Source organism: Cyanobium sp. Morenito 9A2 (assembly GCF_024345575.1).
Classification (GTDB): domain Bacteria; phylum Cyanobacteriota; class Cyanobacteriia; order PCC-6307; family Cyanobiaceae; genus ATX-6F1.
In genome coordinates this window covers 1-53945 of record NZ_JAGQBJ010000004.1, presented here as the reverse complement: position 1 = coordinate 53945, position 53945 = coordinate 1, and the positions used below count along the sequence as shown (strand labels likewise).

Below are 53945 nucleotides of genomic sequence, written 5' to 3'. Positions count from 1 at the left end.
ACGCCGGTGACGGGGCTTGAGCAGCTGGCCGAAGAACTCACGTTGAGCCACGATCCCGCCACCGGTGAGATCACCCGCCTGACCCGCTTCCATCCCGGCGCTGATACGGCCGCCTTCGGCGCCAAGGTGCATCCCTACCCGGAGGAGGTGTTCATCGTCAGCGGGCGGCTGTTCGATGCCGCCTTCGGGATCTGGCTGGAGGCCGGCCACTACGCCAGCCGCCCGCCGGGTGAGGTCCATGGGCCCTTTCGCACCGAGGAGGGCTGCCTGGTGCTGGAGTTGTCCTTCCCCCAGCGCACGGCCTCCAACCCCTGATCCCGCCATGGCCCCTCCATCCCCCTCAGCTGTCCTCAGGGCCCTGGCCCCAGTGGGCGCCCTCCTGGCCCTGGGGCTGCCAACCGACCTGCTGGCCAGCCCAACGCAGCAACCCGGACCCGCCGCCACGCCCTTGAGCGCCCAGATCTGGAACGACTGCGCCCCCTGGGACGGGGCCGCCTTCACCGTCACCATGCCCTGGCCCGCCCGGCCCAGCCGACCGGCCGCCATCCTCTCGATTGCGATCTGGAAAGCGCCCACCCTGAGCCACCCAACCCAGTTCAGTTTTCCTGCCGACGACCGGATCGGATCGATCACCCTGCAGCCAAGACCAGGCCTGGACGGCCTGCTCAAGGGCCGGGTCAGCTTCCGTTCGGTGGTTCCAGGCCAGCCGGTGCTCGGAAGCTTCGACCTGGTGAGCCCCAGGGGTGAGCGGGTGCACGGGAGCTTCCGGGCCAGCTGGGTGAGGCGCCAAGCGCTCTGCGGCTGAACCGAGCGAGGGTCAAGCCGAGCCAGAGGCCGCCATCAGGCCGGCTGCTCAGCGGGGGCGGCTTGCCGGCTGATCACGATCCGCAGCAGCACCGGCGCCAGGAAAGTGGTGCCGATCACCATGAGCAAGATGGCCGCCTCCAACGAGGGCGTGAGCAGGCCCGCCTGGGTGCCAAGCCCCAGGAAAATCAAGCCAACTTCGCCCCGGGGCATCATTCCCAGCCCCACCACCAGCCGGTTGGTGGGGTCCTTGCTGACGTAGCTCCAGCCTGCCACCACCTTGGTGACCACAGCCACCACCAGCAGGAAGCCAGCGACGATCAGGCCCTCCCGGTTGGCGGGATCCATCGGATTGAGCACCGAGAGGTCCATGGTCGTGCCGATCAGCACGAAGAACACGGTGGAGAACAGAGCGACCAGGGGTTTCACTGCCGCCTCGATCGCCTTGGTGTGGCGGGAGCTGCTGAGGATCAGTCCGGCGGCGAAGGCCCCCAGGGCCGCCTCCAAGCCAATGGCCTGGGAGGCGAAGCAAGCCACGCACAGCACCAGGAACGAGGCCACAACCACCTCACCGGGGGCCTTGAGTTGATCGAGGGCCCAATCGAACAGGGGGGCGGCCGTGCGGCTCAGCACCAGCGACACCACCACGAACACCACAGCGGCCAGGCAGAGCTTCACGATCGGGCCGATGGCCACGGTGCCGCTGGAGGCCAGGGCCACCACCACCGCCAGGATCACGATGCCGAGGATGTCATCGAGCACGGCGGCGCCGATCACGATCTGCCCCTCCTTGGTGCGCAGGAACTTGAGTTCGCTGAACACGCTGGCGGTGATGCCGATGCTGGTGGCGGTCATGGAGGCGCCGGCGAAGACGGCCGGAATCAGCGGCACGTGAAAGATCCAGAGCAGACCGAAGGTGCCGAGGGCGAAGGGCAGCACCACCCCGGTGGTCGCCACGGTGAAAGCCTGGGCGCCCACCGCCATCAGCTCATCGAGGTCGCTCTCCAGGCCCGTGAGAAACAGCAGCGAGAACAGGCCAAGGGTGGCCACCGCCTGCAGGCTTGGGAAGGTTTCAGCGTAGATCTCCCGCACCTCCGTGGGGCCCAGGTGGGCCAGGGAAGAAATCGTGTTGACGAACCAGGCGCTCACCTCCCCCTGGGTCTCCGGGGGGAGGATCAGGTGCAGGCCCGAGAGGCCGATCAGCACCCCGGCGATCAGTTCCCCGAGGATCGTGGGCAACTGAAGCCGCACCAGCACCTCGGCCAGGGCGCGGGCGGCGATGAAGATCAACACGAAGCGGCCGACCCCGATCAGGGTTTCGGCCACCTCAAACTCGTGGCTGCCCACCTCAAGCAACAGCGCTGGAAAGGTCATGGAGAGTTTGGGAAACCGACTGCCCGGGCCCGTGAAGATGGGCGTGACCCTAGGTGCTTCCGGCTGGACGAGGTCGCTCGGTCTCGGGCTCCTCAAACGCCATGAGCCGCCAGGCCTGGGCCAGGGTGCCCGCCTCGCCCAGGTTCCCCGGGAAGGTGAGCAGCGGCAGCAACGGTAAGCGGGGGTGATCGGCCGGCAGCCGCACCAGGGAGAGTCCCGGCAGCAGTTGACCCTCCAGCCGCACCGCCGCCGCAGCCAGCCCCTCGCCCAGCAGGGTCTGGGTTGTGATGCCCCCTTTGCTGATCAGGTAACTCAGATCCGCCGGCAGGGCGGCGGCGATCCGGGCCATCAGTCCCGCCAGCGCCTCGCCCAAGGCCCGGCGTTCCGCTCCGTCTGCGCAACTCGCTTCTCCGCGGCTGGTGAACAGCACGGGGGTGCGGCCCTGCCGGCGCAGCGCGGCGATGGCGTCCAGCAGCTCCGCCTCGAACCCGTCTTCCAGCGGGCGCCCCTGGCGCAGGTGGCTTAAAACGCGCTCCACCGGCAACTCCACGCCGCCGCAGCCCGGTTCCGCCAGCAGGGCCGACAGCTGCAGGTCCGCCAGGGGCACATGGGAGCCCACCAGCACCGCCCCCGGGGCGGGGCCGCGCCGCAGGGCCACCAGGCCCGCGGCATCAAGGGGCTGGGGCGGCAGAGCCGCCAGGGCCCGAATCAAGCCCGCCGCTGACTGGATCAGCAGGCGTGATCCGGCCGCCTGGGCCGCCCACACGGCCGTCGCCAGGGCCTCCAACTGCTCGGGCCGCTCCGCGTCCGCCACGACGAATGGGTTGCCGCGCAGGCCCTGAAGTGTGTCCGCCAGGGCTCGGGCCCCCGTGGGGCCCGCCGCCGCCGCCGCCAGTTCGGCGCGGCCGATGCGCCGCACAGCCGCCGCCGGCACGCGGCCAGCGGTCTTTTCCTCAACCCACTCGGGCAAGGCACTGCTGCGGAAGCCGAACAGGCGGTCTTGGCCGAAGGGCGTGGTGTGAACGGGTTCGCCATACAAGAGGTGCACTCCGTCCACCGTGGTGCGCCCCCCCTCCAGGAAGGCCGGCACCAGCAACGTGCCATCGAAGGGCCCCAACTCTGCTGCGATCGCCTCCACCTCCAGGGGGAAATGGCCCCGCAGGGTGGAATCGCCGCGGCTCACCAGCAGCCAGTGCTCCAGCCCCACCTCGCCGCGGGCCGCCGCCAGCGCCCGGCAGACCTGCCGCAGCCGCGGGGCCACCTGCTCGGGCGCCAGGGCACGCGTGTCAGTCAGCAGAAAAAGCAGCGCTTCAGGGGCCCCCAGGGCTTCCGCCAAGGCCGGCTGCTCCCAGCTCAGCAGGAGCGGACAACCGTGCACCGTCTGGGACCCGGTGGGGTCGTCATCAAAAACGACAATCGTGGGGCGGCTGCGCATGGCACCATCGTGCCGTGATCACCCCAGACCCCAGGGAGCTGCCGGAGCTGGTGCGCCAGCTGCACGCCGAAGCCACCCCCTGGCTGCCCGCCGGCCATGGCAGCCGCCTGCACTGGGGTCCCCCCAGCCCACAGACCACCGTCGTCAGCTGCCGCCGCCTGAACCGACTGATCGACCACGCCGTCGGCGATTTCACCGTCACCGTGCAGGCGGGTCTCGGGCTCAAGGAACTGCAGCAAACGCTGGCGGAACAGCACCAGTGGCTGGCGATGGATTGGCCCTGGGGCAGTGGCGCCGATGGCAGCCATGCCGGCAGCGTCGGCGGGCTGGTGGCCCGGGGCCTGGCCGGGGGCCTGCGCCAGCGCCACCTGGGGGTGCGCGACCAGGTGATTGGCCTTGGCCTGCTGAGAAGTGATGGCACCGCCGCCCACGCCGGCGGCCGGGTGGTCAAGAACGTGGCGGGCTATGACCTGATGCGCCTGTTCACGGGCAGCTGGGGCTCCCTGGGCCTGATCACCGAGCTCACCCTGCGCACGACGCCCGTGCCGCCCCAGCGCCGCGGTCTGCTGCTGCTGGGGGAGAGCTCGGCCCTTGAACGCCTGCGTCGCTGGCTGCTCAGCTCCAGCCTCACCCCCGAACTGATCGACCTCTGGGGGGCGGCCCTCACCGCCGAGGCCGGGCTGGAGGCCAGCCCGGCGCTGCTGATCAGCCTCGCCAGCGTCAGCGCCGAAGCCCTGGCCGAGCAGATCGCCGCCATCGGCACCGAAGCCCGCGTCGAGGGCGTTCGTGCGCAACCCCTCGACAGTGAGCGCCTGGAAGCCCTGCGGGCCCTGGGCCTGGGCGATGGCCTGCTGAGCCACCCCGCCCCCCAGGAGGGGCGCTGGTTGCTGCGGTTGGGGGTGCTGCCCGCCCATGGCCTCACGCTGCTGGACCACAGGCTGCTGCGGTCGGTGCCCGTGAGCCTCGGGGCGGGCAGCGGCCTGGGGCTCGCCTGGGCCGCGGCTGGATCGGGCCCGGGCGAGCTGGCCCGCTTCCACGTGCAGGAGCTGCGACGGCGCTGCACAGAGCTCGGCGGTTACCTGACCGTGCTGGAGCAGCCCGAGAAAGCGGGCCTGGCCGCCTGGGGGGACGCGCCCGATCGCCCCCTGATCGAGGCACTCAAGCGGCAGTTCGATCCTCGGCAGCAACTGGCCAGGGGCCGGCTGCCAGGGGTGGCTCAGGCCGGCGTCAGCCTGTAGCAGGTGACCAGTTCGCGTGCCTCTCCGGCGGCCAGCCGCAGCAGGCGATCACCACTGATCAGGGCGCCGCGGGGGGCCGTCCAGGGCTCCAGACAGACCATCGGCCGGGGCGGATCGCTCCAGGCCACCACCAGATCGAGCGGGGCCGTGGTCTCGAGGCTGATCGCCTCACCCCGGGACGTGTCCACGAGGCGGACGGACCCCGTGGGAGCCGCCAGCAAATCGACCCCTGCCGGCAGGTCCTCCAGCAAGTCGCTGGAGGAAGCCTGCTCAAGCGTGAGCTGATTGAGCACCTGCTCGGGCAACCCCTCGATCCGCGCCGCCGCCAGCGAAGACACCTGGAAATAGGGGTGCAGCCCGAAGCTGAACGGCAGGGGCTGCTCGCCCGGGTTCTCCACCCGGACGCGAATCTCCAGCGCCGAGGGTTTCGGGCGCACCTCCAGGCTCAGGCGAAAGGGGTGGGGGAACAGGGCCAGGGTGCTGGGATCTTCCCGCAGCTCCAGCCGCACCCCTTCACCGTCCTCCAGCAGCGCCAGGGACCAGGGCCGATCCCGGGCAAAGCCGTGCTGGGGCAAGGGGTGATCGGGGAGACCACCACAGATCGGGAACAGCACGGGGATCCCACCCCGCACCGAGCGGGCCGGATCGGCGAAACGGGCCACATCGAAATACAGCCGCTCCCGTTCGCCACTGCTCCAGCCTGTCACCAGGCCGCCGCGCTCGGGCACCAGCCGCACCTGATCGCCGCTGGCAGGGTGGGTAAAGACCCAGTGGGGGTAGGGATCCGCGTGCTGGACGAGGGCCATGGGGATCACGGGGAAGGAAACAGTGGGCGGGGAGCTTAGAGCTCCCCCAGCCAGGCCAACAGCGCCTGGTTCACCACCGCCGGCAGCTCATCGTGGGGGCAGTGACCGGCCTGTAGCAGCACCTCACGGGTGCCGGCGGGGGCATGGGCCAGGAACCGGGCCCGGCGCCCCTCGGCGTTGATCCACGGATCCTTAAGGCCCCAGATCAACAGCAAAGGCGCCTTCAACTGATCGAACAGCCCATCGAGGGGCTGACCGCGGGGGATGTCGAACACGGTGCGGAACACCCCGAAAGCGCCGGGATCGAGCGACGGCCGCCGGATCGCTTCCACCAGCTCCGCGTCCACATTGGTGCGATCCACGTACACCTGGTTGAGGGTGCGACGGATCGTCGCGGGCCGGCGCAGGTTCTCGAACAGCAGCCGCTGCAGCACCGGGCTTCGGAGCAAAGCCGAACCCACCGTGGCCCGTGCGATGGCGCCCCAGCCTTCGGGCTCCCGTTGCTCGGCGCTGAAGGGGCCGGCGGCGTTGAGCAGCACCACCCCCGCCGCCAGCTCGCCCAGGGCCACACCCGCCGCCAGGGCCGCATAGCCCCCGAGCGAGTTGCCCGCCAGCACCGTGGGGCGGCCGATGCGCTCGCGCACGTAGGCGGCCAGTTGATCGCACCAGAGGGCGCCGCCGTAGGCGAGGCCCTCTGGCTTGGCGCTGCGGCCGAAGCCCAGCAGGTCGAGGGCGTGCACCTCATGGTGCTCCGCCAGCACCGGGATGTTGAAGCGCCAGTGGTCCGTTGAAGCACCGAAACCATGCACCAGCAGCAGGGCAGGCCCCACCGGGGCTTCCGGTCGGCGGCGCAGGCTGAACACGGAATGGTCCAGGTACGACCAGGGGGCCATGGAACGGCGCAGGGTCGTCGATGCTAGGGAGCTCAACCCGCCCCCAGACCCGTGCCCGACTGGTCACCGCTTTTGCCCGGCACGGCGCTGTGGGCCCTGGCCCTTTACCTGCCCCTGAGCGCCCCCCTGGCCCGGCTGGAGCAGGCCCTGGGCGAGGGGCCGCTCGATGAGCGGCTGCAGCAGGTCACCTTGATCGTCAGCAGCCTGCTGCTGGCCTTGGTGGTGGGGTTGATCACCGACCTGGTGCTGAGCTGGGCTTTGGGGCCCGCCTGGGCCAGCAGCCTGGGTCTGATGGCGGTGCTCGCCAGCCTGCTGTGGGCCCTGGCCGACCGCAGCCGCGAACCAGGAGCCTGAGGGATCAAGCGCGCCAGTCAAGCCAGGGCAGCCCCGGCACGATCGCCGCCGTGGAGGCGCGGTAGGCGGTGTACTCCGGATGCTCGGCGAGCAGCTTGTTCTCTTCGCGCCGGGCCTTGCCCCCCAGCACGCCGACCAGGGCCAGCAGCAGCCCCAGGTGCAGCAGGCTGCCCCGGGCCAGGGCCATGCCCAGGGCACCGATCAAAATGGCCTGGTAGAGCGGATGGCGCACGCGGGCATAGGGCCCCGTGGTCACGAGCGCCGCCCCGGGCTTGGGATCGGGCAGGGGCGTGAGGCTGGACCCGAGATTGAGAAAAGCCCGCAGGCCCTCAACCACCCCAAGCGCCACGGCGACGGCCCCGACCAGCCGGACGGCCAGGGGCCAGGTCAACCCGAGGGCGGATGGCGCCGGGACTGCGGGCAACAGCAACAGGGCAATCAGCACAAGCTGGGCCAGCAGCCACCACTCGCCGCGGCGGTTGTCCAGCCAGCCGCCCCAGGTCAGGCCCCACGCCCTGAGGGCGTCCGACAGGGGATGTGTCATCGCGGGGCCAGGCGGCTTGCTCCACTTTGATCGGCCAGCGGGGGTTCACCGTGGAGCGATGGTGTCGAGACCCTGGCTTGTGATGCTGCATGCCTATCCCTCGCCGAACTTTGGCTACCTTCCGCTGGTTCGGTGCCGTGCTCCCATGGAACCCCTCACCATCGAGGCCGACCCCAAGAGTCTGGTTGCCCCAGGTGACAACGAGCTGGCCCTGATCGACGCCTGGTGGCGGGCCGCCAATTACGTGGCGGTGGGCATGATCTATCTCCAGGGCAACCCGCTGCTGCGGGAACCGCTGCGGCCCGAACACATCAAGAATCGGCTGCTGGGCCACTGGGGCTCCAGTCCGGGTCAGGCCTTCATCTGGGCCCACGCCAACCGCGTGATCCGCCGCCACGACCTGGACATGATCTACCTGTCGGGGCCGGGCCACGGCGCCCCGGGGGTGCTCGGCCCCACCTATCTCGATGGCAGCTACAGCGCCATCTACCCCGATAAATCCCAGGACATCGAAGGGCTGCGCCGCTTTTTCAAGCAGTTCTCCTTCCCCGGCCACATCGGCTCCCACTGCACCCCTGAAACCCCCGGCTCGATCCATGAGGGCGGCGAATTGGGCTATGTGCTCTCCCACGCCTGCGGCGCCGTCTTCGACAACCCCGACCTGATCGCCCTGGCCTGCGTGGGCGATGGCGAGGCCGAGACCGGCCCCCTGGCCACGTCGTGGCACATCAACAAGTTCCTGAACCCCGTCAGCGATGGTGCGGTGCTGCCGGTGCTGCATCTCAACGGGTACAAGATCTCCAACCCCACCCTTCTGGCCCGCATCGGTCACCAGGAGCTGGAACAGTTGCTCCGTGGCTACGGCTGGAACCCCCTGTTCGTGGAAGGCGAGGAACCCGCCGCCATGCACCGGGCCATGGCGGCGGCGATGGACCAGGCGGTGGGCCAGATCCTGGCGATTCGCGACCAAGCCCGAACCAGCGGCCAACCCTTCCGCCCGGCCTGGCCGCTGATCGTGCTGCGCTCCCCCAAGGGCTGGACCGGGCCAAAGGAGCTCAACGGCCTCAAGCTCGAGGGCTTCTGGCGCTCCCATCAGGTCCCCCTGCCCAACCCCCGCCACGACCCCGCCCAACTGGCCCTTCTGGAGCAATGGTTGCGCAGCTACAGGCCCGAAGAACTGTTCGATGCCGGCGGCACCCTGGTGAGCACGCTCCAGGCCCTCTCACCCCGGGGCGACCGGCGCATGGGTTCGAGCCCGCACGCCAATGGCGGTCTGCTGCGCCGCAAATTGCAACTGCCGCCGATCGAGGCCTACGCCACTCCGGTGAAGGTGCCCGGCCAGAGCGAAGTCGCCAACACCGCACCCCTCGGAGCGCTGCTGCGCGATGCGATCAGCCGCAACCCCGATTCCCTGCGCATTTTCGGCCCCGATGAAACCGCTTCCAACCGCCTGCAGGCGATCTACGAGGTGAGCAAGAAGGTGTGGATGGAGGAATTGCTTCCCGAGGATGCCGGCGGCAGCGAACTGGCCCGCAATGGACGGGTGGTGGAGATGCTCAGCGAGCACACCCTGGTGGGAATGATGGAGGGCTACCTGCTCACGGGTCGCTACGGCTTTTTCCACACCTACGAGGCCTTTGCCCATGTGATCGCCTCGATGTTCAACCAGCACGCCAAGTGGCTGGAATCCTGCATCCACCACGCCCCCTGGCGCGCCCCGATCGCCCCCTGGAACTGCCTGATCTCGAGCACGGTCTGGCGCCAGGACCACAACGGCTTCACCCACCAGGACCCTGGCTTCATCGACCTGGCGGGGAACAAGAGCGGCGAGGTGGTGCGGGTCTACCTGCCGGCCGATGCCAACAGCCTCCTGGCGGTGGCCGAGGAAGCTTTCCTGGAAACCAATGTCTGCAACATCATCGTTTCCGATAAGCAAAAACACCTGCAATACCTCGACCTGGAGCAGGCGCGCCGGCACGTGGCCAAGGGCATCGGCCTCTGGAGCTGGGCCAGCAACGATGACAACAGCACCGAAGCCGACGAGCCCGACGTGGTGATGGCCTGCGCCGGTGACATCCCCACCAAGGAGACCCTGGCGGCGGTGGAGATCCTGCGCCGGGAAATCCCGCGGTTGAAGATCCGGGTCATCAATGTGGTCAAGCTGTTCGCGCTGACCGCACCGAAGGAGCACCCCCACGGCCTTTCGGATGCGGACTTCGACGGCCTGTTCACCACCGACCGGCCGGTCATCTTCAACTTCCACGGTTATCCCTGGTTAATTCACCGGCTCACCTATCACCGCACCAACCACGCCAATTTCCATGTGCGTGGATACAAGGAGAAAGGCAACATCAACACCCCACTTGAGCTGGCGATGAACAACCAGATCGACCGCTTCAATCTGGTGATCGATGTGATCGACCGGGTGCCGTCCCTAGGCTCCCGTGCCGCCCACGTCAAGGAGCGCATGAAGGAGCACATTCTCGAGCACCGCGCCTACGCCCATGCCCATGGCATGGACAATCCCGAGGTGACCGGCTGGCGCTGGGCCCCCGCCACCACTGAAGCCGCCGCCGAAACCGCCGCCGAGGTGGGCGCATGAGCAACGCCACCCCGATCGAGCTGAAGCTGCCCACCCCGGGCTGCAACGCTGACACCAACCGCAACGGGCTCGCCGCGGACGACCTCTTCGAGGGCATGACCGAGCACCTGTTCTTCACCCTTGGCAAGCTCGCCCCCGCCGCCAACCACCACGATCTCTACCTGGCCCTGAGCCATGCGGTCCGCGACCGGCTGATGACCCGTTACCTGGCGGGCATCGAGGCGATCAGCGCCTCCCCTCAGCGCGTGGTGGCCTACCTCTCGGCCGAGTTCCTGATCGGCCCCCAGCTGGGCAACAACCTGTTGATGTTGGGCATCGAGCAGCAGGCCAGCGAAGCCCTGCGCCGTTTCGGGGTGACGTCCCTCGAGCAGATCACCGCCATGGAGGAAGAACCCGGTCTGGGCAACGGCGGCCTTGGCCGCCTGGCCGCCTGCTATCTGGAATCCCTCTCCAGCCTCGAGATCCCCGCCACGGGCTACGGCATCCGCTACGAGTTCGGCATCTTCGACCAGCTGATTCGTGACGGCTGGCAGGTGGAGATCACCGACAAATGGCTCAAGGGCGGCTGGCCCTGGGAGCTGCCCCACCCCGACCAGTCCTGTTTCGTGGGCTTCGGTGGCCACACCGAGAGCTACCAAGACGATCAAGGCCACTACCGGGTGCGCTGGATCCCTGCCGAGCACGCCATCGGCGTGCCCCACGATGTCCCCGTGCTCGGGTACCACGTCAACACCTGCAACCGCCTGCGGCTCTGGCGCGCCGACGCCGCCGAAAGCTTCGACTTCTACGCCTTCAACATCGGCGACTTCTACGGGGCGGTCGAAGAGAAGGTGGGCTCGGAAACCCTCTCCAAGGTGCTCTACCCCAACGACGGCACCGACGAGGGCCGCCGGCTGAGGCTCAAGCAACAGCATTTCTTCGTCAGCTGCTCCCTGCAGGACATGCTGCGCAGCCTCGAGCGCCGCGGCCTGCCGGTGACGGAGTACCCGGAGCACTGGACGGTGCAGCTCAACGACACCCATCCGGCGATCGCCGTGGCCGAGCTGATGCGTCTCCTGATCGACGACAGGCGGCTGACATGGGACCAGGCCTGGGAGATCACCAGCCGCTCACTCGCCTACACCAACCACACCCTGCTTCCCGAAGCCCTGGAGAAATGGGGCCTCGACCTGTTCGGCAGCCTTCTCCCCCGCCATCTGGAGCTGATCTTCGAGATCAACCGTCGCTTCCTCCAGCAGGTACGCCTCCGCTACCCGGGCAACGACGCAATCCTGCGCAAGGTATCGATCATCGATGAGGAGGGACGCAAAGCGGTGCGCATGGCCCATCTGGCCACCGTGGCCAGCCACCACGTCAACGGGGTTGCTGCCCTGCACAGCGACCTGGTGAAGAGTCAGCTGTTCCCTGAGTTCGCCGCCCTCTGGCCCGAGAAGTTCACGAACGTCACCAACGGGGTGACACCGAGGCGCTGGATCGCCCTGGCCAATCCTGCCCTCACGACCCTGGTGAGCGAAGCGATCGGCGATGGCTGGGTCGCCGACCTGGAGCAGCTGCGCCGGCTGGAGCCCCTGCAGCACGATCGGGCCTTCCTGGAGCGCTGGGAGCAGAGCAAGCTGGCCGGCAAGCAGCATCTGGCCCAGTACATCCACCGCACCAGCGGACTGCTCGTGGATCCGAGTTCCCTGTTTGACGTTCAGGTGAAGCGGATCCACGAATACAAGCGTCAACACCTCAATGCCCTGCAGGTGATTGCCCACTACCTGCGCATCAAGAACGGCCTGGGCGATGGCGAGGCCCCCCGCACGGTGATCTTCGGCGGCAAGGCGGCACCGGGTTACTACATGGCCAAACTTGTTATTCGTTTTATCAACGGCATCGCCGAAACGATCAACGCCGACCCGGACATGGAGGGACGTCTGCGGGTGGTGTTCCTGGCGGACTACACCGTGAAACTGGGGGAAAAGGTCTACCCAGCCGCTGATCTTTCCGAACAGATCTCCACCGCCGGTCTCGAAGCCTCCGGCACCGGCAACATGAAGTTCACCATGAATGGCGCGCTCACCATCGGCACCCTGGATGGGGCCAACGTGGAGATCCGTGAACAGGTCGGGGCGGAGAATTTCTTCCTCTTCGGCCACACCACAGAAGAGATCGCCGACCTGCACGCCTCGGGCTATCGCCCCTGGGAACTGGTCAACACGATCGAGGAACTGCCGGAGGTGTTGCGGCTGGTGGAGCAGGGCCATTTCAGCCACGGCGACGGCGACCTGTTCCGCCCCCTGCTCCAGAACCTCACGGGCCGCGATCCCTTCTATGTGCTCGCTGACTTCAGCGCCTATCTCAAGGCTCAGCAGAACGTGAACCAGGCCTGGGCCGATCGGGAGCGCTGGAACCGGATGGCACTGCTGAACACCGCCCGTTCGGGCTTCTTCTCCTCCGACCGCTCCATCGGCGAGTACGCCAGGCGGATCTGGCAGGTGGCCCCCTTCCCGGTCACCATCAGCTGTGAGCTCGACTGAGCTCACCATGCTCCCTGCTCTGGTGGTGAATCTGGGCAGCTCCAGCCTCAAGGCCGCGGTCATTGACCGCGCCGGAGTGCGGCTGTGGCAGGGCCAGGGTCCCGGTGGGGGCGAAGCAGCGCCGTGGCTGGCCGAGCAGCTTGAGCCCTGGCGCGGCCAGCTGGCCCTGGCGGCCCACCGGGTGGTGCATGGGGGGGAACACTTCAGCGCCCCTGCCCGAATCACCCCGGAGCTGGTGCAGGCCCTGGAGGCGCTGGTGCCCCTGGCCCCACTCCACAACGGCCCCGCCCTGGCACTGATCCGCGCCCTGATCGCTTGGGATCCGGCCCTGAGCCCGTGGGCCTGTTTCGATACGGCCTTCCACCACCACCTCCCCGAAGCCGCCTTCACCTATGCCCTGCCAGCGAGCTGGCGAGCCCGGGGGTTGCGGCGCTTCGGCTTCCACGGCCTCAACCACCAGCACGTGAGCGAAACGGTGGCCGACCGGTTGGGCCACCCCGGCCAACTGCGTCTGATCAGCTGCCATCTGGGGGCCGGCTGCTCCCTCGCGGCGATTCAAGAAGGCCGCAGCATCGACACCACCATGGGCTACACCCCCCTGGAGGGGTTGGTGATGGCCAGCCGCAGCGGCTCGGTGGACCCGGGGCTGCTGCTGCACCTGATGCGCGAGGGCCTGCCAGTGGATCACATCGACCATGCCCTTACCCGTGAGAGTGGCCTGCTGGGTCTCTCCGAGCTGAGCGGCGACTGGGCCGAGCTGCGCCAGGCCGCGGCCACCCATCACCGGGGGGCTCAGCTGGCCCTGGAGGTGTTCCAGCATCGCCTGCTGGCGGGGATCGGGGCCATGGCCGCCAGCCTCAACGGTGTCGACGCCATTGCCCTGAGCGGCGGAATCGGGGCCAACGACCGCCTGTTGGAAGAGGAGCTCAAGGAGCGATTGGGCTGGCTCGGGCCCCTCCACTGGTTCCGAATCCCGGCGGATGAAGAAGGTCTGATGGCCCGCCAATGCCTTGCGCTGGCGGCTGCGGCCTAGGCGCGATGATCGGGCAGGTCGGGGGTTTGGTGCAACAGGCGGTTGAGCCGCAGGCGATCGGCGTTGAGGGGGTCGGGGGCCAACTCACCCGCCAACTCCTTGAATTTCTGCTCCACTTCCTCAGGCACGCGCACGTCGAAGATGCGCTCCATCAAGGCTTCGATCGAGAACAGGTGGGCATTGATGTTCTCCAGATCGCCGATCGCCTGCTGCATGGCATCGCTCTCGGGCTCAGGGGCGTCAGGCGCTCCTTTGGCCCCCGCCGCCATGGGGGGGGCCAAAGGCGGGGCCTCGGTGTCTCCGTGGAGTTTCTGCAGGTCTTCGAGCACCCGCCCCGCCAGGGTGCGAAACGATTGCAGCGCAGCCCAATTGATCTCCTGCTGCTGGCGCAGGGTGGGGTTTTCGCGGATCAATCGGTCGTGTTCCCGATAGAAACGCTGGCAGTCAGGGCATTGGCAGGGCTCTTCGGGCACCGCACTCCCTTTGGTTCTCAGATTCCATCATGGCATTGCCGGCTCCTGTCTTCGTTCAGGCCGTCATCGAGCCGTCGTCATGCTCGGGATCGTCGTCACAACCGCACACGACAGGCAGGGGAATTTCAATCGAACTGACCACACCGATCACATCGCGCAGGCGCATGGAATCGGCGAACCAGCCCATGGCCTGCTCCACGTCACCGCGCTTCTCGGCGTCGCTGGCCTGGTCCTCATGGGCCTCGGCCAGCAGAGCCAGCCAGCAGAGGCAGCGGGCCTGGACCACGGAGAGGTCAAGGTCGGCGCCTTGGTTGGCGGCGATGCGCTCACTCTCCTGTTGGACCAGCAGCCTCAGGCGCAGATCGTGCAGCTGGGTCATCGGAGAACGCCGACTGCGGCCACGCTAGCGGCAGTGGCGCCAATTGGTAGACCACCACACGTAGCGTATGCTACCTCCTCCAGAGTGTCCGGTTGGTTCAGTTGGCGGAGTAGGCGATGCCAGCCCGCACCTGAACAATGGCCTGGGCCACAAGAGCGAGGGCACGATCGCGGTGCCCTCCTTTGTTGGGAGCGGCCGCTTGCAAGGAGGCCTGGGCGTTGAGCAGGGATCCCAAGGCGTTCTGCATGTTCGGCTGCTGGGCCATGGCGATGCCGGCAGAAACCACCAAACCAGCCGTGAAGGCGCTGGCCGAGGCCAAGACCAGCGGGAGGTGAAGGCGGAGTCCCATGGCTCCAGTGCGGCAACGGGCCAACGCTAGCGGCACGATTGCATCCCTCCAAGGGGGCGGCCGACGGGGCTGGCGGGACTCGAACCCACGACCTACGGTTTAGGAAACCGTCGCTCTATCCGGCTGAGCTACAGCCCCCAGGATGGTCATTATGGGATCCCTCTGCCGGGCGGCCACCCGTGGGCATGATGGACCCCGAAAGCAGGCGAGGTGGTCGCAATCGGGGGATGTCCCCCGGTTGAGGAAAGTCCGGGCTCCCCAATGGCCAGGCTTGCTGGGTAACGCCCAGTGCGGGTGACCGTGAGGAGAGTGCCACAGAAACACACCGCCGATGACCCGGGCTTGCCCGAGGCACAGGCAAGGGTGCAAAGGTGCGGTAAGAGCGCACCAGCAGCATCGAGAGGTGCTGGCTCGGTAAACCCCGGCTGGGAGCAAGGCCCAGGGACAACGGTTGGCCATGACACCCGTCCCGCCCTAAGTGCGCCGCTCGAGGCCGTTGGTAACAACGGTCCCAGATAGATGACCGCCCCGGATCGCCTGGCGATCTGGAACAGAACCCGGCTTACGTCCTGCTTTCACCCCCTTCCACAGCCCCCGTTGGCGGCCCTGGCCCCACCCGCTGCCATGCCGATCCCGAACGAACGCCGTCAGCAACTGGTCGCCTTTCTGGCCTCCCTGGGGCTGGAGGAAGCCCCCGATCTGGCCCCGATCGATGAGGCCCTGACCCACACCTCGGCCAGCCGCTCCCGGAACCATGAGCGCCTGGAGTTTCTTGGCGATGCGGTCCTCCGCCTGGCGGCGGCGGAACACCTCCAGCACCAGCACCCCCAACTCGGTGTAGGGGCCTGCTCGGCCCTGCGCGCGCAGCTGGTGAGCGATCGGGCTTTGGCCGAACTCGGGGCCGCCTGCGGAATCGATGCGGTGCTGCTGCAGGCGGAGGCCACCCGGCTGGATCCGCTCGCCGCCCCCACGGTGCGAGCCGAATGCACCGAAGCCTTGATCGGTGGCCTCTACGAAGCCTGGGGGAACCTGCTGCCCATCCACCGCTGGTTGTCCCCCCACTGGCAGCGGGCCACCGCCGAACTGCTGGCGGATCCCCACCGCCACAACTGGAAACAGGCTCTCCAGGAGTGGAGCCAAGGCAAGGGGCTGGGGCTGCCGAGCTATGCCCTGGAGGAACGCCACCGCAGCCACGGCCACCCGGAGCGCTTCCACAGCAGGGTGGAGCTGGCGGGAAAGCCCTTGGGCGAGGGTTCAGGCCGCTCCCGGCGGGAGGCCGAGCAACGGGCGGCCCGCCGGGCCTTGGAGGCACTGGAGGCCCAGCTGCCCTCGGACTGAGGGGTGGGTCTGAGGCCCAGGGCCCTCAGCGCTTCTCAAGGTGTTTGAGCGGCAGGGTCACCAGCTTGTCCCAGTTGCCACCCTCGAACAGCACCGCCGCCCGCACATCACTGATCCGCTGCACAAAGCCCCGGTAGCCGTCGTAGATCGAGGTCACATCGCGCACCACCACGGTGGAGCCCGGCAGGATCGATTCGGCCATGGGATCAGTCCGTCGTGCAGCCATTATCAGCTCCGGCGCTGGCAACCGACGCGATGGAAATGGACGAGTGGCTGATGGTGGGCAAGCTGGTGGCGGCCCAAGGCCTGCGTGGGGAGCTGCGCGTGGTGCCCCGCAGCGATTTTCCTGAACGCTTCACCGTGCCCGGCCCCCGCTGGCTGAGGCTGAAAGAGGAGGAACCGCGCCCGGTGGAACTCCTTGCCGGGCGCCAACTGCCCGGCAAGGAGTTGTTCGTCGTGCGTCTGACGGGCATCGACAGCCGCGAAGCGGCCGAAGCCCTGGTGGGACAGGCGCTGCTGGTGCGCGCCGATGACCGCCCGGAACTGGAGGAAGGGGAGTTCCACCTGATGGACCTGGTGGGGCTGGAGGTGCGCCTCGAGGCCGACGGCCGCACGATCGGCACCGTGGTGGATCTGCTGTCGGCCGGCAATGACCTGCTGGAGGTGGAACTCAGGCCCGACGGCCCCCGAGGGGGCCAGGGGCGCAAGGTGCTGGTGCCGTTCGTCGAGGCGATCGTGCCGACCGTGAACCTTTCCGAGGGCTGGCTGGGCCTGACGCCGCCGCCGGGGTTGTTGGATCCATGAGGAGACCCATAGCATCGACGCCGTAGCCCGACTCGATCCCATGAGCTCCTCGGCCAGCCGACCCATTGCCCTGGTGCCGGTGATCCTCTGCGGGGGCACCGGCACCCGGCTCTGGCCCCTGTCGCGGGCCAGTTACCCCAAGCAGTACTGGCCCCTGTCCGGCCAGGGAGAGGAGACGTTGCTGCAACAGACCCAGCAGCGGCTGGAGGGGCTGCCCGGCCTCGCCCCACCGCTGTTGATCTGCAACGAGGACCACCGCTTCATTGTTGCCGAGCAGATGCGCCAGATCGGCATTGAGCCAGCGGCGATCCTGTTGGAGCCCCTCGGGCGCAACACCGCGCCGGCCGTGGCGGTGGCGGCCCTCAAGGCCACGACCCGAGGAGAGGACCCCCTGCTGCTGGTGCTGGCCGCCGACCATGTGATCCGCGAAGCCGACCACTTCCGCGCCACGGTCAGCGCTGGCATCGCCGCCGCCGAAGCCGGTGCCCTGGTCACCTTCGGCATCGTGCCGAGCTCAGCGGAAACGGGTTACGGCTACATCGAGGCGACCGAGGGGCTGGGGGCCGCGCCTGTGCCGATCGCCCGTTTCGTCGAAAAACCCGACCAAGCCACCGCTGAGCAGTTCCTCTCCAGTGGTCGCTTCACCTGGAACAGCGGCATGTTCCTGTTCCGCGCCAGCACGGTGCTCTCGGAACTGGAGCGCTGGGCTCCTGAGGTGGTGAGCGCCTGCCGCTCCGCCCTCGACCATGACAGCAGCGATCTGGAGTTCCTGCGGCTGGAGCGGGAGGCCTTCGCCAATTGCCCCAACATCGCCTTCGACGTGGCAGTGATGGAGAAGACCGAACGCGGATCGGTGCTGGCCCTGGAAGCCGGCTGGAGTGATGTGGGCAGTTGGGGCGCCCTGTGGGAAACGGGCGAACAAGACGGCGCCGGCAACGTGCTGCGGGGCCGGGTGATCAGCGAGGGGGCGCGGAATTGCTACCTGCGCAGTGAGCACCGCCTGGTGGTGGGGCTTGGGGTGGAGGATCTGGTGGTGATTGAAACCGATGACGCCGTGCTGGTGGCCCACCGCGACCGGGCCCAGGACGTCAAGACGATCGTGAACCGGCTGGCGGCCGATGGCAGTTCCGAAGGCAAGGCCCACCGCCGCATCTACCGCCCCTGGGGCCACTACGACGGCGTGGTGGAAGGCGAGCGCTGGCAGGTCAAGAAGATCCAGGTCAAGCCCGGGGCCTGCCTGTCCCTGCAGATGCACCACCACCGGGCCGAACACTGGGTGGTGGTCAAGGGCACGGCCGTTGTCGAAAAAGATGGTGTCGAGGAGCTGGTGGGCGAAAACCAGAGCACCTACATCCCCCTCGGCGCCAGGCACCGACTCTCCAATCCCGGCAAGATCCCGGTGGAGCTGATCGAAGTTCAGAGCGGCCCCTACCTGGGCGAAGACGACATCGTCCGCTTCGAAGACCGCTATGGCCGCAGCGACCCCCTGCTGGTGCCATAACCCAGCGCCCGTGCGGTCAAGGGTGCAAAGGGCAGGGCCGCCCCAAGCGTCCCCCATGGCCCAGCGAACCCAGTGCTTCACGAGCCCTTGAGCCGGGTCCCGGTCTGCGCAGGCCGGGACCCCAGTTCACTCCACCGTGACACTCTTCGCCAGATTTCGTGGTTGATCCACGTCCAGGCCCCTGTGGGCAGCGATGTGATAGCTGAGCAGCTGCATGGGAATCACCGTCAGCAAGGGCGAGATCAGTTCATCGACCACCGGTACCGGCAGCAACAGGTCGAACAGTTCGGTGTCGGGGCCTTCGGGGGCCACGCCGATCAACTGGGCATCGCGGGCCTTGGCCTCCTGGGCGTTGGAGAGCACCTTGTCAAACACCAATCCCGGCACGGCAATTGACACCACGGGCACCCGTGCATCAAGCAGGGCGATCGGGCCGTGCTTCATCTCGCCGGCGGGATAGCCCTCAGCGTGGATGTAGCTGATCTCCTTCAGCTTGAGGGCCCCCTCAAGGGCGATCGGATAGTTGATCCCCCGTCCCAGGAAGATCACATCGTGGGTCTCAGCGAACAGGTGGGCCAGCTCGGCGCAACGGTTGTCGTGGTCGTCGATCAGGGTCTGCAGTTGGGCGGGGATGCCCCTCAGGGCCCGCACCAGCTGTTGAAGCTCTCCAGGGGCGTGGCCGCGTCGTTCGGCAAAGGCGATGGCCAGGCCGTAGAAGGCCAGCAACTGGCCCAGGAAAGTCTTCGTGGCGGCCACCCCCACCTCAATGCCGGCGCCAATGTCGAGGATGTGGGGTACCAGGCGGCCCAGGGAGCTTTCCGGCCGGTTGGTGACACCCAACAGCCGAGGGGCATACCTGGGATCCGCCACCAGTTCCCGCCGCCCCTGCTCCATCACCAGGGCCGCCAGGGTGTCAGCCGTCTCCCCCGACTGGGTGACACCAATGGTGAGGGTATGGGGGGCCAGGGGCGGCGGGGCATAGCGGAACTCACTGGCGTGAAAAACGGAAGTTGGCAGGCCGGAGAGCTGCTCCAGCAGGTAAGCCCCCACCAGGGCAGCATGGCGGCTGGTGCCGCAGGCCAGGATCTGGATGCGCTCGACCCCGGAGAACACCGACTCATCGAGCGGCAGGGCCACCAGCGGCGCCGCACCGGCCACAGTCCGCTCAGCCTCCCCCGGCTCGGGCAGGTGGCGGGCCACCCAAAGGGCCGCCGTTTCCGATTGCTCGTGGATCTCCTTGAGCATGAAGTGACGGAAGCTGCGCTTGTCCGCCACGTGCTCCGTGCCACTGAGCAGGGTGGGGGTGCGTTGCTGTCGCTCGCCGGAGCCGTCGTAGAGCTCGATTCCCAGGGGGGTGAGCAGGGCCACCTCGCCGTCTTCCAGGGGCAGGATTGTGCGCGTGAAACCAGCCAGGGCCGGGGTGTCGCTGGCGCAGAGGAACTCCCCTTCCCCCAGGCCGATCAAAAGCGGCGCCTGTCGCCGCGCCACCACCAGAGCGCCGGGAGTCTCCGCCCAGACCACCGCCAGGGCATAGGCCCCGTGCAGACGGGGAAGCACACGCTGGAGACCCTCCAGCAACAGCTGACCGCTGGCGGGCCGGCCGCTCTGGCGCAAGGTCGCCAGTTCACGGGCCAACAGGTGGGGGATCACCTCGGTATCGGTCTCCGAGCGGAACAGCACCCCTTCCGCCTGCAACTCCTGGCGCAGGCTGCGGAAGTTCTCGATGATGCCGTTCTGCACCACCGCCACCCGGCCGGAGCCATCGAGGTGGGGATGGGCGTTGCGCTCCTCCGGCTTGCCGTGGGTGGCCCAGCGGGTGTGGCCGATGCCGCAGAGCCCCCGGGCCCCCTGCACCTCGTAGCGCTGGGTCAGATTCACTAGCTTGCCCTCAGCGCGCAGGCAGGTGAGTTGACCGCCGGTCACGGTGGCCAGGCCGGCAGAGTCGTATCCCCGGTACTCAAGTTGACGCAGCCCCTCCAGGAGCAGAGGGGCCGCCTCGCGGGAGCCAATCACCGCGACGATGCCGCACATGGAGGGAAGGGCTGAGTGGGCTCGTTTCTAGTGGATTGCCAAGCAGAAAAAAAGCCCGACCGAGGCCGGGCATGGTTCCTGAGGGGAAGGCCGATCAGTAGGCCAGTCCCATGCTGCGGCTGGTTTCGTCGCCGAGATAAACGCGGATGCTGAGGAAGTCGGTGGGGCAAGCGGTTTCGCAGCGCTTGCAACCGACGCAGTCTTCGGTGCGGGGCGAGGAGGCGATCTGGGCGGCCTTGCAGCCATCCCACGGAACCATCTCGAGTACGTCGAGAGGGCAGGCGCGCACACACTGGGTGCAGCCAATGCAGGTGTCGTAGATCTTGACGGAATGGGACATGCCCGGCCGGAAGCAAACGGCGTGGTGCCCAAAGTACCCATCCCGGAGGGGAGCCAGACCGGGCGCCCACCACCCCGTCACCCTTGTTCATAAGCCAGGGGGCTGTCCGGGCGACCCGTAGGATGCGGCCTCCCACACAGCGGTCATGTCCCAGGAAGCGATCTACGAGAAAGTCCGCTCGATCGTTGCCGAGCAGCTCAGCGTTGATGCCGCTGAGGTCAAGCCCGAATCCAATTTTCAGAACGATCTGGGCGCCGACTCCCTCGACACCGTTGAACTGGTGATGGCCCTGGAAGAGGCCTTCGACATCGAGATCCCGGATGAGGCCGCCGAAGGCATCACCACCGTTGGTGACGCCGTCAAGTACATCCAGGACAAGCAGGCCTGAGGATCCGGATGGTGGAGGGTCTCCGCCGCGTCGTTGTCACAGGACTGGGCGCGGTCACACCGATCGGCAATGACGTCACTTCCTATTGGGAGGGTCTGAGCACTGGTCGCAACGGGGTGGCGCCGATCACCCTCTTTGATGCTTCACATCATGCCTGTCGTTTCGCGGCGGAAGTCAAAGACTTCGATCCCACCGGCTTCATCGAGCCCAAGGAGGCCAAGCGTTGGGACCGCTTCTCCAAGTTCGGTGTGGTGGCGGCCAAGCAGGCGGTAGTCCATGCCGGCTTGGCCATCGACCCTGCCAACCAGCACCGGATCGGTGTGGCGATCGGGTCAGGGGTCGGCGGCCTTCTGATGATGGAAAGCCAGGCCCATGTGCTCGCCGAGCGCGGCCCTGATCGGGTCAGCCCGTTTTGCGTGCCGATGATGATCCCCAACATGGCCACGGGATTGGCGGCGATCGCCTTGGGGGCCAGGGGTCCCAGCAGTGCCGTCGCTACCGCCTGTGCCGCCGGATCCAACGCCATCGGTGATGCCTTTCGCTTGATTCAGCTCGGTCTGGCTGACGCCATGGTCTGCGGTGGCGCCGAATCGGCGATCACGCCCCTGGGGGTGGCGGGCTTCGCCAGCGCCAAAGCCCTCTCGTTTCGCAACGACGACCCGGCCACGGCCAGCCGGCCCTTCGATGCCGAGCGCAACGGCTTCGTAATCGGCGAGGGCGCTGGCCTGCTGGTGCTTGAAAGCCTGGAGCACGCCGAGGCCCGCGGCGCCGAGATCCTGGCGGAGGTGGTGGGTTACGGCATGACCTGTGACGCCTACCACTACACGCTGCCCTCACCTGGCGGAGTCGGCGCCGCCGAGGCGATTCGGCTGGCCCTGGCCGATGCCAAGATCGATCCAACCGACGTGGACTACATCAACGCCCACGGCACCAGCACCCAGGCCAACGACAGCAACGAAACCGCCGCCATCAAAACGGTCCTCGGCGACCATGCGTTCCAGATCCCGGTGAGCTCGACCAAATCGATGACCGGACATCTGCTCGGTGGCAGCGGCGGCATCGAGGCCGTGGCCTCCGTGCTGGCGATTGTCCATGGCCTCATACCGCCTACGATCAATTATCAAAACCCTGATCCTGCCTGTGATCTGGATTACGTTCCCAACCAAGCCCGGGAACAGAAGCTGAACGTGGTGCTCTCGAACTCCTTCGGGTTTGGTGGTCACAACGTCTGTCTTGCCTTCCGTCGGATGGGGTGATTTCCTAGCCCCCCCCGGAACGCCCCACTCTCCTCACCCTTCCATCCACTCCCATGGTCGCCGCACCCCCCGTGTCCATCGACACCCTCTGCGTCAACAGCATTCGCTTCCTGGCGATCGACGCGATCAACAAGTCGAACTCGGGGCACCCCGGCCTCCCCATGGGCGCGGCGCCCATGGCCTACGCCCTCTGGGATCGCGTGCTGAAGCACAACCCCAAGAACCCCCTCTGGTTCAACCGGGACCGCTTCGTGCTCTCCGCCGGCCACGGCTGCATGCTGCTCTACGCGCTGCTGCACCTCACCGGCTACGACAGCGTTTCGATCGAAGACATCAAACAGTTCCGCCAGTGGGGATCGAAGACCCCCGGCCACCCGGAAACGTTTGAGACTCCCGGCGTCGAGGTGACCACCGGCCCCCTGGGCCAGGGCATCGCCAACGCCGTGGGCCTGGCGATCGCCGAAGCGCACCTGGCGGCCCAGTTCAACAGGCCCGGTCTGCCGCTGGTCGATCACTACACCTACGTCATCATGGGCGACGGTTGCCACCAGGAGGGGATCTCCGGTGAGGCCGCCTCCCTGGCGGGTCACCTGGGCCTGGGCAAGCTGATCGGCCTTTACGACGACAACCACATCACCATCGATGGAAACACCGAGGTTTCCTTCACCGAGGATGTGCTCAAGCGTTACGAGGCCTACGGCTGGCACGTGCAGCACGTGGCCGAGGGCAACACCGATGTGGACGCCATCAGTCGGGCGATCGAGGCGGCCAAGGCGGTCACCGACAGGCCCAGCCTGATCAAGGTCACCACCACCATCGGCTACGGCTCCCCCAACAAGGCCGACACCGCCGGCGTCCATGGGGCGGCCCTGGGCGTCGAGGAAGCGGCCCTCACCCGGGCGGCCCTGGAGTGGACCTACGGCGACTTCGAGGTGCCCCAGGCGTCCTACGACCACTGGCGCCAGGCGATCAAGCGCGGCGCGGCCCTGGAATCGGCCTGGAACGACACCCTGGCCTCCTACCGCTCCGCCTACCCCGCTGAAGCCGCTGAATTCGAGCGCCGGCTGCGGGGCGAGCTGCCCAGCGGCTGGGAGCAGTCGCTCCCCAGCTTCACCCCCGCCGACAAGGGCCTGGCCACGCGCCAGTACTCCTACAACGTACTCAATGCGGTCGGCCCCAAGCTGCCCGAGCTGATCGGCGGCTCGGCAGACCTCACCCACTCCAACCTCACCGACATCAAGGGGGAGAAGAGTTTTCAGAAGGGCGCCGAGGCCAACCGCTACCTCCACTTCGGCGTGCGTGAGCACGCCATGGCAGCGATCCTCAATGGCCTCGCGTATCACGGCAGCGGCTTGATTCCCTACGGCGGCACCTTCCTGGTGTTCGCGGGCTACGCCCTGGGCGCCATCCGGCTCTCGGCCCTGAGCGAGCTGGGGGTGATCTACGTGTTCACCCACGACTCGATCGGCCTAGGCGAAGACGGTCCCACCCACCAGCCGGTGGAAACACTGGCGAATCTGCGCGCGATCCCCAATCTGCTGGTGATCCGCCCGGGCGATGGCAACGAAACCAGCGGCGCGTACCAGGTAGCCATCACCAATCGCAAGCGGCCCACGGTGCTGGCCCTCAGCCGCCAGGCGATGGCCAATCAGGCCAACTCCGCCGCCGAGAAGGTGGCCAGGGGCGGCTACATCCTCGAAGACAGCGACGGCACCCCCGAGTTGATCGTGATCGGTTCGGGCACTGAGCTTGAGCTCTGCACCAAGGCCGCCGCCCAGCTGCGGGCCGAGGGCAAAAATGTGCGCGTGGTGTCGATGCCCTGCGTGGAACTGTTCGAGGAGCAGGACGCCGCCTACCGCGAATCCGTGCTCCCCGCCGCCGTGCGCCAGCGCCTGGTGGTGGAAGCCTCCAGCTCCTTCGGCTGGCACAAGTACACCGGCTTCGACGGTGACACCGTCTCGATCGATCGTTTCGGTGCTTCGGCTCCGGGTGGTGTGTGCCTGGAGAAGTTCGGCTTCACGGTGGAGAACGTGGTGGCGAAGGCGAAGGCGATTCTGGGTTAGATCAATTCGTGATTGGGGCCGGGGCGTTTCTCGGCCTTCTCAGCCCCTCCCAGATGGGTGGGGCTTTTTGAAGGCGTGCAGAGGATCTTGAACTGAGAAGGCGTGGGCTCAGAAGGCATTGACGTATCAAACGGCCAAGATCGGCAGCAGCAGGAAGCTCTATGGTTGTCCCAGTCATCTTGAGTCCTGCCCTCTAGATCTTGATGTTAGACACTATTCTTTGCTCGCACATAGAGATTTTTTGATGACCTCCGGATCCAACTTTCTCGTCAGCCTGGAAGATATTTGGATGTCTCCCACTAGATCAGAGAGTTTCTTGAAGCCATCTATACGAGCATCAAAGTCTGGCTGAATTTTTTGAAGATAGCTGCCGAATGTGCCTAGATGCGACTAGCCAGTGCCTTCGAATGATTTGGCAAGGGCCTCCATCAAAAAGCCGGCCGAAATATCAAGAACGACTGTCGATCCAGCTGACTGTTTCAAGCCGGCTGCGACGGTAGGAGCGCAAGAGCTCTTTGGAGTGAGCGTCTTTGAAGCGGGTCGTAGAATCTCAGTGAAGATAAATTTATGGCAAGCATTCCATAATGCTTGCAGAGTCTTCTGCTCTCCAAATCCATACACCAACATGCCCTCTTCTCGCAGCCCAACAGCAAGCCCAGTGAAGTCACTATCGCTTGCGACTAGACAAAAACCATCAAGCCTTCGTGTATAAAGAAGGCCCATCGCATCAACATCATCGCACTGTCTTTCGCGTTCTTGCCAACGGTGTAAGCAAACTGTTGAATGTCTTTGATCGAGTGCTTGTAGAGGAACTTTTTCCAAGATCCACTTGCCACTGTTGCGAAGTCTCCGCAGATCCTTCATACGATTGCTTCCCCGAACAGTGCGACTTCCTCTAGAAGAGCTTCAATTACTGCTGGTTGCGCATTATCAGCATCAATCAAGACTACCAACCGTTTGCCCGGCTCCTCGGCGGAACTCTTGATTGGTGAGGGGGTGGTCATGTGTGTCGAACGCCCGCCATCACCTGGCCGCAGTGAGACTAAGAAATAGAACCCAACTTTCCGGTGGCGGCTCTGGTGCATGGCGTTGTTAGCTGGTCAGCGCCTTCACCTGCGGCGATGGTGCGCCACGAAGAAGGCCCTCCACACTGAGGTCCTCATCAACATCTGGCCAATGGATTCCAAAGCCAGCTCCAGCAATCTCCCAATTCTCCCGCTCCCGAGGGGTGGCATGTAAAAGCCGCGGATACCAAGCCAGAGGCGCAGAGATAGAGCGGCCGTCTGCGAGGTCAACAATTAACTTGTCCTCTGTGCAGGCAACATCTGTGACCCGCTCGCCAGGGTTAGCCATGAAACTCCTCCCATGCTTTCAACAGGATAGCTCTGTTCATGCTGACCAGCCGTTCAATCTCACGCAGCTCTCTGGCCCTAAAGTCAAGGCTTGAGGAAAGTGCCACTGGCGTGAGCCAAACTTTGCATGAAGCCTGATCTCGGTCAACATGAATATGAGGAGGCTCATATGGCTCGTGACTGTAGAAGTAGAACCGATACGGGCCGCTTCTGAGGATTGTCGGCATCCGTGATCGCCATCACCACTCAAAGGATAGCCAGCACGGGCTTCCTGTACAGCTAACGTGCCCCTGAGTGGCAGGCAGGAAGCTATCGCTATCGAGGCAGACTCGCCGGAGGCCTGTCCACTCTAGGGGCTTGTTCGAAGGTGTCGTTTCTCAACAGGCAGCGTCTGTGGACCTTTGCCTCGCCAGCAGAGCTCAGGCAATCACTGCTTCACTTCTCACACTGGCGCTCAAGTACAGGTCCATAGCCGAGACTACCTTGAGGATGGTGGAAAGGCTCGGGTAATGGTCTCCTGGCAATTCCTGATAGAGGTACTCCCTGGAAAGGCATGAGTCCTGGCCGCTTTGGTCATCACTTGTCGCCAGGCGATGTAGCCAAGGGCTGTCTCGCGACAAGAACCTTGCTCGTTGGCGCCAGCGGGCTTGAAGTCCCCAGGATTGCCAGAGAGTGAGGCGTCTGATCCTGGCATGAGCCATGGGTCAAGACATCAGATCACGCCAACCTCGTGCCAGTGGGAGAAAAGCTCTGCTTGACGGACTTCAACCCTGCCTCACCTGTAGCTGCCTGGCTACAGCAACGCAACGCTGCCTTGCTGGCTCCCATCAAAGACGACACATCCTTCGAACGCCGATTGGACTGGTCAGTGATGCAAATGAGCCAAGGCCATTCTGTCCGTAGAAGACCCAACCAAGGCACGAAGCATCGCATGAAACTACAGCGGTAACGTGGCCTTGAGCTGAAGGCTTTGACTAGTCAGCGTCTTAGGCGGAACTGCGTATCAACTGTTCCCCCTGGTACAGAAGATAGTCTGCTCTCGCCAGCGCTACTAGCCAAGCCCCCCATCCAGTGCCAACCCAACCGCCGGATGCCCCATGCCCCGAGGCAAGAAAAAGGCCCAGAAGTTCCTCCCCTGGGCCACTCATCAGCAAACAGCTTGGCTATTCACACCACCGCGGCTTCCTTCTCCTTGGCTTGTGCCTTGAGCACCTCTTCCAACCCGGCGATGTCCTCATCCGTAATCTTCGTCTGCATCGGGCAGTGCTTCGGCCCGCACATCGAGCAGAACTCTGCCTGCTTGTAGATGTCAGCCGGCAGGGTTTCGTCGTGGTACTCGCGGGCCCGTTCGGGATCGAGCGAGAGCTCGAACTGCTTGTTCCAGTCGAAGGCGTAGCGGGCGCGGCTGAGTTCGTCATCACGGTCGCGGGCCCCCGGACGGTGGCGGGCGATGTCGGCAGCGTGGGCGGCGATCTTGTAGGCGATCAGGCCCTCACGCACATCTTCGGCATTGGGCAGGCCCAGGTGTTCCTTGGGGGTGACGTAGCAGAGCATCGCCGTGCCGTGCCAGCCGGCCAAGGCCGCGCCGATGGCACTGGTGATGTGGTCGTAACCCGGGGCGATATCCGTGACCAGAGGTCCGAGCACGTAGAAGGGCGCCTCGCTGCACTCCTCCATCTGCTTTTTGACATTGAACTCGATCTGGTCCATCGGCACGTGTCCCGGACCCTCCACCATCACCTGCACGTCGTGCTTCCAGGCCCGACGGGTGAGTTCACCGAGGGTCTTGAGTTCCGCCAGCTGGGCGGCATCGGAAGCGTCGTGCTGACAGCCGGGGCGGAGGGAATCGCCCAGCGAGAAGCTGCAGTCGTAGCGCTTGAAGATCTCGCAAATGTCTTCGAAGCGCGTGAACAGCGGGTTCTGCTTGTGGTGGTAGAGCATCCACTGGGCCAGGATGCCGCCGCCGCGGCTCACGATCCCCGTGAGGCGTCCCTTCACCAGGGGCAGGTGCTCGATCAGCAGGCCCGCGTGGATGGTCTGGTAATCAACGCCCTGCTGGCAGTGCTTCTCGATGATGTGCAGGAAATCATCGGCGTCGAGCTTCTCTATCGAACCGTGTACGCTCTCGAGCGCCTGGTACACCGGCACCGTGCCGATCGGCACGGTGGAGGCGTTGATGATCGCCGTGCGCACCTCATCGAGGTTGACACCGCCGGTGGAGAGATCCATCACCGTGTCGGCGCCGTACTTCACGGCCAGCCTCAGCTTCGCCACCTCCTCGTCAAGATCCGACGCATTCGGTGAGGCGCCGATGTTGGCGTTCACCTTGCACCTGGAGGCGATGCCGATCGCCATCGGCTCCAGGTTGGGGTGATTGATATTGGCGGGGATGATCATCCGGCCCCGGGCCACCTCCTCCATCACCAGGCTCTCAGGCAGGTTTTCCCGCCGGGCCACGAAGACCATCTCCTCGGTGATCAGACCCTGGCGGGCGTAATGCATCTGGGACACGTTGGCCGTGCCGCGACGCTTCTCAATCCAGGTGCTGCGCATGATCCTCGGGGCGGGCGGAGCGACGGTCAGGGACAGACGGCTGAGCGAGGTCGTCTCCGGAGCCGAGGCCCACCGGGCCCGGGGGCGGCGGCGGAATTCGGGGCACTTCCCTGGCCCGGCATGACCCGGATCAGGTTCGGAGGGTGTGATCTCAGCCCAGGCCTTCTGATTGGGCCGGGCACCCCTAGTGACCACGGAAACCTAGCAAGGCTGTTTCACAGTTCGCCGATCCGAGGTGATCGACCGGGCTATGCCTGGAGACCGTTGAGCGCCGCGGCCACCACCCGGTGGTCCCCGTCCTGCTGCAGACCCACCAGCAGCTCCCGTGCCTTGGCGGTGCTCTCGGCGGCGCAGGCCTCCCGCACCAGCCGGCCCAGGATTTCGGTGCCGCCCACCCGCACGCTGCCATCACCATCGGCCACCGCCAACGTGGCCAGCTCCAGCAGGGCCTCCGGAGCCATCTCCGCCTGCTCTGCCAACGCCGAAAGGATGCTGCAGCGCACCAGCCACTGGCCATCGCGCGCGAAGGCGTCGCGCAACAACGGCCAGGCGCGCAGCGTTCCATGGCTCACCAGGGCGTTGGCCGCCTCAGCCCGCACGTTGGGATCTCCGTCGTGGTTCAGAGCCTCCACCAGGGCCTCCCAGCCCCGTTCGTTGCGCTTCTCCCCCAGGCCCGCGCAGCTCAAGGAGCGCACCATGAAAATCTCCTGCTCCAACCCCAGCAGCAGCAGCGGCACCGCCTGCTCCACATCCACCTGGCGCAAGCCCACCAGGGCGGGCATGGCCCGGCTGGGATCACCGGAGACGATCGCCTCTCTGAGCCCCTCAAGATCCATGTAGCGCTCTCCTCAATGACCCACCTTTCCTGACCGTAGGGCGTTCAGCAGCGCCCGCCGCCGCTGTCCGCGCACAATCGCGCTGGTCGCCAGCAGACCCGAACCGATCAGCAGAGCCGGCACCGCCTGGAGCCGCTCACGCTCCTGGCGGCTGAGCAGGGCCACCAGGGCCAGCAGGATCAACAGCGGCGAGGCGATGGCGAGCAGGCGGCGGGTCATGGCTCCCGCTCCAACCAACGCAGCAGGCTGAGGGTGAGCACCTGCACCCCCACCGCCAGGGAGCCCTCATCGGGATCGAAGCTGTTGCTGTGCAATGGTGTGCAGCCCAGGGGCCCGGCCACCCCGAGGCGGAACATCGTGCCGCGGGTGTGCTTCAACAGCATCGCAAAATCCTCTGCCCCCAGGGACGGCTGCTCCAGGCGCAGCACATGGGCGCGACCCAGCCGATCGATCGCAGCCGCCTCCACCAGGTCTGTGAGCTCAGGATCGTTCTGCACCGGCGGCGCGATGCAGCGGTAACGCACCCTCGCCTCACCGCCGTAGCCGTGGCAGATGGCGTGCACGGTTTCTTCGATCCAGCCCGGCAGTTGGGCATGCACATCCGGATCCAGACAGCGCACGGTGCCCAGCAGGCGCACGTGGTCGGCGATCACGTTGAAAGCCTTGCCCCCTTCGATGCGCCCGAAGCTCACCACCACCGGGTGCAGGGCATCCAGTTTGCGGCTGATCGCCTCCTGCAGGCCGCTCACCACCTTCGCGGCGATCCAGATCGCATCGGTGCTCTGGTGGGGCCGGGCCCCATGGCCCCCCTCCCCCAGCACCTCCACCTCCAGCTCTCCGGCGGCGGCGGTGAGCCCGCCGGTGCGCACGCCGATCGAGCCCACCGGCAGGCTCGGGAACACGTGAACGCCAAACAGGGCCTCGACCCCCTCCATCGCCCCGTCGGCCACCATCCAGCCGGCCCCCTGGGCAATCTCCTCGGCCGGCTGGAACAACAGCCGCACCCGGCCCTGCAGCCGATCCGCATGGGGTGCCAGCAGCTGGGCCACCCCCAGGCCCACGGCGGTGTGGAGATCGTGGCCGCAGGCGTGCATCAAGCCCTGGCGGGTGGAGGCGTAGGCCAGCCCCGTGCGCTCTTCCACCGGCAGCGCATCCATGTCCACCCGCAGGGCCGCCAGGGGGCCATGGGCGGGACCGATATCGGCCACCACGCCCGTGCGGCCCACCCCCTCCCTCACCCGCCAGCCCCACTGGCGCAACTCACCGGCCACCAGGGCAGCGGTCTGGTGCTCCTCACCACTGAGCTCCGGGTGGGCATGGATGTGGCGGCGCAGGCCGATCCACTGGGGCAGGGCCTCGGCCAGGGCTTCATCAAGCCGCAGCGCCTGCCAAAGATCAGGGGAAGCCGTGGCGATGCGGGACATCAGCGGGTGAGGGTGAGGAACTCCTCGAGGGCGTGCACGGGCTCTGGCGGCCAGCGTCGCTGCTCCAGCAACCATTCTGGCTGCCCGTAACGGGGATCAAGGCCGGAAGCTGCGGCCCAATGGCTCTCTGCTTCACCGCTGGCCCCCCGGCGCCAGAGCAGAGCGGTGAGGCCGGCACGAGCGTCGGCGAACATCGGGTAGCGGCGGATCAAGGAGCGCAGCTGGCGCTCGGCGCTCGCGCTCTCCCCCAACTGAAAGGCCGCCAGCGCAGCACTGGAGCGGGCCATGGCAAAGCCTGGCCGGGCGTCGCTGGCGGCTTCGAAGTGATCGCGGGCCGCCTCCCAATCGCCCTGGGAGCCGCGCACATTGCCCAGGTTGTAGAGGGCCGAGGCATCGGCGGGGTCGCGCTCGAGAATCCAGCGGTAATCCGCCTCCGCCTCGGGCCACTGACGTAGTGCCTCCTCAGCGGTGCCGCGGTTGAGGTGCGGATCGGGATTGTCCGGCTCCAGGGCCATGGACCGGTTCTGGTCGGCGATCGCCGCTTCGGGCCGGCCCAGGGCGAGTTGGACGTTGCCGCGGTTGCTCCAGGCCGAGGCTGAATCAGGCGCCCGCTCCAGGACCTGATCCCACAGGGGCAGGGCGTCGCCAAAACGCCCCTGGCGGCTGGCGTCCAGGGCCTGGTCAAACAGTTGGGGCAGAGCGAGCTGCACCGCCAGCAGCAGGGCCAGCAGCGGCGGCCCCAGAGGGGTTAAGCCAAGCAAGGGAGCCATCAGGCCACCTCCGGCCAGCCCAGGTGCTCCCGACCCCTGGCCGTCACCACCCGGCCGCGGGGAGTGCGCTGCAGGAAGCCCAGCTGCAACAGGAACGGCTCCACCACGGCCTCCAGGGTTGCGGCGTCTTCGCCCAGGCCCGCCGCCAGGGTGTCGAGGCCCGCGGGGCCGCCGCCGTAGCCCTCCAGCAGCAACTGCAGCAGCCGGCGATCGCTGGCATCAAGACCACGCTCATCGACCCGGTGCAGCAGGAGGGCCTCGCCCACCAACTCAGCGCCGATGGAGGCGTAGCCGCCCACGCTGGCCACATCCCGCACCCGGCGCAGCAGGCGGTTGGCGATCCGGGGGGTGCCCCGGCAACGACGGGCCACCTCCAGGGCCGCCAGCGGCTCCAGATTCAGATTCAGCAGGCCCGCAGCCCGCTCCACAATCGCCTGCAGATCGGGCAGGTCGTAGAACTCGAGCCGCTGCACCAGCCCGAAGCGATCGCGCAGGGGCGAGCTCAGCGACCCGGCACGCGTGGTCGCACCCACCAGGGTGAAGGGGGCAATCGGCAGGCTGCGGGTGCGGGCCGCGGCGCCCATGCCCACGGTGAGATCGAGCCGGAAATCCTCCATCGCCGGATAGAGCAGCTCCTCCGCCACCCGGTTGAGCCGGTGGATCTCGTCGATGAACAGCAGCTCATGGGGCTGGAGGTTCACCAGCAGCCCGACGATGTCCCGCGGGCGCTCCAGGGCCGGTGCGCTGGTGATGCGGCAGCGCACCCCCAGCTCTTCGGCCAGCACCAGGGCCATGGTGGTCTTGCCAAGGCCGGGGGGGCCGTAGAGCAGCACGTGATCGAGGGCCTCCCCCCGGTTCCGGGTGGCCTCAATCGCAATGCCCAGCACCTGCTTGAGCTCCCGCTGGCCGATGTAGTCCGCCAGGCGGCGGGGGCGCAGGCTGTCCTCCCGCAGCACAGGGACCTCCGGCCCGCTCTCTTCCTCCAGGGGCTCAGGATCCACGAGTCGCGGCTCGCTCGGCTGGGCACCCGCGACAGCGGCCGACTGGCGGCGGGATCGTCCGGTGCCGCCCGCCCCGCTCCGTCCTGCCCCTGAGGAAACGATCGCCATGGATGGAGGGTACCGGCCCCTGCCTAGGGTCGGAGCATTCCAGGCAGAGCGATGGCGAAGGGCGGGGGCAAGAAGACCGCCAAGGCAGCGCGGGATGCCGCCCACAAGCTGCTGGCGGACAACCGTTTCGCACGCCATCAATACGAGATCCTCGACACGCTCGAAACCGGCGTGGAGCTCGTGGGCACGGAGGTGAAATCGATCCGGGCCGGCAAGGCCAACCTGCGCGACGGCTTCTGCCTGATCAGGAACGGTGAGCTGCAACTGCACAACGTGCACATCTCGCCCCACAGCCACGCTGGCGCCTACTTCAACCACGAGCCCCTGCGGGTGCGCACGCTGCTCGCCCACCGGCGCGAAATCGAGAAGTTCCGCATCGCCCTTGACCAGAAGGGGCTCACCCTGGTGCCCCTCAACCTCCATCTCAAGGGCTCCTGGATCAAGCTCACTGTGGGGCTGGCCAAGGGCCGAAAGCTCCACGACAAGCGCCAGGAGGAAAAGCGCAAGCAGGATGCCAAGGAGACCCGGGCGGCGATTTCCCGGCTCTGAGGACTCAGTTGGTCTTGGGCTCGCTGCCGGGCACCGGCGGCGGTGGCATTGGACCGCTGGGGGGGCTTGGGGTTGGTGCGGGGGTCGGGGTTGGCGTGGGCGCCGGGGTGGCGGGGGTCGGGGTGCTGGGCGTGGGCTCTCCGGGGGTGGTGGGGGTGGTGGGCTCCACCGCCGGGGCCGGATCCACCCGCAGCGAGAGGGTAATCAGGGCCGCCGCCACCCCCTCGTTGGTGATCAGCAACTGCACGGGCGCGCTGGTGATCTTGTCGAGGCTGATCACCCGCAAGGGACCCTTGGCCTCCAGCAGGGCACCATCGGCACCGAACACGCTCATCTGCATCAGCGGCGAGCCGTTGACCCCCAGCACCAGGCGGGATCCTGGGGCGATCTGGATCGGGAACAGGCGGGCGCCCCCGGCCTCCACCTGGGCTGAGAGCACCCGGGTCTGACCGACCTGGGTGGGAATCTGCTCGATCTGCACGTTGGCCAGGCTCTTCTGGGCCGCCGCGTACCAGAGCTGGCGGAAGGGCTCGGGGGGGATGTCCTCACCGGAGCGGCCGGGCAGCAAATTCTGGGCTGACCCCGAAACGAGTTGGCGCAGCACCGCCGGGCTCAGCCCCTGGGCCCCCAGGCGGGTCTGCTGGGTCTGCCAGTCGGCGGCGCTGAAACTGCCCAAGCGCCGACGCAGCTCCGGGGGCAGTTGTTCGACCCGCGCCAGCCATTCTTCGGCCAGCTCGTTCCAGACTTTGCGCAGGGGCGCGTCCTCGAGCGAGTCGCTGGGCAGGCGCCCCCCCCGTTCGGGGAACTGGGCCAGCAAGCTGCCATCCACCAGCTTGAGGAACCAGGTTCGATCGATCTGCAGCGCCCTCAGGCGATTGAGAAGCTGCTGGCGCTGGTCCACCTCCGCCGGCGGCAGGCTGGCCGGCAGCTGCAGGGAGGCGGCGGGATCCGGTGTGGCAGGGGTCTTGCCGCGGCTGAGCAGCAACCAGCCCAGGGCGGTGCCCACCACCGCCGAGAGCACCAGGGCGATCACCACCGGCCAGAGCCTGCCTTCGGCTTCCTCCTCCTTCTGCTCCTGGCGGCTGCGGGGCGGAAGATCGCCACTGGCGACTGCCAGGGGCCGCAGGGTGGGCAGCTCCGGCGGCGGAGCTGGCGAGACACTGGCGGCGCTGGAGGGGGGAGCCGGGTTCTGGGTCAGCGCCGTTGGTGGCGGTGGCGGAGGGACACTGGCCTGGGGCACCAGCACCACGGTGCGGTCGGCCCGGGCCACGGGACCGGTGCTCTCGGGCATGGGCAGTTGCTGCAGGGCCTGGAGGGCCACCGCCGCCGAGGCGAAGCGCTCGGACGGGTCACTGGCCAGCAAGCGCAGCAGGGCCTCCCGGAAGCCGGGTTCGGGCTCCAGCCCAGCGGGCAAGCGCCAGGCCAGGGTGATCGGATCGAGCAGCTCGGCGGGTTCCTGGCCACTGAGCAGCACCAGGGCCACCACGCCCAGGCTATGGAGATCCATCCAGGGCTGGGCAGGTGCCCCCCGCACCAGCTCGGGCGGGGCAAAGCCGGGGGTGGCCCCGAGCAGACCAGCCGTTTCAGAACCGTTGGCCGCCACCCCGCGCACCAGACCGAAATCCAGCAGCACCGGCAGGCCGTCGCGGTCGCGGCGCAGGAGGTTGGCGGGGGTGAGATCGCCGTGGAGCAACTCCTGGCTGTGGAGTACCGCCAGCACTGGCAGCAGTTGGCGCAGCAGCAGCAGCACCTCGCCGGAGCCGAACACCAGCTGACGCTCGCGGCGGGCCTCAAGGAGCTCCTGGTAGGTGGGACCCCCCTGCCACTCCCGCACCAGCCAGAGGCTGTCGCCGTCCTGAACGATGCCACCGAAGCGGGGCACCTGGGGATGAAGCACCCCCTGCAGGCGGCCCCAGAGCTCGCGGAAACGCTGCTGATCCTGGCCCGGTGCCAGCTGGCGCAACACCATCGGCGCCTCGCCGGCCAGCAGGTCGCTGGCCCGCCACAGCACCCCCTGGGCGCTGTGGCTGAGCTCCTCCTCCAGCCGGTAGCGATCGCCAATCAGCGCGGCGCTCATGGGTGGCGCTGGGGCTGGTGCAGTCCCTTGCTGCCGAGCCAATCAGCGTCGTAGAGACGGGAGCGGTAGCGGTCGCCGCTGTCACAAAGCACGGTCACCACCGTGTGACCGGGGCCCAGCCGCCGGGCGGTCTCCACCGCAGCGGCCACGTTGATGCCCACCGAACCGCCCATGAACAGACCCTCGCCCCAGAGCATCTGGTAGATGGTGTCGAGGGCACTCTGGTCGTCGATGCGCACGGCGTCATCCACCGGTGCCCCCTCCAGGTTGGCGGTGACCCGGCTGTTACCGATGCCCTCGGTGATCGAGCTGCCCTCGAGGGTCAGTTCGCCGCTGGTGGCCCAGCTGTAGAGGGCACTGCCGTGGGGATCGGCGATCACGCAGCGCACCCGGGGGTTGCGTTCCTTCAGGAACAGCGCCACCCCGGCATAGGTGCCGCCGGTGCCGGTGGCGGCCACCCAGGCATCCACCTGGCCGCCGGTCTGCTCCCAGATCTCCGGGCCGGTGGAGGTGTAATGGGCACGCCGGTTGGCCAGGTTGTCGAACTGATTGGCCCAAATCGCCCCGGGGGTTTCGGCGGCGATCCGGCCGGAGAGGCGCACGTAGTTGTTGGGGTCGCGGTAGGGCACCGCGGGCACGGTTCGAACCTCCGCCCCCAGGCTGCGCAGCAGGCCGATCTTCTCCGCCGACTGGGTGTCGGGGATCACGATCAGGCTGCGGTAGCCGCGGGCGTTGCAGAGGTGGGTGAGGCCGATGCCGGTGTTGCCAGCGGTGCCCTCCACCACGGTGCCGCCGGGCTGGAGCTCACCGCTGGCCTCGGCCTCCAGCAGGATGCCGAGGGCGGCCCGGTCCTTGACAGAACCACCGGGATTCATGAACTCCGCCTTGCCCAGAATCTCGCAGCCGGTGAGCGCGCTGAGGGCCTCGAGCCGGATCAGGGGGGTATGGCCGACCGCACCCACGAATCCCTGGGTAATGCCCATGGCGCCGGCCGTGCTCCTGCAGAAGATGTGGGGCGATCGTAGGTGCCGCGCCGCACCGGTCTGACCGGATTAACCTCCCCCCAGTCACCCTGTCCCGGTGGAGAGCCCCCCCGACACTGCGGCGCTGGCCCATCGGCTGGGGACCATCCGCCGCCAGAGCGAAGCCCTGATCATCGGGCTCGAATCCGAGGACCTCTGCCTGCAGGGCATGGCGGACGCCAGTCCGCCCAAATGGCACCTGGGCCACACCAGCTGGTTCTTCGAGACTTTCCTGCTGGCGAACGAACTGCCCGAGCACGAACCGGCCGACAGCCGCTGGGGCTATCTGTTCAACTCTTACTACGACGCGATCGGGGAGCGGCTGGCACGGCCCCTGCGCGGCCTGCTCACCCGGCCAACGATCGCCGAGGTGCTGGCCTGGCGGCAGCGGATCGACGCGGGGCTGTTGCTCCTGATCGAGCGCCTTGACCAGGTCCCTTCAGCTCACTGCGCCGCCCCACTGGCCCTGCTGGAACTGGGGCTTCAGCACGAACAGCAGCACCAGGAACTGCTGCTGATGGACCTGCTGGACGGGTTTGCCCGCAACCCGCTCGAACCGGCCTACCGCAGCGGCCCCGACAGTCCCGAAGCCCGCTACGCCGCAGGCCCGCGCCAGGCCACGGGCACCGAAGGAACGGTGGGCTGGCGCGAGCATCCCGGCGGGCTGGTGGCGATCGGCCATGGGGGCGAAGAGGCCACAGGCTTCCACTTCGACAACGAGACCCCCCGCCACCGCCACTGGCTTGAACCGTTCGCCCTCCACGGGCAACTCGTGAGCAACGGCAACTACGCCGCCTTCATCGCCGACGGGGGCTACCGGCGCCCGGAACTCTGGATGAGCGAAGGCTGGGCCCTGGCCACCGAGCGGGGTTGGCAGGCCCCGCGCTATTGGCGCGGCAGCGGCCCCGCCCAGGGCTGGGAGTGGGAGTTCACCCTCGCCGGCCGCCGTCCCCTGCGGCCGCAGGCACCGGTGCGCCACCTGAGCTGGTTCGAGGCCGAGGCCTACGCCCGCTGGGCCGGCGCCCGCCTGGCGACGGAAGCCGAATGGGAGGTCGCCACCGCCGCGGGCCTGCTGGCGGACTGCGGGCAGCTCTGGGAATGGACCGCGAGCCCCTACCGCCCCTACCCCGGCTTCCTGCCCACCGCCGGCGCCGTGGGCGAGTACAACGGCAAGTTCATGAGCTCCCAGTTCGTGCTCAGGGGCCACTCCTTCCTCACCCCCGCCGGCCACGGCCGGCTCACCTACCGCAACTTCTTCCCCCCCGGCAGCCGCTGGATGGCCAGCGGCCTGCGGCTGGCGAGGAACGCTGGATGACTGCGGCGCTGCTGAAACCCCAGCTGCTCGATCTGCACCCCGCCGCCGCCGACATGGAGCGGCTGGTGCGGGAAGGGCTACGCCGCAGCCCCAGGCAGCTGCCGGCCTGGTTCCTCTACGACGCGGAGGGCTCCCGCCTGTTCGAGGCGATCTGCTGCCAGCCGGAGTACACCCTCACCGCCACCGAAACGGCCCTGTTGGAAACCGAGGCACCAGCTATGGCCGCGGCCATGGGTCCAGGCGTGCTGGTGGAGTTCGGGGCCGGCAGTGCCCGCAAGGTGAGTCCCCTCCTGCGGGCCCTCGGGAGGCCGGCCTATGTGGCCCTCGACATCAGCGCCGATCACCTGCGCTCGGCCTGCCGCGATCTGCAGGGCCGCCATCCCGGCGTGCCCGTGCTGGGCATCTGCTGCGACTACACCGGCCTCGAGCAGCTGCCGGACCACCCACTCCTGGAGCAGCGCAATCGGCTGGGCTTCTTCCCCGGCAGCTCCCTGGGCAATTTCAACCGTGCCGAGGCCGTGGGGCTGCTGCGGCAATTCGCCCGGCTGCTGGGCCCGGGAGGCCAGCTGCTGATTGGCATCGACCAACCCAAAGACGTCCGGCGGCTGGAGGCGGCCTACGACGACCGCGCCGGCCTATCCGCGGCCTTCGCCCTCAACCTGCTGCAACGGCTCAACCGTGATCTGGGCGGCGACTTCGACCCCGCCGCCTTCCGCTACCGGGCCCGCTGGCAACCGGAGTCCCAGCGCATCGAAATGGCCCTGGTCAGCCAGCGGGATCATTGGGTCAACGTGGCCGGCGAACGCTGGCCTTTCGCCGAAGGGGAACCCCTGATCACTGAACACAGCGCCAAGTACGACCCCGCCGCGTTCGAGGCTCTGGCGGCGCAGGCTGGCTGGCTAGCCAGGGCACGCTGGAGTGATCCAGCCGGCGACCTCAGTGTTCACCTGCTGGGGCAGGCAGACTCGGAGGCCAAGGAACCCCAGGCCGATGAGCAGAGATGACCAACGGCGCGCCGTGCGCCAAGTGCGTGAGGGCCTGATCGAGCAGCTCGAGGCGCTCTATCGGGAGGCCTTCGATCGCATCGGCACCCATGACCTGGGCGAAGGGGCGATTGCCCGGCTCACCCAGCTGCTGCTGCGCTCCCGCGAGGCGGCGATCACGCCGCTGCAGGAGGAAATCGAGGCCCCTGTGATCACCACGGCGCCGGCCCAGTCCCAGAAGACCCCAACGCCATGAGCGCCAGCTGGTTCGAGGAACTCGAAGCCCGGCTGGAGCAGCAGTTGGAAGCCTTCCTGCGCACCAACCCCCAGCAGCAGTCGCTGCTGGATCGCGAAGAGCTGCAGGAGCGCGCACGGCGCCTGGGCCGGCGGGAGTTGCAGCTTCAGCAGCAGGCGATCGAACAGCGCAACCAGCTGCTGGCCCTGGCCCAGGAGATCGCCACCTGGCAGCAACGGGTGGAGCGGGCCCAAGGCGCCGGGGCGAAGGAATTGGCCGGAAAAGCCCAGGCCCACGTGGATCAGTTGATGGGCCAGGGGCGCGATCGCTGGAAAGCCCTGGCAGAGCTGGGGGAGGACTTCCAACGGCTGCAACGGGAACGCGACGATCTGGCCGCTCGCCCCGGCAACGCCAACCCGCCCCCTGGGACGCCCGCCGAGGGAAGCGCCCAGGGGGCCGCCGATCTGGATGAAGCCTGGGCCACGTTCGAAACCCAGCAGGACCTGGAGCAGCTCAAGCGAAAGCGCGGGTCCTGATCCATGGGCTTCCTACTCTCCAAGCTCCTGCCCCTGGCGCTCTACCCCCTGGGGCTGGCACTGCTGCTGCAGCTCAGCGCTCTTGTGGGCCGCCGCCGGCGTTGGGCTGGCTGGGTGTCAGGGGCGGGGCTTGGTCTGCTCTGGATCAGCGCCATGCCCGTCATCGCTCGCCACCTGGCCTGGAGCCTTGAGGAGCGCAGCGCGGCCCTCACGCCTGATCCCATGCCAAAGGCCGATGCTGTGGTGGTGCTGGGGGGCGGCCTCAGGCCCGCTGTGGCGCCCCGCCGGAACGTGGAAGTGAATGAAGCCGGCGATCGGCTGCTCACGGGCCTGCGGCTGATCCGCCAGGGCAAGGCGCCGCTGCTGGTGGTGAGCGGCGGCCAGGTGAGCTTCGCCGGCAACGATCCAGCACCGCCCGAAGCGACCAGCACCATGGCCCTGGCCATGGAGCTGGGCCTGAAACCCGAGGCGATCGTGACCAATGACCGCTCGCGCACCACCGCCGAAGAGGCGCGTGACATCGGGGCCCTGGCGAAGCAGCGGGGCTGGCGTTCGGTGCTGCTCGTGACCAGCGCCACCCACCTGCCCCGGGCCCTGGCCAGCTTCGAGCGGCTCAGTGGCCTGCGTGTGGTGCCCGTGGCCTGCGACTTCCAGTTCGCCTCCCGGAGCCTCTGGGGCCGACCAACCGTAGGCAGCATGATCAAAGATGGCCTGCCGGACGCCGAAGCCCTGTTGATCAGCACTGTGGTGCTGAAGGAGTATGTGGGGCAGGCCAGCTACAGGCTGTTGGGCCGCAGCTAAGGACTCACTTCTTGGGAACCGGCGGCACCAGACTCACCCCTTCCGGGGGCGGGGTGGGGTCAGGATCGGCAATCAACATGTGCTGAAGAACGATCTCCGGGCGTTCACTGTCGCGCCAGCGGATCCGATAGGCCGGCATCTTGGTGCCCCGGCTCGTGGTCTGTTCGACAGGCTCCATCACCCAGCCGCGACGGGAGCGACCCTGGGGATTGCGCTTGACCACCGCATCCGCGTGCTTGAAGCGGAAACCTACGCGCTCACCACTCATGGGCCGGTTGAGATTGCCTAGTGGGTCCATTATCTCACTGCGCCGGTTCGGGGTCCGAAATGGAGCTTTCCTGACCTCCCCGGCTCTCCGGCCGCAAGAGCGGAAACGCAATCACATCGCGGATGCTGGGGCTGTCGGTGAGCAGCATCGCCAGCCGATCAATACCGATGCCCAGGCCGCCAGTGGGGGGCATGCCCACCTCCAGGGCATGCAGGAAGTCCTCATCGACCCCCTGGGCCTCGAGATCCCCCGCCAGCCGGCGCTCCTGCTGGGTCTCCAGCCGTTGGCGCTGGTCGACCGGATCGATCAACTCGCTGAAGGCATTGGCGGTTTCACGCCCGACGATGAACAACTCAAAGCGCTCCACCATGCCCGGTTTGCTGCGGTGGGCGCGGGCCAGGGGGGAGTTTTCCACCGGGTAATCGAGCACAAAGGTGGGCTGGATCAGATCGGCCTCCACCCTCTGCTCGAACGCCTCCACCAGCAGCCGGCCCGCGGAATCCGCCAGGGCCGGCACCTCCAGCCCCGCAGCTTCCATCGCCGCCGCCGCCTCGGCCCGGCTGGTGAAGCGGTTGAAATCGAGCCCAGTGGCCTCTCGCACCAGATCGTGCATGGTGACCCGGCGCCAGGGGGGAGTGAGATCGACCTCCTTGCCTTGATAGGTGAGGCGGGTGCTGCCGCAGACCTGCTCGGCCACCGCAGCGATCAGCTCCTCGGTGAGCAGCATCATGTCGGTGTAGTCGGCGTAGGCCTGGTAGATCTCCACCGAGGTGAACTCGGGGTTATGGCGGGTGCTGACCCCCTCGTTGCGGAAGATCCGCCCCAGCTCGTAGACGCGCTCGAAGCCACCCACCACCAGCCGCTTGAGGTGCAGTTCGGTGGCGATGCGCAAGGTGAGCGGAAGATCCAGGGTGTTGTGGTGGGTCTCGAAGGGCCGCGCATCGGCGCCCCCGGGCACGCTCTGCAGCACGGGTGTTTCGATCTCCAGAAAGCCCCGCTCATCGAGCCAGCGGCGCAGGCCGCTCACCAGCCGGGCCCGCCGCCGGAAGGTCTCACGGGTCTGGGGGGAGACGATCAGATCCAGGTAGCGCTGGCGGTAGCGCTTTTCCACATCCGCCAGGCCGTGCCACTTGTCGGGCAGGGGCTGGAGCGCTTTGGTCAGCATCCACCACTGCAGCACCCTCACCGAGAGCTCGCCACGGTCGGTGCGCCGCAAGGTGCCACGCACCCCGATCAGATCGCCGGCATCCACGAGGGTGGTGAGCTGGGCAAAGGCCTCGGGGTTCTCCGGCAGGGAGGCCGCCAGGGTGGCCTTCTCGATGAACAGCTGGATCGGGCCGGATTCATCGGCCAGGGTGAAGAAGGCGAGCTTGCCCATCACCCGGCGGGTCATCACCCGGCCGGCCACCAGCACCTCCAGGTCACGTTCCGCGCCGTTGGGCAGGTCGGCGTGGTCGCGCTGCAGATCGACCGTGTGGTGGCTGGGATCGAAGCGCAGGGCGTAGGGCCCCTGGCCGAGCTCAGAGAGGGTGCGGGCCTTCTCCAGGCGAGCCTGCTCCAGGCGATTGGGGCGCTGCTCCGTCACCGGCGGGGGAGTCAATCGAGAGGCCCCATCCTGCAGGACAGGGGGCACCTGGAGCCCGAGCGGTTGTCGCTCAGGCGCTGGCGCCAGCCAGGACGGGTTCGCCCACCCGCTGGGAGGAGTAGCCCGTGCCCCGCACGGTAAGGATCAGCTCCGGGTTGCGGGGATCGGGTTCGAGCTTGCCCCGCAGACGGGCCACGTAGACGTCGACCACGCGCAGATCGGCTGCGCGGCGCGGCGGGTAGCCCCAGAGCTGCTCGAGGATTTCCGCCCGCGGCACCACCCGACCGGGCTCGCGGAAGAGCAGCTCCAGCAGGCTGAATTCGGTGTAAGTAAGGCCGATGCGCTCACCCTCGCGGGTGACCTGACGGCGGTTGGTGTCCACCACCAGATCGCCAACGCGCATCACGCCGTGGCCCACAGGGAGGTCGCGCGGTTCGCTGGCGGCTGAGCCGCGGCCCACCCGGCGGAGGATGGTGGCAATGCGGGCCTCCAGCTCCTTCGGGCTGAAGGGCTTCGGCAGGTAGTCGTCGGCTCCGAGATCAAGACCTGCCACCCGCTCGGTGATCGCATCGAGGGCGGAGAGAAAAATGATCGGCACGCAGGATTCAGCCCGCAGGCGACGACAGACCGCAAAGCCATCGAGCTTCGGCAACATCACGTCGAGCACCACCAGATCAGGCTGCTCCTGATGAAAAAGGCTCAGGGCCTCCTCGCCATCCTCGGCAATGATCACCCGATAGCCCGCCAGCTGTAGCCGCATCAGCAGCACCCGGCGCACCGCCGCTTCGTCATCGACCACCAACACGGTGGCCTGGTGCTCGCTGCGCCCCGCTTCGAAGGATTCGTCCTGATCAGGACGGGGAAGGTCCTCCAAAGGCATGGCGGCGAGCCGGATGAAGAAAGGCAACACTACCCCTCAGCCAGGACCCGCCGCGCCTGGAATCGACCGTGAGCAGACGGTTTTCGCGAACTCTTAAGGATTCGTCCAGAACCACGGGCGTGTGGATCCCCGCACGCTCTGGCTGGGATCCCTCCGCTCAGCCGCCAGGTCCTGACGGCCAGCGGGCTTCGGCGTAGCGGTTCCATTCCTGGGCTGCCGCCGTCACCGCCTGGTCAGTGCTCAGTTGCCCCAGCATCGCCCGCTGCAACTGGGTGTAGACGATCGACTGCAGCCGCTTCACCCCCGGGGTGGCGGGCACCAGCACCCGGGCACGGCCGAGGGTGGCCAGGGAAAGCTTGCGGGCCGCAAGCACCTGGGCCTCGGCCGCCCCCTGGGGCTTGGCGCGCTCCAGTTGCTGCCCCACCTGGCGCAGGGCACCGTTGGCCGAGGGCAGCACCTTGGCCTGCTCGGCAAAGCGGGCCTGGTTGGTGGCGTTGGTGAGAAACAGCGCAAAGCTGACCGCCTCCCGCGGCAGCTTGCTCTGCTTGGGCACCGCCAGGTTCATCACCGCCACGTTGGCGGCACCATCGGGGCCCACCAGGGGCGGAAAGGGGGCCGTGGCGGCGGCCACGGTGGGCGCGTTGGTCTGGATGCTGCGCAGGAACTCCGCCCCGCTGGCCACCTGGGCCAGCTCACCGCTCTGGTAAAGCTCGATCGCCCGGCGGAACCCCTGGCTGACCACCTCCCGGGGCAGCAGCCCGCGCCGGTAGAGATCCGTCCAGAAGGCGAAGGCGCGGCGGCCGGCGGGGCTGTCAAAGGCCGCCCGCTGGCGGGCATCGGTGAGGATGACTCCCATCTGCACCATCGATTCGAGCAGCTCAGCCGAGTCGTCGGGCACCACCGTGGCGAACAGGGCATAGCGGCCGGTGTGGCGCTTGATGGCCGCGGCATAGGCCGGGACCTCACTCCATTGCTTCGGGGGCTGGCGGTAACCGGAGCGGGCCAGAAGTGTGCGGTTGGCCAGGGTGATGCGCGTGGTCAGGTACCAGGGGATGGCGATCTGGTGGCCATCGGCGCGGCCCGCTTGCCAGATGCGCGGCAGATAGGCCGACCCGGCGGCCGGAGGCAGCACTGGATCCAGCGCGAGAAGCCCCCCCTTGCTGGCCAGGTTGGCGGCAAACAGGGGGTTGAGGTTCACCAGGTCGGGGGCGGAGCGGGCGAACACCGACGCCAGCAGCTTGCGCTCCACCGATCCCCAGGGCAGGTCGGTCCAACGCACGGTCACCCCGGGGTTCTGCCGTTCCCAGTCGGCGATCACGGCCCGCATGTAGCCGTTGAACTTGGGGGCCAGATCCAGGGTCCAGACCTGCAGTTCCTTCTTCGGGGTCTCGGGCCGGGCGCAGCCACCGAGCAGCAGCACGAGGGCGGTGGCGACGGCGGAGCCGCGAACGATCAGGCACCGGGTGATTAGCGGTCTGGGCAAACGGATCAGGGGGAACAGGGGCATCGGCTCAACCCCGCAGCGACGAGGTTTGCTGGCGCCAGAACAGCAGCAGCAACGAGCAGATCATCGGTGCCAGCAATCCCGTGAGCAGGGTCTGGGCCAGCAGGATCGGGAGACCGCTTAGCCTCAGCGCCTCCAGGGAGCTTCCGCCTAGGGCAAACTGCAGCATCAGGCTGAGGTTGAGCAGCACTGTGCCCACCAGGGCCAGGAGCCCGAGGCTGAAGCTGCGCTCCAGAGGTGGCCCATGGCGCGCCATCCGCCCCCACCACCAGCCCAGCAGCACCAGGGCAGGAATCTGGCTGGCACCCCCCAGGTTGAGCCCGTCAAGCATCAAGCCGAGGCCCAGGCCCGCCAGGGCCCCGGAAACGGGACCTTCCACCAACGCCCATGGCAGAAGCCAGAGCACGGCCCAGGAGGGGGGCACCCCGCTGAGCTTGAGCGCCCCCGGAGACGCGAGCACCAGGATGGGAACAGCCAGCGCAGTGGCCACGTACCAGGGCTGGCGCGAGAGCAGGGCCATGGCTCAGCGGCGGCCCGTGAGCATCACCTGCACCCCGTCAACGGCCTCAATGGGGGCACTGAGCTGCACCAGCGCCTCAGGCGCCGGCACGGCCTTGTCGTTGACCGCCTGAATCACCCCGACGGTGAGGTTGGGGGGCACCAAGGTGCTGGCCGGAGAGGTCACCACCACATCCCCCGGTCGCACCTGGGGATCCTTCTCCAGGAAGCGCAACACCGGTCGGGCCGTGCCCAGCCCCGTGAGCAAGCCGTGGCGCTGGGTGCGCCCGACCCAGACCCCCAGTTGACTGCTGGTGTCGGTGAGCAGGGTGACCCGGGCCGTCACCGGCGTGACACTGGCCACGCGGCCCACCAGGCCGCCGGGGGCCACCACCGCATCGCCGGGATGAAGGCCCTGGAGCTCTCCCCGGCCGATCACCAGCTGCTGCCACCAGCCCCCGGGCTCCCGGGAGATCACTGGTGCCATCACCAAACGCGGATTGGCATGGTTGAGCTCCAGCACGGTGCGCAGGCGTTCGTTGTCCAGGCGCAGCTGGGCCAGCTGGATCTGATCAGAGAGCTGCTGGGCCGATGTCACCCATTCCTTCTGCGCCGACCCTGGCCAGAACGGAGCACTGAGCAGGGCGTAGAGCTCGCTGAGGAAGGCCCCCTTGCTCAGGCGGATTCCCACCAGCGCCAGCAGCAGCACCAGCCAGGGCCAGCCCTGAATGAGCAGCCGCGGCGACAGGACGCGGAAGGGGCGCCCGGGGGCCATCAGGATCAGTTGGTGTTGCGGGAGAAGTCAGGGGTGTCCAACACCCGCTCCAGCCGCTTGTAGTCCTCCAGCACCCGGCCGCAGCCGTTGACCACACACAGGAGCGGATCCTCGGCGATGTGGGTGAGGATGCCGGTCTCGTGGCTGATCAGGTCGCTGATGCCGCGCACGAGCGCACCGCCTCCGGCGAGCATGATCCCGCGATCGACGATGTCGGCGGCGAGCTCGGGGGGCGTGCGCTCGAGGGTGCGCTTGACCGCTTCGACGATCACATTGAGCGGCTCGGCCATGGCCTCACGAATGTCGCCGGCGCGCACGTTGATGGTGCGAGGCAGGCCGGAGAGGAGGTGCAGACCGCGCACATCCATAGAAGTGTCATCGTGACGGTCGTCGGGGAAGGCCGAGCCGATCCGGATCTTGATGTCCTCGGCGGTGCGCTCGCCCACCACGAGGTTGTGCACCTTCTTGAGGTAGACCCCGATCGCCTCGCTGAGCTCATCGCCCGCCACCCGCACCGATTCACTCAGCACGGTGCCGCCGAGACTGAGCACGGCCACTTCCGTGGTGCCGCCGCCGATATCCACGATCATGGTGCCCACGGGTTCGGTGACCGGAAGCCCGGCACCGATCGCTGCCGCCACGGGTTCATCGATCAGGTGCACCTCGCGGGCTCCCGCCAGACCAGCCTCGCGCACGGCCCGCCGCTCGACCCCGGTCACGCCGCTGGGAATGCCGATCACCAGACGGGGGGCAACGATGCCGCGGCCCTCGTTGCCCTTCTGAATGAAGGACTTGATCATCATCTCGGCGGCGTCGAAGTCGGCGATCACGCCATCGCGCAGGGGCCGCACGGCCCGGATGTTGCCCGGGGTGCGGCCGAGCATCAGCTTTGCTTCATCACCCACCGCCAGGGGCACCCCCTTCTCCAGATCGAGCGCCACCACGGAAGGTTCCTGGAGCACGATGCCCTTGCCGGACACGTACATCAGGGTGTTGGCCGTTCCCAGATCGATGCCGATGTCCCGGGAGAGCTGGAAACGTCGAAAGAACACAGGTGTGAGACCAAGCCGGGCGGAATCATAGGAGTGCCGACCGAACCACCCCCCGGCCGGTCTGGATGGGTGGATCCAGGCTGGGTGATACAGCCGGGGCCAAGGGTGGAACTCCTTGAACGAGACGCCCCAAGCAAGTGGCGCATCATTGTTCAACTACAAGCAGGAGATAACGCCATGGGCGTCAATTCCGTCACCCTCGTCGGCCGGGCCGGCCGCGACCCCGAAGTGCGCTACTTCGAGTCAGGCAGCGTGGTGGCCAACCTCACCCTCGCGGTGAACCGCCGCAGCCGCGATGAGGAACCGGACTGGTTCAACCTCGAAATCTGGGGCAAGCAGGCCCAGGTGGCCGCCGATTACGTCCGCAAGGGCTCCCAGCTGGGGATCATCGGCTCGCTCAAGCTCGACCGCTGGACCGACCGGGCCACGGGTGAGGAGCGCAGCAAGCCCGTGGTGCGGGTGGACCGCCTCGAGCTGCTGGGCTCCAAACGCGACGGCGAACAGGCCAGCGCCTATGGAGACGGCGGGGGCTACGGGGGCGGTGAGCCCAGCTCCGAGGAAGTGCCTTTCTGAGGGGCTCGGCCAAGGCCACGTCCCAGCCAAGCCCGGCTCAGTGGCTGTCCTGACGCTGCTTCCAGATGCGCAGGCCCAGCCACAGGCCACCGGCCAGCACAGCCACCACCAGGAGAACCTTGACCACCCGAGCGACGGGATCGATCCAGAGCTCAACCTTGCTGTAGCCCTCCCCAAGGGCCACACCGGCCAGGGTCAGCAACAGGGTCCAGATCAGGCTGCCTGCGGTGGTCCAGATCAGAAAGGGGGTCAGCGGCATCATCTCGATGCCTGCAGGCACAGAGATTAAGGTGCGAATGCCCGGCACGAGACGGCCCCAGAACACCAGGGCCGTGCCGTGGCGGTTGAACCAGCTGCGGGTGCGGCGCAGCTCCTTCGAGCTGATGCCGATCCAGCGGCCATGGCGCTCGAGCCAGTGCTCCAAGCGCTCTTCGTTCACGAGGCGACCAACGCCGTACCAGGGCAGAGCCCCAAGGACCGTGCCCAGCAAACCGGCCAGCACCACCGGAACCAAGGCGAGTTTCCCCTGCTGCACATAGAACCCCCCCAGGGGCATGATCAATTCAGAGGGAATGGGCGGAAACAGATTCTCCAGAAACATGGCGGCAAAAATCGCGCCATAACCCGCGCTCGGATTGGCCTCCACCGCCGATCCGATCATGGCGGGCAACTGTTGAACCAAATCGATGGCCACAGGAAGCGATCAGAGGGGATCGTGGCAAGTCTTCCAGACCAGCAGGCTGAGAGCGCTTCTAGAGCCCACGGAGCAGGGGCATGAAAAAGCACGGCTGGAGGGCCGGGCAGGAACCAAAGGAGGCCAATCGACCAGCCAAGTCGCTCAGTAGCGGTAATGCTCGAGCTTGTAGGGACCTTCCACCGGCACGTTGATGTAGGCGGCTTGCTCGGCACTGAGCTCGGTGAGTTTGACGCCAATCTTCTCCAGGTGAAGGCGAGCCACCATCTCATCAAGATGCTTGGGCAGCACGTAGACCTCCTTGCCGTACTGATCCCCCTTGGTGAACAGCTCGATCTGGGCCAGCACCTGGTTGGTGAAGGAGTTGGACATCACGAAACTTGGGTGGCCTGTGGCGCAACCGAGGTTCACCAGGCGACCTTCGGCGAGCAGGATGATCTTGTTGCCTGAAGGCAGGATGATGTGATCAACCTGGGGCTTGATGTTGTCCCAGGGGTACTGCTTGAGCGAAGCCACATCGATCTCGTTGTCGAAGTGGCCGATGTTGCAGACGATCGCCTGATCCTTCATCTGGATCAGGTGCTCATGGCGAATCACCCGGAAGTTGCCGGTGGCGGTCACGAAGATGTCCACATCGCCCACCACATCATCGAGGCGCACCACGCGGTAGCCCTCCATGGCGGCCTGAAGGGCGCAGATCGGGTCGATCTCGGCGATCATCACAATCGCGCCGAGACCACGGAGCGACTGGGCTGAACCCTTGCCCACGTCGCCGTAGCCCATGACCAGGGCCACCTTGCCCGCCACCATCACATCGGTGGCACGCTTGATGCTGTCCACCAGTGATTCACGGCAGCCGTAGAGGTTGTCGAACTTGCTCTTGGTGACCGAATCGTTGACGTTGATGGCAGGGAAGGGCAGCTCGCCGCTCTTCTGAAGCTGATAGAGGCGGGCCACACCGGTGGTGGTCTCCTCGGTGACTCCCTGGATGTTGGCGTGGATGCGGGAGTAAAAGCCGGGCTGGGCGGCCAGCTTTTGGCGGATCGAATTGAAGAGGGCGGTTTCTTCTTCGTTCGAGGGGTTCTCAAGTACGGAGAGGTCGTTCTCAGCCCTGGTTCCCAGGATCACCAGGCCGGTGGCGTCGCCGCCATCGTCCAGGATCATGTTGGGCGTTCCGCCATCGCCCCACTCGAGGATGCGGTGGGTGAAGGCCCAGTATTCATCGAGGGTTTCGCCCTTATAGGCGAACACAGGAACGTTGGCGGCAGCGATGGCCGCGGCGGCGTGGTCCTGGGTGGAAAAGATGTTGCAGGAGGCCCAACGCACATCAGCGCCGAGGGCCACCAGGGTCTCGATCAGAACGGCGGTCTGGATCGTCATGTGCAGCGACCCGGCGATGCGTGCGCCCGCCAGGGGCTGCTCGGCGCCGTACTTCTGCCGCAGGGCCATGAGACCGGGCATCTCGGTTTCGGCGATCGCGATCTCCTTGCGGCCAAAGTCGGCCAGGCCGATGTCGGCGATCACATAGGTGTTGGTGACCTGCAGGGCAGGCGAGCTGGGAGCGGCAACCATGGGGGTTCGCGGCAGTGTGAATGTGAGGGACTGTGGGGCCGATGGCATCGGCGTTGAGGGTGCGATCGGAACGGCAACCCCCCCAGGAAAAGCCTGGGGCCTGGGAATATCTGCAGAGACGCCGAGGCTTCGGGCTCGCTCAATGGCCAATCTACAGGGATGAATCAGCGAGATGTGTTCCTGGCCGATCCCGAGGCCACGGCCCGTCTGGGGAAATCCCTGGCCGCCGAGCTGTTAGAGCTCAAGCCCTCTGGGCGCCTGCTGCTCCTCAGGGGCCAGCTGGGGGCGGGCAAGACCTCCCTGGTGCAGGGACTGGCCGCCGGCCTCGGCATCGATGGGCCGATCACCAGCCCCACCTTCGCCCTGGCCCAGCACTACGAAGGTTCCTTGGCCGGAGAGCCCACCCATCTCGTGCACCTGGACCTCTACCGGCTGGAGGCGGCCGCGGCCGCCTCCGACCTCTACCAGCAGGAGGAGGAGGAAGCCCTGGCGCTCGCGGCCGTGCTGGCGGTGGAGTGGCCCGAGCGGCTCCCTTTTGTGCCCTCGGGCGCCTGGCGACTGGACCTGGAGCCTGAGGGGGAGGGGCGGAGGGCGCGTCTGTTCAAGGCTCCCTGAGGGAGACCGCCTGCTCGTTCAAAAAGGCATAGACCTGGGCTTGATCAGGTTGGGGATCGATCGCCCCGGCCCCCTGACACACCAGAGCCCCGCAGGCACAGGCAAAGGCCACGGCATCACGCACCCGGGCCGCCTCGGCCCCTGCCAGCAACCCTGGCTCGGCGCAGAGGCGGTGCAGCAAGCCGGCGAGGAAGGCATCCCCTGCCCCGGTGGTGTCCACCACAGGCACGGGGGCGGGGGCCAGTTCACCTGTATGGCCCCCCATCCACCAGCGCACCGGAGCCGCGCCATCGGAGATCAGCACCGCTGGCCCCTGGGGCAGGGCGGCGGCGATCGCCCGGGGATCGCGGCGGGCCACCCCCAACCGCCCAAACAGCCAGTCGGCCTCCTCACCCGCCAACTTCAACAAACGCACCCGCTCCAGCAGGGGCACCAGCCGATTCCGGGCCTCCTCGGGTCCCACGGCCCAGAAACGGGGCCGCCAGTTCACGTCCAGGGCCACGGGCACCGCAGCGGCAACCGCCAACTCCACGGCCCGCTCCAAGGCCGCGCCAGAAGCCGGGCTGGCCAGGGGCAGGCTGCCCATCTGCAGCCACTGGGCCGTCGGCAGCAGCTGGGCCAGGGGAGCCCTGAGAGCCCCTTGATCAAGGACCTGATCGGCGAAGCCCTGGCCCCGATTCCCCGCGAAACCACCGAACACGCGCTCGCCCGAGTGCTCCCTCCGCACCAGCACCACCCGCGTGGGCCGCCCTTCATCCCACTGAAGAGCACGGGTGTCGACGCCTCGATCGAGCAGCAGCGCCGCAAAGGCTGCACCCGGTGCGTCACGGCCCAGCCGCGCCAGCAGGGCCGATGTCGTGCCGAGCCGGGCCAGGGCGCAGGCCACGTTGGCGGGGGCCCCGCCAAGGCGATCGTCGAAGGGGCGATCCGTCGCCGGATCCCCCCCGGGAGGACCAAGCCGGTCCACCAGGGCCTCGCCAAGGCAGAGCACCTGTGCCATGCCCTCAACCTATCGGCGGTTTTGGGCGCCGATGGGACCTGGTCAGCGGGACGGCCGTTCCCTCAGGGCAGCGATGATCCGGGCATTGGCCGCGGGAAAGGGGAACTCGCCCAGTCGCTCCGGCTCCACCCAGCGCACCTGCTGGCTGGCCAAGGGCTGGGGCTCGCCCGCCAACCAACGGCAGAGATGCACCACGAAGCGCAGGCGCTTGTGGCTGTAGCTGTGCTCAAGGGTGATGAGTTCCTCACCCACCTCCACCTCGATCGCCAGTTCTTCAGCCAATTCGCGTCTGATGGTGAACTCAATCGCCTCGCCGGGCTCCTGTTTGCCCCCCGGGAACTCCCAAAGCCCCCCCAGCAGCCCCTCCTCCAAGCGCTGATCGATCAGCACACGCCCGCTGGCATCGAGCACCACCGCCACTCCGATCACCTGGAAGGGCAATGGCTTAGGGGCTTCACTCACGGGGAAGGCCTGGGGATCGCCGGAAGCGTAGGCAGCGCAGGCCCCCTGCCAGGGACAGCGCTCGCAGGCCGGCTGGCGGGGGGTGCAGACCGTGGCCCCCAGATCCATCAGCGCCTGGTTGAAATCCCTGGGCCGCAGCGGATCGAGCAGGTCAGCGCTGAGCGCCCAAAACAGGCGCCCCTGACGGCGAGGCGGCTCGGTATAGGCCCTGAAGCGCGCCAGCAGCCGCTGGACATTGCCATCGAGAATCGGATGGGGAAGGTCGTAGGCCGAGGAGAGGATGCTGCCAGCGGTGCTGGGGCCAATGCCGGGGAGAGCCAACCAGCCCTTGAGCGTGCGCGGCCAGGGATCGGCCACCCCGCCGGCCTCCCGCGCCAGCACCATCCCCGCCCCCTGGTGCAGCCTCCGGGCACGGGCGTAGTAGCCGAGGCCCTGCCAGAGCAGCAGCACGTCCTGCTGATCCGCCACCGCCAGGGTGCCGAGGTCGGGATACGCCGCCATCCAGCGGCGCCAGTAGGGGAGCATCACCACCAACTGGGTCTGCTGGAGCATCACCTCGGCGCTCCAGATCGCCAGGGGATCCAACGGTTCGCCAGGGGCCGGTCGGCCGCCCCGGGCCGTCAGCTTCCAGGGCAGGTCATGGCGGCCATGGACATCCCACCAATCCAGCAGGGCCGCTCGCAGGGCGGCGGGATTCCAGGGCAGTGGGCTGCTCAACACACCCTTGGTCATGCTGGGGCCCATGGTCTCGGGGCGCCGGTGTCCATGGGCGGCGTGAGCTGGAACAGCCACAGGCTGGCCCCATCGATGCAGGCAAGATTCAAAACCCATGGGAGGCTGGTGCTGCCTTGGTTCACGCGCCATCGATGCCGGTCATCACGAGGGTTCTGATCACGCTGGCGGCCAGCGCCCAGGTGTGGGCACCGGCGGCGAACGCCCAGGCCTTCAAGGACAAGATGGTGCGCTCCTTCTGTGCCAGGGCCATGGCCAGTGATTTCACCAAGGCGGGCAAGACACCACCCAGCGGCATGGTCGAGTTCACCTGCGGCTGCGTCGCCGACCAGATGCGCGCAGGGGCCAGCGCGGAGAAGGCCAAGGCCACCTGCACGCCCCTGGCCACGAGCAAATTCGGTCTGGAGGCGTCATCTGCGCCCCAGCCATGACCATCCATCCGCAACTCCAGCCCCCTGAAGACCAGCGCGAAGCCATCGGCCGGGCGGGCCTGGGGAGCTTGCTGGCGATCGCCTCGCTGGAGGGGGCCCCCAGCCCGCTCGCCCTGCGCACGATCACGGCCATCCGTGACCACCTGATCCGCCTGCCGATTCCCCTGGATCAGCTGCAGCCCCTCAGCCCCGAAGAGCTGGCCCAGGCGGTGCCTGGCGCGGAGTGGCGTGAGCGCATCCTGCGGGGCATGACCGTGCTGGCGCTGCTGGAGCACGAACCCAGCTCCGCCCAACTGAAGAGGCTGCGGGCCACGGCCCGGGCCCTCGGCATCGACGACGCCCCGGTGGAGACCTTCCGCCACGTGCTCGAGCACCAGTTCAACCTGGTGCGCCTGGACATAGCCCGCCGGGGCTTTCAGAAGGGGGCGGCCCTGAGCTATCTGCGCGATGAGGGCCCCGCTGGGGCCCTGCAACTGGCCCGGGCCCTGCTGCAACAGGATGATCCAGCCCTGGCCGAGCGCTATCGCCAGTTGGCCCATTACCCCGAGGGCAGCCTGGGGCGCGCCTACAGCGCCTTCATTGCCGCCAACGGCTTCAGTCTCCCTGGCGAGATCGGGGGGCCGCCGCCCCCGGTGGTGCGCCATGACTGCTGCCACGTGCTCGGTGGCTACGGCACCAGCGCCGCCGAGGAATGCGGCGTGCTGGGGTTCCAGGCCGGCTTCGGCCGCAACGATCCCTTCTTCACGATCCTGTTCGCCCTGGCCCAGTTCCAGCTGGGCATCGGCAGCACGCCGGTCACCGCCGCCGCCACCGACCAGGCTGATCCTGAAACGATCTTCAGGGGGTTGGAACATGGCAGCACCGTGACCCGCGATCTGATCAGCGACTGGGACCCCTGGGACGATTTCGACAAGCCCCTGGAAACGGTGCGCTCGCTCTACGGCATCAGGCCCCGCAACCGGGTGGGGGAAGGCCCCCACGTCAGTCAGCTGGCCACGTAGGCCGCAACGCTGTCGCTCAGACGCCGCAGGCCGATGAGCCCATCGCGCTCAAGATTGCGGATGCGATCACGGCTCATGCCCAGGATGCGGCCGATGCCGGTGAGGCTCATGGGTTCTTCCACATCGATGCCGTAGCGCATCTTGAGCACCCGCCCCTGGATCTCCGGCAGCTGCTCCAGCAGCGCCCGCATGTCCCCCCGCAGGCACTCCCCATCCA

General features: G+C 67.5%; 59 protein-coding genes, 1 tRNA gene, 1 other RNA gene and 1 riboswitch. Of the genes, 24 read left to right on the top strand and 37 right to left on the bottom strand.

From position 1 onward, the window contains the following. Positions 1 to 6: 6 nt before the first annotated feature. Together KBY88_RS06950 and KBY88_RS06945 are read left to right on the top strand one after the other, a co-directional pair. Positions 7 to 315, top strand: a complete 309-nt coding sequence (locus tag KBY88_RS06950; RefSeq protein ID WP_254939197.1) for a cupin domain-containing protein — start codon at positions 7 to 9, stop codon at positions 313 to 315. 7 nt (positions 316 to 322) lie between these two features. Next, positions 323 to 805 (top strand): hypothetical protein, encoded by a 483-nt coding sequence (locus tag KBY88_RS06945; RefSeq protein ID WP_254939196.1) that lies wholly within the window; start codon positions 323 to 325, stop codon positions 803 to 805. A 35-nt stretch (positions 806 to 840) separates the two neighbouring features. Here the strand turns inward: KBY88_RS06945 and KBY88_RS06940 are convergent, their stop codons facing one another. Beyond that, positions 841 to 2178 (bottom strand): cation:proton antiporter, encoded by a 1338-nt coding sequence (locus KBY88_RS06940; protein WP_254939195.1) that lies wholly within the window; start codon positions 2176 to 2178, stop codon positions 841 to 843. 49 nt (positions 2179 to 2227) lie between these two features. After that, positions 2228 to 3613 (bottom strand): four-carbon acid sugar kinase family protein, encoded by a 1386-nt coding sequence (locus tag KBY88_RS06935; RefSeq protein ID WP_254939194.1) that lies wholly within the window; start codon positions 3611 to 3613, stop codon positions 2228 to 2230. A 14-nt stretch (positions 3614 to 3627) separates the two neighbouring features. Between KBY88_RS06935 and KBY88_RS06930 the strand changes: the two genes are divergently transcribed. Then, the gene (locus KBY88_RS06930; protein ID WP_254939193.1) at positions 3628 to 4851 is read left to right on the top strand and encodes an FAD-binding oxidoreductase; all 1224 of its coding nucleotides are present in this window, start codon (positions 3628 to 3630) and stop codon (positions 4849 to 4851) included. Here the strand turns inward: KBY88_RS06930 and KBY88_RS06925 are convergent. Continuing rightward, positions 4830 to 5657 carry an aldose epimerase family protein gene (locus tag KBY88_RS06925; protein ID WP_254939192.1) on the bottom strand — a complete coding sequence of 276 codons (828 nt, stop codon included), beginning with the start codon at positions 5655 to 5657 and terminating at the stop codon, positions 4830 to 4832. The genes KBY88_RS06930 and KBY88_RS06925 overlap by 22 nt on opposite strands. Before the next feature lie 35 nt (positions 5658 to 5692). After that, complete coding sequence (locus KBY88_RS06920; RefSeq protein WP_254939191.1) at positions 5693 to 6550, bottom strand: alpha/beta fold hydrolase; 858 nt, start codon at positions 6548 to 6550, stop codon at positions 5693 to 5695. Positions 6551 to 6601: 51 nt separating this feature from the next. On the opposite strand from KBY88_RS06920, the gene KBY88_RS06915 reads away from it, so the two are divergent. Continuing rightward, entirely contained in the window at positions 6602 to 6904 is a 303-nt protein-coding gene (locus tag KBY88_RS06915; RefSeq protein ID WP_254939190.1) for a hypothetical protein, read from the top strand. A 4-nt stretch (positions 6905 to 6908) separates the two neighbouring features. On the opposite strand, the gene KBY88_RS06910 is transcribed toward KBY88_RS06915, so the two are convergent. After that, positions 6909 to 7448 carry a methyltransferase family protein gene (locus KBY88_RS06910; RefSeq protein ID WP_254939189.1) on the bottom strand — a complete coding sequence of 180 codons (540 nt, stop codon included), beginning with the start codon at positions 7446 to 7448 and terminating at the stop codon, positions 6909 to 6911. A 145-nt stretch (positions 7449 to 7593) separates the two neighbouring features. Here KBY88_RS06910 and KBY88_RS06905 point away from each other — a divergent pair, with 145 nt between their 5' ends. Genes KBY88_RS06905 through KBY88_RS06895 form a run of 3 tightly spaced genes read left to right on the top strand, consistent with a single transcriptional unit; the run spans position 7594 to position 13602 of the window. Beyond that, positions 7594 to 10050, top strand: coding sequence for a phosphoketolase family protein (locus KBY88_RS06905; protein WP_254939188.1), 2457 nt, complete (start codon positions 7594 to 7596; stop codon positions 10048 to 10050). Next, positions 10047 to 12569 (top strand): glycogen/starch/alpha-glucan phosphorylase, encoded by a 2523-nt coding sequence (locus KBY88_RS06900; protein WP_254939187.1) that lies wholly within the window; start codon positions 10047 to 10049, stop codon positions 12567 to 12569. Before KBY88_RS06905 ends, KBY88_RS06900 begins: the two co-directional genes overlap by 4 nt. Before the next feature lie 7 nt (positions 12570 to 12576). Then, positions 12577 to 13602, top strand: a complete 1026-nt coding sequence (locus tag KBY88_RS06895) for an acetate/propionate family kinase (protein ID WP_254939186.1) — start codon at positions 12577 to 12579, stop codon at positions 13600 to 13602. Here the strand turns inward: KBY88_RS06895 and KBY88_RS06890 are convergent. The 4 genes from KBY88_RS06890 to KBY88_RS06875 all read right to left on the bottom strand — a co-directional run bounded on the left by KBY88_RS06890 (position 13599) and on the right by KBY88_RS06875 (position 14941). After that, complete coding sequence (locus KBY88_RS06890) at positions 13599 to 14075, bottom strand: DUF8661 family protein (RefSeq protein ID WP_254939185.1); 477 nt, start codon at positions 14073 to 14075, stop codon at positions 13599 to 13601. The genes KBY88_RS06895 and KBY88_RS06890 overlap by 4 nt on opposite strands. Before the next feature lie 55 nt (positions 14076 to 14130). Then, positions 14131 to 14454 (bottom strand): DUF8670 family protein, encoded by a 324-nt coding sequence (locus KBY88_RS06885; protein WP_254939184.1) that lies wholly within the window; start codon positions 14452 to 14454, stop codon positions 14131 to 14133. Positions 14455 to 14551: 97 nt separating this feature from the next. Further along, positions 14552 to 14803 (bottom strand): hypothetical protein, encoded by a 252-nt coding sequence (locus KBY88_RS06880; RefSeq protein ID WP_254939183.1) that lies wholly within the window; start codon positions 14801 to 14803, stop codon positions 14552 to 14554. A gap of 64 nt (positions 14804 to 14867) precedes the next feature. Continuing rightward, positions 14868 to 14941 (bottom strand) — tRNA-Arg (locus tag KBY88_RS06875). Positions 14942 to 15001: 60 nt separating this feature from the next. Between KBY88_RS06875 and rnpB the strand changes: the two genes are divergently transcribed. After that, an RNA gene (gene rnpB, locus KBY88_RS06870) (RNase P RNA component class A) lies at positions 15002 to 15383 on the top strand. A gap of 44 nt (positions 15384 to 15427) precedes the next feature. Further along, positions 15428 to 16141, top strand: coding sequence for a ribonuclease III (gene rnc, locus KBY88_RS06865; protein ID WP_254939182.1), 714 nt, complete (start codon positions 15428 to 15430; stop codon positions 16139 to 16141). 25 nt (positions 16142 to 16166) lie between these two features. Here rnc and KBY88_RS06860 read toward each other — a convergent pair whose 3' ends face one another. Further along, positions 16167 to 16343, bottom strand: a complete 177-nt coding sequence (locus KBY88_RS06860) for an NAD(P)H dehydrogenase subunit NdhS (RefSeq protein ID WP_254939181.1) — start codon at positions 16341 to 16343, stop codon at positions 16167 to 16169. 53 nt (positions 16344 to 16396) lie between these two features. Here KBY88_RS06860 and rimM point away from each other — a divergent pair, with 53 nt between their 5' ends. Together rimM and KBY88_RS06850 are read left to right on the top strand one after the other, a co-directional pair. Then, entirely contained in the window at positions 16397 to 16945 is a 549-nt protein-coding gene (rimM, locus tag KBY88_RS06855; RefSeq protein WP_254939343.1) for a ribosome maturation factor RimM, read from the top strand. A gap of 40 nt (positions 16946 to 16985) precedes the next feature. Next, on the top strand, positions 16986 to 18446 hold the full coding sequence (locus KBY88_RS06850; protein WP_254939180.1) for a mannose-1-phosphate guanylyltransferase/mannose-6-phosphate isomerase: 1461 nt from the start codon (positions 16986 to 16988) through the stop codon (positions 18444 to 18446). Positions 18447 to 18572: 126 nt separating this feature from the next. Here KBY88_RS06850 and glmS read toward each other — a convergent pair whose 3' ends face one another. Both glmS and psaC read right to left on the bottom strand, forming a co-directional pair. Continuing rightward, positions 18573 to 20477: a glutamine--fructose-6-phosphate transaminase (isomerizing) gene (gene glmS, locus KBY88_RS06845; RefSeq protein ID WP_254939179.1), complete on the bottom strand. Its 1905-nt coding sequence runs from the start codon at positions 20475 to 20477 to the stop codon at positions 18573 to 18575. 94 nt (positions 20478 to 20571) lie between these two features. Further along, entirely contained in the window at positions 20572 to 20817 is a 246-nt protein-coding gene (gene psaC / locus KBY88_RS06840) for a photosystem I iron-sulfur center protein PsaC (RefSeq protein ID WP_254939178.1), read from the bottom strand. A gap of 145 nt (positions 20818 to 20962) precedes the next feature. On the opposite strand from psaC, the gene acpP reads away from it, so the two are divergent. Genes acpP through tkt form a run of 3 tightly spaced genes read left to right on the top strand, consistent with a single transcriptional unit; the run spans position 20963 to position 24524 of the window. After that, entirely contained in the window at positions 20963 to 21205 is a 243-nt protein-coding gene (gene acpP, locus KBY88_RS06835) for an acyl carrier protein (RefSeq protein WP_254939177.1), read from the top strand. Positions 21206 to 21213: 8 nt separating this feature from the next. Continuing rightward, positions 21214 to 22461, top strand: coding sequence for a beta-ketoacyl-ACP synthase II (gene fabF, locus KBY88_RS06830; protein WP_254939176.1), 1248 nt, complete (start codon positions 21214 to 21216; stop codon positions 22459 to 22461). 53 nt (positions 22462 to 22514) lie between these two features. After that, positions 22515 to 24524 carry a transketolase gene (tkt, locus tag KBY88_RS06825; protein ID WP_254939175.1) on the top strand — a complete coding sequence of 670 codons (2010 nt, stop codon included), beginning with the start codon at positions 22515 to 22517 and terminating at the stop codon, positions 24522 to 24524. A gap of 213 nt (positions 24525 to 24737) precedes the next feature. Here the strand turns inward: tkt and KBY88_RS16260 are convergent, their stop codons facing one another. From KBY88_RS16260 to ruvB, 11 genes are all read right to left on the bottom strand, one after another. Continuing rightward, complete coding sequence (locus KBY88_RS16260) at positions 24738 to 24878, bottom strand: LOTUS domain-containing protein (protein WP_396102764.1); 141 nt, start codon at positions 24876 to 24878, stop codon at positions 24738 to 24740. Between the two features lie 36 nt (positions 24879 to 24914). Next, a complete protein-coding gene (locus tag KBY88_RS06820) occupies positions 24915 to 25388 on the bottom strand; it encodes an NYN domain-containing protein (protein ID WP_254939174.1) in 474 nt (157 codons plus the stop codon). Next, positions 25385 to 25528, bottom strand: coding sequence for a PIN domain-containing protein (locus KBY88_RS06815; RefSeq protein WP_254939173.1), 144 nt, complete (start codon positions 25526 to 25528; stop codon positions 25385 to 25387). The genes KBY88_RS06820 and KBY88_RS06815 overlap by 4 nt, the downstream gene beginning before the upstream one ends. 88 nt (positions 25529 to 25616) lie before the next feature. Next, positions 25617 to 25877 (bottom strand): DUF2442 domain-containing protein, encoded by a 261-nt coding sequence (locus KBY88_RS06810; protein ID WP_254939172.1) that lies wholly within the window; start codon positions 25875 to 25877, stop codon positions 25617 to 25619. Further along, on the bottom strand, positions 25870 to 26103 hold the full coding sequence (locus KBY88_RS06805) for a DUF4160 domain-containing protein (protein ID WP_254939171.1): 234 nt from the start codon (positions 26101 to 26103) through the stop codon (positions 25870 to 25872). Before KBY88_RS06805 ends, KBY88_RS06810 begins: the two co-directional genes overlap by 8 nt. Before the next feature lie 940 nt (positions 26104 to 27043). After that, positions 27044 to 28429 carry a phosphomethylpyrimidine synthase ThiC gene (gene thiC, locus KBY88_RS06800; RefSeq protein ID WP_254939170.1) on the bottom strand — a complete coding sequence of 462 codons (1386 nt, stop codon included), beginning with the start codon at positions 28427 to 28429 and terminating at the stop codon, positions 27044 to 27046. A 90-nt stretch (positions 28430 to 28519) separates the two neighbouring features. Beyond that, positions 28520 to 28625: riboswitch (TPP riboswitch) on the bottom strand. 52 nt (positions 28626 to 28677) lie between these two features. After that, positions 28678 to 29265 (bottom strand): HEAT repeat domain-containing protein, encoded by a 588-nt coding sequence (locus KBY88_RS06795; protein ID WP_254939169.1) that lies wholly within the window; start codon positions 29263 to 29265, stop codon positions 28678 to 28680. A 12-nt stretch (positions 29266 to 29277) separates the two neighbouring features. Continuing rightward, complete coding sequence (locus KBY88_RS06790; RefSeq protein WP_254939168.1) at positions 29278 to 29484, bottom strand: DUF3188 domain-containing protein; 207 nt, start codon at positions 29482 to 29484, stop codon at positions 29278 to 29280. Then, positions 29481 to 30689, bottom strand: coding sequence for an amidohydrolase (locus KBY88_RS06785; protein WP_254939167.1), 1209 nt, complete (start codon positions 30687 to 30689; stop codon positions 29481 to 29483). Before KBY88_RS06785 ends, KBY88_RS06790 begins: the two co-directional genes overlap by 4 nt. Beyond that, entirely contained in the window at positions 30689 to 31459 is a 771-nt protein-coding gene (locus KBY88_RS06780; RefSeq protein WP_254939166.1) for a tetratricopeptide repeat protein, read from the bottom strand. The genes KBY88_RS06785 and KBY88_RS06780 overlap by 1 nt, the downstream gene beginning before the upstream one ends. Beyond that, complete coding sequence (gene ruvB, locus KBY88_RS06775; RefSeq protein WP_254939165.1) at positions 31459 to 32568, bottom strand: Holliday junction branch migration DNA helicase RuvB; 1110 nt, start codon at positions 32566 to 32568, stop codon at positions 31459 to 31461. Before ruvB ends, KBY88_RS06780 begins: the two co-directional genes overlap by 1 nt. 51 nt (positions 32569 to 32619) lie before the next feature. Between ruvB and smpB the strand changes: the two genes are divergently transcribed. Next, positions 32620 to 33117 (top strand): SsrA-binding protein SmpB, encoded by a 498-nt coding sequence (smpB, locus tag KBY88_RS06770; RefSeq protein ID WP_254939164.1) that lies wholly within the window; start codon positions 32620 to 32622, stop codon positions 33115 to 33117. Between the two features lie 4 nt (positions 33118 to 33121). Here the strand turns inward: smpB and KBY88_RS06765 are convergent, their stop codons facing one another. Further along, the gene (locus KBY88_RS06765) at positions 33122 to 35194 is read right to left on the bottom strand and encodes a serine/threonine protein kinase (protein ID WP_254939163.1); all 2073 of its coding nucleotides are present in this window, start codon (positions 35192 to 35194) and stop codon (positions 33122 to 33124) included. Further along, complete coding sequence (locus tag KBY88_RS06760; protein WP_254939162.1) at positions 35191 to 36177, bottom strand: cysteine synthase A; 987 nt, start codon at positions 36175 to 36177, stop codon at positions 35191 to 35193. Before KBY88_RS06760 ends, KBY88_RS06765 begins: the two co-directional genes overlap by 4 nt. A 97-nt stretch (positions 36178 to 36274) precedes the next feature. Here KBY88_RS06760 and egtB point away from each other — a divergent pair, with 97 nt between their 5' ends. The 5 genes from egtB to KBY88_RS06735 are packed head-to-tail and all read left to right on the top strand — an operon-like array spanning position 36275 to position 40086. Next, positions 36275 to 37531 carry an ergothioneine biosynthesis protein EgtB gene (gene egtB / locus KBY88_RS06755; RefSeq protein ID WP_254939161.1) on the top strand — a complete coding sequence of 419 codons (1257 nt, stop codon included), beginning with the start codon at positions 36275 to 36277 and terminating at the stop codon, positions 37529 to 37531. Next, positions 37528 to 38535 carry an L-histidine N(alpha)-methyltransferase gene (gene egtD / locus KBY88_RS06750; RefSeq protein ID WP_254939160.1) on the top strand — a complete coding sequence of 336 codons (1008 nt, stop codon included), beginning with the start codon at positions 37528 to 37530 and terminating at the stop codon, positions 38533 to 38535. Before egtB ends, egtD begins: the two co-directional genes overlap by 4 nt. Further along, entirely contained in the window at positions 38522 to 38770 is a 249-nt protein-coding gene (locus tag KBY88_RS06745; protein ID WP_254939159.1) for a hercynine metabolism small protein, read from the top strand. Before egtD ends, KBY88_RS06745 begins: the two co-directional genes overlap by 14 nt. Then, positions 38767 to 39285 (top strand): hercynine metabolism protein, encoded by a 519-nt coding sequence (locus KBY88_RS06740; RefSeq protein ID WP_254939158.1) that lies wholly within the window; start codon positions 38767 to 38769, stop codon positions 39283 to 39285. Before KBY88_RS06745 ends, KBY88_RS06740 begins: the two co-directional genes overlap by 4 nt. Before the next feature lie 3 nt (positions 39286 to 39288). Then, entirely contained in the window at positions 39289 to 40086 is a 798-nt protein-coding gene (locus KBY88_RS06735; RefSeq protein WP_254939157.1) for a YdcF family protein, read from the top strand. 4 nt (positions 40087 to 40090) lie between these two features. Here the strand turns inward: KBY88_RS06735 and KBY88_RS06730 are convergent, their stop codons facing one another. The 7 genes from KBY88_RS06730 to KBY88_RS06700 all read right to left on the bottom strand — a co-directional run bounded on the left by KBY88_RS06730 (position 40091) and on the right by KBY88_RS06700 (position 46648). Continuing rightward, positions 40091 to 40354, bottom strand: a complete 264-nt coding sequence (locus KBY88_RS06730; RefSeq protein ID WP_254939156.1) for a DUF8660 family protein — start codon at positions 40352 to 40354, stop codon at positions 40091 to 40093. Between the two features lie 34 nt (positions 40355 to 40388). Next, positions 40389 to 41939, bottom strand: coding sequence for a lysine--tRNA ligase (gene lysS / locus KBY88_RS06725; RefSeq protein ID WP_254939155.1), 1551 nt, complete (start codon positions 41937 to 41939; stop codon positions 40389 to 40391). Between the two features lie 70 nt (positions 41940 to 42009). Next, on the bottom strand, positions 42010 to 42819 hold the full coding sequence (rpaB, locus tag KBY88_RS06720) for a response regulator transcription factor RpaB (protein ID WP_254939342.1): 810 nt from the start codon (positions 42817 to 42819) through the stop codon (positions 42010 to 42012). 157 nt (positions 42820 to 42976) lie between these two features. Next, a complete protein-coding gene (locus KBY88_RS06715) occupies positions 42977 to 44326 on the bottom strand; it encodes an ABC transporter substrate-binding protein (RefSeq protein WP_254939154.1) in 1350 nt (449 codons plus the stop codon). Between the two features lie 4 nt (positions 44327 to 44330). Beyond that, a complete protein-coding gene (locus KBY88_RS06710; protein WP_254939153.1) occupies positions 44331 to 44843 on the bottom strand; it encodes a rod shape-determining protein MreD in 513 nt (170 codons plus the stop codon). A 3-nt stretch (positions 44844 to 44846) separates the two neighbouring features. Then, on the bottom strand, positions 44847 to 45596 hold the full coding sequence (gene mreC, locus KBY88_RS06705; RefSeq protein WP_254939152.1) for a rod shape-determining protein MreC: 750 nt from the start codon (positions 45594 to 45596) through the stop codon (positions 44847 to 44849). Between the two features lie 5 nt (positions 45597 to 45601). Beyond that, on the bottom strand, positions 45602 to 46648 hold the full coding sequence (locus tag KBY88_RS06700; protein WP_254939151.1) for a rod shape-determining protein: 1047 nt from the start codon (positions 46646 to 46648) through the stop codon (positions 45602 to 45604). A 177-nt stretch (positions 46649 to 46825) separates the two neighbouring features. Here KBY88_RS06700 and KBY88_RS06695 point away from each other — a divergent pair, with 177 nt between their 5' ends. Continuing rightward, positions 46826 to 47221, top strand: a complete 396-nt coding sequence (locus tag KBY88_RS06695; RefSeq protein ID WP_254939150.1) for a single-stranded DNA-binding protein — start codon at positions 46826 to 46828, stop codon at positions 47219 to 47221. A gap of 37 nt (positions 47222 to 47258) precedes the next feature. Here KBY88_RS06695 and KBY88_RS06690 read toward each other — a convergent pair whose 3' ends face one another. Beyond that, positions 47259 to 47882 (bottom strand): DedA family protein, encoded by a 624-nt coding sequence (locus tag KBY88_RS06690; RefSeq protein WP_254939341.1) that lies wholly within the window; start codon positions 47880 to 47882, stop codon positions 47259 to 47261. A gap of 177 nt (positions 47883 to 48059) precedes the next feature. After that, positions 48060 to 49487 carry an adenosylhomocysteinase gene (ahcY, locus tag KBY88_RS06685; protein ID WP_254939149.1) on the bottom strand — a complete coding sequence of 476 codons (1428 nt, stop codon included), beginning with the start codon at positions 49485 to 49487 and terminating at the stop codon, positions 48060 to 48062. A gap of 159 nt (positions 49488 to 49646) precedes the next feature. Here ahcY and tsaE point away from each other — a divergent pair, with 159 nt between their 5' ends. Continuing rightward, positions 49647 to 50102 (top strand): tRNA (adenosine(37)-N6)-threonylcarbamoyltransferase complex ATPase subunit type 1 TsaE, encoded by a 456-nt coding sequence (gene tsaE / locus KBY88_RS06680; RefSeq protein ID WP_254939148.1) that lies wholly within the window; start codon positions 49647 to 49649, stop codon positions 50100 to 50102. Here tsaE and KBY88_RS06675 read toward each other — a convergent pair. Together KBY88_RS06675 and mutT are read right to left on the bottom strand one after the other, a co-directional pair. Next, a complete protein-coding gene (locus tag KBY88_RS06675; protein ID WP_254939147.1) occupies positions 50089 to 51102 on the bottom strand; it encodes a carbohydrate kinase family protein in 1014 nt (337 codons plus the stop codon). The two genes, tsaE and KBY88_RS06675, sit on opposite strands and share 14 nt — an antisense overlap. 42 nt (positions 51103 to 51144) lie before the next feature. Next, the gene (mutT, locus tag KBY88_RS06670) at positions 51145 to 52296 is read right to left on the bottom strand and encodes an 8-oxo-dGTP diphosphatase MutT (RefSeq protein ID WP_254939146.1); all 1152 of its coding nucleotides are present in this window, start codon (positions 52294 to 52296) and stop codon (positions 51145 to 51147) included. 134 nt (positions 52297 to 52430) lie between these two features. Between mutT and KBY88_RS06665 the strand changes: the two genes are divergently transcribed. Together KBY88_RS06665 and KBY88_RS06660 are read left to right on the top strand one after the other, a co-directional pair. After that, complete coding sequence (locus KBY88_RS06665; protein ID WP_254939145.1) at positions 52431 to 52727, top strand: hypothetical protein; 297 nt, start codon at positions 52431 to 52433, stop codon at positions 52725 to 52727. Next, a complete protein-coding gene (locus KBY88_RS06660; RefSeq protein ID WP_254939144.1) occupies positions 52724 to 53728 on the top strand; it encodes a hypothetical protein in 1005 nt (334 codons plus the stop codon). Before KBY88_RS06665 ends, KBY88_RS06660 begins: the two co-directional genes overlap by 4 nt. Here the strand turns inward: KBY88_RS06660 and KBY88_RS06655 are convergent. Next, the coding region (locus tag KBY88_RS06655) for a sigma factor-like helix-turn-helix DNA-binding protein (RefSeq protein WP_315858111.1) at positions 53713 to 53945 on the bottom strand (233 nt) is incomplete at its 5' end. The two genes, KBY88_RS06660 and KBY88_RS06655, sit on opposite strands and share 16 nt — an antisense overlap.

Coding starts and splice junctions, on each gene's coding strand:
- KBY88_RS06945 (WP_254939196.1), top strand. CDS start 323: ATGGCCCCTCCATCCCCCTCAGCTGTCCTCAGGGCCCTGGCCCCAGTG.
- KBY88_RS06940 (WP_254939195.1), bottom strand. CDS start 2,178: ATGACCTTTCCAGCGCTGTTGCTTGAGGTGGGCAGCCACGAGTTTGAG.
- KBY88_RS06935 (WP_254939194.1), bottom strand. CDS start 3,613: ATGCGCAGCCGCCCCACGATTGTCGTTTTTGATGACGACCCCACCGGG.
- KBY88_RS06925 (WP_254939192.1), bottom strand. CDS start 5,657: ATGGCCCTCGTCCAGCACGCGGATCCCTACCCCCACTGGGTCTTTACC.
- KBY88_RS06920 (WP_254939191.1), bottom strand. CDS start 6,550: ATGGCCCCCTGGTCGTACCTGGACCATTCCGTGTTCAGCCTGCGCCGC.
- KBY88_RS06910 (WP_254939189.1), bottom strand. CDS start 7,448: ATGACACATCCCCTGTCGGACGCCCTCAGGGCGTGGGGCCTGACCTGG.
- KBY88_RS06905 (WP_254939188.1), top strand. CDS start 7,594: ATGGAACCCCTCACCATCGAGGCCGACCCCAAGAGTCTGGTTGCCCCA.
- KBY88_RS06900 (WP_254939187.1), top strand. CDS start 10,047: ATGAGCAACGCCACCCCGATCGAGCTGAAGCTGCCCACCCCGGGCTGC.
- KBY88_RS06895 (WP_254939186.1), top strand. CDS start 12,577: ATGCTCCCTGCTCTGGTGGTGAATCTGGGCAGCTCCAGCCTCAAGGCC.
- KBY88_RS06885 (WP_254939184.1), bottom strand. CDS start 14,454: ATGACCCAGCTGCACGATCTGCGCCTGAGGCTGCTGGTCCAACAGGAG.
- KBY88_RS06880 (WP_254939183.1), bottom strand. CDS start 14,803: ATGGGACTCCGCCTTCACCTCCCGCTGGTCTTGGCCTCGGCCAGCGCC.
- rnc (WP_254939182.1), top strand. CDS start 15,428: ATGCCGATCCCGAACGAACGCCGTCAGCAACTGGTCGCCTTTCTGGCC.
- KBY88_RS06860 (WP_254939181.1), bottom strand. CDS start 16,343: ATGGCCGAATCGATCCTGCCGGGCTCCACCGTGGTGGTGCGCGATGTG.
- rimM (WP_254939343.1), top strand. CDS start 16,397: ATGGAAATGGACGAGTGGCTGATGGTGGGCAAGCTGGTGGCGGCCCAA.
- KBY88_RS06850 (WP_254939180.1), top strand. CDS start 16,986: ATGAGCTCCTCGGCCAGCCGACCCATTGCCCTGGTGCCGGTGATCCTC.
- glmS (WP_254939179.1), bottom strand. CDS start 20,477: ATGTGCGGCATCGTCGCGGTGATTGGCTCCCGCGAGGCGGCCCCTCTG.
- psaC (WP_254939178.1), bottom strand. CDS start 20,817: ATGTCCCATTCCGTCAAGATCTACGACACCTGCATTGGCTGCACCCAG.
- acpP (WP_254939177.1), top strand. CDS start 20,963: ATGTCCCAGGAAGCGATCTACGAGAAAGTCCGCTCGATCGTTGCCGAG.
- fabF (WP_254939176.1), top strand. CDS start 21,214: ATGGTGGAGGGTCTCCGCCGCGTCGTTGTCACAGGACTGGGCGCGGTC.
- tkt (WP_254939175.1), top strand. CDS start 22,515: ATGGTCGCCGCACCCCCCGTGTCCATCGACACCCTCTGCGTCAACAGC.
- KBY88_RS06820 (WP_254939174.1), bottom strand. CDS start 25,388: ATGAAGGATCTGCGGAGACTTCGCAACAGTGGCAAGTGGATCTTGGAA.
- KBY88_RS06815 (WP_254939173.1), bottom strand. CDS start 25,528: ATGACCACCCCCTCACCAATCAAGAGTTCCGCCGAGGAGCCGGGCAAA.
- KBY88_RS06810 (WP_254939172.1), bottom strand. CDS start 25,877: ATGGCTAACCCTGGCGAGCGGGTCACAGATGTTGCCTGCACAGAGGAC.
- KBY88_RS06805 (WP_254939171.1), bottom strand. CDS start 26,103: ATGCCGACAATCCTCAGAAGCGGCCCGTATCGGTTCTACTTCTACAGT.
- thiC (WP_254939170.1), bottom strand. CDS start 28,429: ATGCGCAGCACCTGGATTGAGAAGCGTCGCGGCACGGCCAACGTGTCC.
- KBY88_RS06795 (WP_254939169.1), bottom strand. CDS start 29,265: ATGGATCTTGAGGGGCTCAGAGAGGCGATCGTCTCCGGTGATCCCAGC.
- KBY88_RS06790 (WP_254939168.1), bottom strand. CDS start 29,484: ATGACCCGCCGCCTGCTCGCCATCGCCTCGCCGCTGTTGATCCTGCTG.
- KBY88_RS06785 (WP_254939167.1), bottom strand. CDS start 30,689: ATGTCCCGCATCGCCACGGCTTCCCCTGATCTTTGGCAGGCGCTGCGG.
- KBY88_RS06780 (WP_254939166.1), bottom strand. CDS start 31,459: ATGGCTCCCTTGCTTGGCTTAACCCCTCTGGGGCCGCCGCTGCTGGCC.
- ruvB (WP_254939165.1), bottom strand. CDS start 32,568: ATGGCGATCGTTTCCTCAGGGGCAGGACGGAGCGGGGCGGGCGGCACC.
- smpB (WP_254939164.1), top strand. CDS start 32,620: ATGGCGAAGGGCGGGGGCAAGAAGACCGCCAAGGCAGCGCGGGATGCC.
- KBY88_RS06765 (WP_254939163.1), bottom strand. CDS start 35,194: ATGAGCGCCGCGCTGATTGGCGATCGCTACCGGCTGGAGGAGGAGCTC.
- KBY88_RS06760 (WP_254939162.1), bottom strand. CDS start 36,177: ATGGGCATTACCCAGGGATTCGTGGGTGCGGTCGGCCATACCCCCCTG.
- egtD (WP_254939160.1), top strand. CDS start 37,528: ATGACTGCGGCGCTGCTGAAACCCCAGCTGCTCGATCTGCACCCCGCC.
- KBY88_RS06745 (WP_254939159.1), top strand. CDS start 38,522: ATGAGCAGAGATGACCAACGGCGCGCCGTGCGCCAAGTGCGTGAGGGC.
- KBY88_RS06740 (WP_254939158.1), top strand. CDS start 38,767: ATGAGCGCCAGCTGGTTCGAGGAACTCGAAGCCCGGCTGGAGCAGCAG.
- KBY88_RS06735 (WP_254939157.1), top strand. CDS start 39,289: ATGGGCTTCCTACTCTCCAAGCTCCTGCCCCTGGCGCTCTACCCCCTG.
- KBY88_RS06730 (WP_254939156.1), bottom strand. CDS start 40,354: ATGAGTGGTGAGCGCGTAGGTTTCCGCTTCAAGCACGCGGATGCGGTG.
- rpaB (WP_254939342.1), bottom strand. CDS start 42,819: ATGCCTTTGGAGGACCTTCCCCGTCCTGATCAGGACGAATCCTTCGAA.
- KBY88_RS06715 (WP_254939154.1), bottom strand. CDS start 44,326: ATGCCCCTGTTCCCCCTGATCCGTTTGCCCAGACCGCTAATCACCCGG.
- KBY88_RS06710 (WP_254939153.1), bottom strand. CDS start 44,843: ATGGCCCTGCTCTCGCGCCAGCCCTGGTACGTGGCCACTGCGCTGGCT.
- mreC (WP_254939152.1), bottom strand. CDS start 45,596: ATGGCCCCCGGGCGCCCCTTCCGCGTCCTGTCGCCGCGGCTGCTCATT.
- KBY88_RS06695 (WP_254939150.1), top strand. CDS start 46,826: ATGGGCGTCAATTCCGTCACCCTCGTCGGCCGGGCCGGCCGCGACCCC.
- KBY88_RS06690 (WP_254939341.1), bottom strand. CDS start 47,882: ATGATCGGATCGGCGGTGGAGGCCAATCCGAGCGCGGGTTATGGCGCG.
- ahcY (WP_254939149.1), bottom strand. CDS start 49,487: ATGGTTGCCGCTCCCAGCTCGCCTGCCCTGCAGGTCACCAACACCTAT.
- tsaE (WP_254939148.1), top strand. CDS start 49,647: ATGAATCAGCGAGATGTGTTCCTGGCCGATCCCGAGGCCACGGCCCGT.
- KBY88_RS06675 (WP_254939147.1), bottom strand. CDS start 51,102: ATGGCACAGGTGCTCTGCCTTGGCGAGGCCCTGGTGGACCGGCTTGGT.
- mutT (WP_254939146.1), bottom strand. CDS start 52,296: ATGACCAAGGGTGTGTTGAGCAGCCCACTGCCCTGGAATCCCGCCGCC.
- KBY88_RS06665 (WP_254939145.1), top strand. CDS start 52,431: ATGCCGGTCATCACGAGGGTTCTGATCACGCTGGCGGCCAGCGCCCAG.
- KBY88_RS06660 (WP_254939144.1), top strand. CDS start 52,724: ATGACCATCCATCCGCAACTCCAGCCCCCTGAAGACCAGCGCGAAGCC.